This window comes from Candidatus Nitrosotalea sp. FS, from assembly GCF_011319475.1.
Taxonomy (GTDB): Archaea; Thermoproteota; Nitrososphaeria; order Nitrososphaerales; family Nitrosopumilaceae; genus Nitrosotalea.
This window is the reverse complement of record NZ_RCMC01000290.1, coordinates 1-57,671: the sequence shown is the minus strand read 5'-3', so window position 1 is coordinate 57,671 and position 57,671 is coordinate 1. Positions and strand designations below refer to the sequence as shown.

Below are 57,671 nucleotides of genomic sequence, written 5' to 3'. Positions count from 1 at the left end.
ATTAGGGCACCTGGAGTGCAAGAATCACTTGGAAAAATAATGGACATGGGTACAGTTGCCAAGGATATCATCGAGGCACTAAAGACACCCGAGATGGTCAAGAACATAGAAAACTTCCGCTTGATTACGCAAAACATCAACGAGGCTTCTGAAAAGATGCAGGCACTGTAAAACTGATGGAACAGACAGGTGTCATACAAGAAGCCAAAGAGTTTGCAAAGTCTGCAAAAAACATGATGGACTTGATTGGAAATACCGGCCAAGACCTCAGAGAGGTAAATGCCGCAGTCAAATCAGTCTTCAGGTCAGTCCAAGTACTGGTAGATGACATCAGGCCTGCAGAAAGCAGATATTAATATTGATTCTACTTGTTGTATCAACCATGAAAGAATTTGATAGAGTATTGTGCTCTTGTACAAGTTGCAGGTGTGGTCATTACGGAAAAGGATCCATTGATAATTACATGTGTGATAACTGTAAAAATGACATCCACAGTGGAATGCGACCTGTCACAAAGGCAACAAAATCACATTAATACGTAGACGAACTTTTTTCCTATTTCTTGTGCCTAGTTGTAAATAGGTTGTTCTTCCTTATCTTCCACTTGTTTCGCTCAAGTGTTGCATTTTTTATCTCAGANCTCTTGTACCAGTTGCAGGTGTGGTCATTATGGAAAAGGATCCATTGATAATTTTCTGTGTGATAACTGTAAAAACGATATCCATAGCGGAATGAGACCTGTCACAAAAGCAGCAAAATCCAACTAACGTAGACGAACTATTTTTCCTATTTCTTGTGCCTAGTTGTAAACAGGTTGTTCTTTCTTATCTTCCACTTGTTTCTTTCAAGTGTTGCATTTTTGACCTCTGTCTCTAACCTCTTTCTTTCCTCATGGCTTAGGTTAGGATCTTTTAGCTGCTCAGTTTTTGCGTTAATCTTCTTTGTATATCGCTCAATCTGGATATCGATTCCTTCAAAACTCATTTGCTATTCAAAACCAGGCTTGTAATTTAGCAATTTCTGTCCAAGTGCTTGATTGCGGTATGTGGCTGCTTANTTCAAAACCAGGCTTGTAATTTAGCAATTTCTGTCTTAGATATTTGATTGTGGTATATGGCAGACTTATTTTCTTATTACTTCCCACTCATATTTGCAGTCCTCGCATAGAAAATAATAGTGCATTCCATCCATTTTTTCGACTGGGTCCATATACTCTCCAGTGTTCTTTGACATGCATTCTAGACACTCTTGCTCTCCCATTTTCTTTGTTTTCTATTGACAGTAAAATTAATGCTTTTGATATTTTCTAAATTAATTCTCTAGTAATCATGCGGGGTTCGGGCTGTTTTTATAGAGCGTTTGCTGATTTTATTCCATGATGCATTGTATCAACTCTACCTGCAGAAGAAAGATTACGCGAGGTACCATATGCAGTAAATGCGGACTAGACAATTCAAGAGAGGCAGGAAGAATTGCACTAGAGATACTTGAGGAACGGGGAGTCGAAGATCTTGACGAGTTTATGCTCATTCACTTTCCTGATGAGAACAAGCGAAAAAAACTCAGACATGTAATGCTCCAGATAAACTATAACGAAACNAATGTGGCCTAGACAATTCAAGAGAAGCAGGAAGAATAGCGCTAGAGATACTTGATGAACGGGGAGTCGAAGAGCTTGACGAGTTTATGCTTGTTCACTTTCCTGACGAGAACAAGCGAAAAAAACTCAGGCATGTCATGCTGCAGATAAACTATAACGAAAACAGAGCAAAACAGTATGATGCATCAAATCGCCACAAGCGATGATGTTCTCTCATGTAGAAAAATAATGAATTGATAATGAAAACAATCTTTATACTAGATTGTAGTATCATGTAAAATATGGACAATCAAATCAATGGATTGAAAAAGAAACTACAAAAAAACAACGATGATGCACTGGACTTTGTCCAAAAATTAGAGTCCACACTTACCGACTTTGAAAAGACAGGAAACCTGACAAGTGGTTATTCTGAGATTAAAAAAGCCATACTTGAATACAAGGACAAACTGGTAGATCAAATCTAGAACAGATTACGTTTTAAAATATTGTATAATGTGTGACAACACCACATGATGAATATCAGTTAAATCCTTATTCGTCATACTGAATTTTGTGGTAAAAACCATCACGATTGTATTGGTTGTAGCAAGTGTAGCCATTGCAGGAATTTTTGTATTTTTGGAGATGGTTCCCAAAACACAAACTTCTGTGATACAATTGAGTGCAACCGTTGAAATAACTCCTGGAGATGTTAAAGTCCATTCGCCAGAACAACTATATGACATTGATAGCAGTACGATACCTCTTGACAATACCACGCTGGATAAGATACCTACATTGAAAAATGCGATTGATCAAGCCTTTGCCAGGTTTACTCCACCGCCTTACTATCGCCCTCATACATTTACAACTAACATCAACCCAAATGATGTTGATTCCATACTACAATTGGCAGGTGGCAAGGCAGAACAATTGCCTGAAACGCAAACAAATGACACAAACTTTGGTGTCAACTTTACAACAGATACAACCAGTATGGAGTTTAAGCTAAACAACTTGTATTACCATGTTGTAATAGATCAACTGAATCCTAGCTGATGCAAACTAGTTCTGTTGTCGTGCAACATTGACTTTGAGTAGACGCAGAATTATTTCAATGGATAGACCAAATGCCACAACTGTTAGTACTATTATCACAGGCCAAAATATATCCGCAGGTATTGGACTACCAGTAAAGAACGGTGTCCCAGAACCTGCATGTGGACTCTGGGCAGCCATTGAAACTTTCTCCCGCGCTAGCTTGAGCATCTCTTCTAGGGTTGCACCTGAGCCAATTCCGCCGTCTCCTGAATAAGGACCGCCTACTGCGTTATAAAACGGATTGTAGCTTGTGTATCCGCTTCCACTTGGTACATCGGGTATACCTTTTGACATNGCTTGTGTATCCGCTTCCACTTGGTACGTCTGGTATGCCTTTTGATACATCTGAGATGCTGCCAGTTCCCTGTAACGCAAGAGTAGTAAACCATGCACCAATCGCTGTAATCCCTATTGCACCAAACCTGTATAATGATTTCAAGGAACGAGCAAGTGACTTGCTTGTCCTTGCTTTTTCTGAAAACTTGGATGGCAAAATTACAATTGCAAATCTGGTAGCAGTATAGTATTTCATGTCGTGTGATTTTGTGTTTTTTCCAATCCTTGATATCTCGACCAGTCCAACATCTTGCATCTTTTTTAGGTGATATCTCACAAGCTGTAACGANTGTCATGTGATTTTGTGTTTTTTCCAATCCTTGATATCTCAACCAGTCCTACATCCTGCATCTTTTTTAAGTGGTATCGCACAAGCTGTAGTGAATATTCTGTCTTTACCGCAATGTCATTTGCAGTAAATGCATTTTCAAACAACATCTTCAAGATATTTCTGCTAACATCATTTACCAAAACTTCACCAAGTGCTCTTAGATTGTCATCTTCTGTACCGTATATGCCGACTCTTTCCGGAACTGGCTGTCTTGATTTTTCTTGAGTCATGATAAATGTACCATAATAACAGTACCATGATATGTAAGACTTTTGATGAAATCCTATTTTCATCAAACGCTAAATTCAAAATTGCACTATCGTACATCATGAAGAAATTTGCATACAGCATATTGCTTGCCGTACTCTTGTCTGCTGTCTTGCCACAACTGGCATTTGCACAGCAGTATCCTGGGTACTCAGGCGGTCCAATGACTTTGGAGCAAGAGCTTATTCTTGCAAAAAAGAAAGTTGAGATTGTACAAGAACATCCAGGAGACGGCTCAGGCACTCCATATCTTAACGCAAATGGGGTGGTTGGGGCTTCGATAATCTCAGGGGCAATTTTTGGAGGCATCTTTATGGCCTTTGTAGTGCGCGCAAAACAGTATGAATTTGCACAAAAGAGACTTGCCCTCTAATTCTCTTTTTTTATTTGTCAAATCATATAGTGAAAAACTAGTTTTTCACTCTGATTTCAATATGTTTTCCCTCTGTAGTGGAATAAAGACTCTTGAAGGGATAATGATCCGTGTCGTATTTTGATATGTCATCATCAAATGTGGCAACAAGTTGTGTAGAATTGTACATGTCCACAAGTTGTTTTCCCCTGTTGATGTCTATTATGAAATGGGGATCTGCCACAAGAACAACTTTTGTTGTGTTTACCGGATATGAGAGTATTTGTGAATAATCAAGTGGAACGTTTTTCTTGTGAAATACATCGCTAAATATCCAGGTATATGTGGGGCTTGCAAGAATGCTGGTATCATTATGGATTGGTTGGTTTACTACAAATGCTGTTGCAGCATACTCTGCGCTTGTCATGTCAGTAGTGATGAGTTTTACAAGGCCTACCATTCCAAATGCACATACTCCTAAAACTAGAATGATAGTACCCGCGTGAGAAATTTTCTTCCTTGGTATCTTTTCGAACAATCTCACTATCAAGACTGCTGCAGCGATACACATCACAGGTATTACTGGAATCCAGTAAAAGTATTGGTTGTAGTTTATGGCATACAAGAAAATAACAAATGGAACAAACCATCCTAGTACAAAATAATCTCTTCTGATTGCGGCAAACCCGATGCCTGCTGCAGAGAGCCAAAACAATGCAGGATCCATCTGCATAAATGACTTTGTGATATAGTTCAGATCAGAACCGCCAACTCGATGTGTCTGGAAATAAAATACATCATGTACCCAATAGTTGAAATGCCCTGTTTCTATGCTCTGGAGAGGCCACAAGAGTGGAATCAAAATCACAGGTAGTAGCAACAATGTAAGCAACTTGAAGCGTTTGGTATTGCCAAAAAATACAATGCCTCCAACCAAAGGAATCATGGTAAATGCAGGAATCTTTGTAAACACTGCAAGGCCCAGGCATACACCTGATAACAAAACTAACCATGTAACATGTTTGGAATCTTTAGAATGCAGTGCAGCCCAGATTGACAGCAAAAGAAACGGCAACAAAATTGAATCAAGCAATATTCTGCGAAATATCCATGACATTGGCATCACTGCAAATAATACTGCAGAAACCCATGCTGCATTTTGCCCATAGCGTTTTCCTGCTATTTTATAGATGAGAAAAGTATCAGCAACTGCCAACAGTCCCATGATGACTCTTGGTACCACATACAGCATGGAAATAGAACTTGCGTCACCTGAAGGACTCAGGGAATGGGGGTACCCAATGGAACCAAGTATTCCTGCAAGAAATGTCTGTCCAAACAATGGGTGATCATAAAACGAGCCTTCCTGTGGGCTCTGACCATTCAATACGTGCATTGCCCTTCGCATGTATACTCCCTCATCAAAGAAGATATCTGGAAAGCCTGCAACATTCCAAAGGTGAGAAAAGGCAGAAACTATCAATATAGCTATGATGAGAAGATGATATCTGTTACAGCTTAATCTCATATTCAATATGTTGATGCGATTTTTTAGCTCCTTAAACTTATTCACAATGTGTCATGGTATACAGAAGAAATCTTCTAGTAGAATCATACATGACCATCTGGTAATTGTTTAACAGTGACTGTGTATGCAAGATTTCATGAAGCCATTTCAAAAGATTCTGGTAATTGATGCAATTGTTCTTGTTGGATGTTTTTTTCTAATCTGGGTGTTGGCTACAGGTGCAAATTTTCTACTTCCTACAGTACAAACTGATTATATAAAATCACTACCTTTGGCATTGATGTATACTGCACTAGTTGGAGTTCTCATCGTGTTGGGAACCGTTCTTTTATTCTTACCACGACGAAAAAAGTAATGACTGTAATCTTAGGGTAAAATATCAGATACCTTTTGTACCCTGCCTATCTTACCATCGTGCAATTCCACTTTGATTCCATGTGGATGAAAACTACTTGAAGTGAGAATCCGTTTTACGGTACCCTCTGTTAATTTACCGGTGCCTTGATCTTGCTTTAGTGTTATCCACACGCTGGATCCTATCTTGATCTTATCTCTTGAAGGCACTTTGTCCATTTTCATATGTTACATATGCTGTATTATCTAGTTGATGATCACTTTATGTCAGAACAATGTTCTATTTTTCAAGTATACAATGGTCCACAATATTTTTATTTTCAATCGATCAAACTAATTTGAGAAAAATATTTTTGTAAGTATGATTCGAACATCTAATTCCTACGCAATTTTTAATAGAATTAGAATCTCTGAAATTCCAAGATGAAATTTACAACACAATGTGACGCAAGTAGACGCAATGTGACGCAAATCACGCTCAAAAATGGCCTTGATATTTATACAAACTCGGCTCAAAATTACATAATATCTACACATGTTATTTCTGTGTCATACTTACATAGTTTTATTGAATGTGTCAGATGTAAAAAAGATGTGAAAACAGAGACTATTACTGCTACGGGTAACCATGATGAAGTATTTGGTTTACCGTACATAGTTACTTGGAGTTGGCTGTGAAGTGGAGATTTTGCGAAAAATATCTACCAACAGACTCACCCTGAGACTACAAAGTGATCTTTTAGAAATTCTCAAACAAAACGCACACAAAAAAGACCTTACACTGAATGCAATGATATCTAATATCTTGCACAAAAATGTTGCATACGACGAAACTGTAAACGTATTACCAAACATGGTCGTTCCACATGATTTGTTTTTCTCAATTGTATCCAAAATTCCTGAATCCGAAATTGAAGATATTGTAAAAGAAGGACCACGTATTGTGAAGAAGCATTTTGATATCTTGGGCTTGCAATATAAAATTGATCATGTTATTTACAATTACTTTGTAATGCTTGCCAAGTATTGCAACTGGTTTGAATTTTCACACAAGGTGTCTGGAAATAACTATCGACTAGTATTTTGTACGGGAAATAATCACAAATGGTCCGTATTTGTGCAACAATATGTGCATGCAATACTTGAATCATTGAAAATAATAATTTCAAATGAATCACATCATGCAGGAGTTGTTGTCTTTGAATTTTCACACAAAGAATACATCTGACACAGTTTGACACAAACAGAACCCAAATTCCTATAAGCAATTTTTTTACAAAGGTTTCAAATGATTGAACAGATTCATGAGAACACAAGCCATGAACGAAATATGCTAAATGGCAGCAAAATACATTCTGCGATGATTTTTTCCAAAGTCGTGTCATGTTGTACTTGTGGTATGGAAATGGAATTTGTTGAAAACGATGTAATATTTGGTGAGGATTGGTATCATGGTAACTGCTGGAAAGCGACACAGGAGATAAAACGAAATGTTTGAAAAAACACATAACGAGAATTCTGGAAAAAAGATTCTCATTATAGGCTTAGGGCAAATAGGGCATAGCAATGCAGAGTACATGACATCCCTTGGACTGCAAGTGGATGGCTTTGATATCAGCAAAGATGCAGTTGCAAGAGCCATAAAAGACAAAGTGATACAAAAAGGTGCCACAGACTTTCGTGGTTATGACTATTATGTCATCTGTATCTCTACACACAAACCAGAAGATATGTTTGTTCCATATCTTGATGGACTATTTGACATTGCAAAACGACTTGCACATGAAGGCAAGATGGACGCACTTGTCGGAATTGATTCCACTGTAACAAGGGGAACTACACAAGAAATCAAAAAGATACTCGGCCATAGGTTACATGTAGTACATGTACCGCACAGATTCTATGTCCATGAAAAAAGTGAACATGGAGTAAGACAGGTCAGAGTGATTGGTGGGTGTGAACCATGTTGCATGACTGAAGGAAAGCATTTCTACGGAAATGTACTAAAAATTCCGCTTCATCAAGTAAGCTCACCTGATGTAGCAGAGCTCACCAAAGTTGTCGAGAACTCGTACAGATATCTTGAGATCGCATTTGCAGAGGAGATCAAGATGGTATGTGACAACACGACACTCAACTTTGATGAACTACGAGATGCAATCAACACAAAATGGAATATCAAAATCCTTGATGCCCGGGATGGTATTGGAGGTCACTGTCTTCCAAAAGACAGTCAGATGTTTCTTGACTTTTCAAGAAATTCTGTAGTGACCAGTATGATACGAGCTGCGAAGATGGTGGATTCACAATACAGATTCCATCTTATTCAAAAAGCCACACAGGAAATACCTCTAGCCAGAGGCTGACACNAGATGGTGGATTCACAATACAGGTTCCACCTTATCCAAAAGGCTTCACAGGAAATACCTCTAGCAAGAGGCTGACATTGCATGAAAATAGTACAAGTGGGTGCGATAATCACTGGGATAGTAATCACATTAGGCGTTTTATTAGTAGTACCCGAATTCTTGCGTCCTAGTCCCACCCAACCAATACTTCTCTCATTTAGTGTAACTAATGAACAAAATCTTCCTAACTGGTGTCATGATCTATCTACTGTTTTATCAAAATATGATGTCAAGGCAGCTGTATTTGTAATTGGTAAAGTTGCAGAACGACATCCTGATTGTGTTAATGGATTTTCCAGCGGTGTTGACATTGGTAGTGAATCATATGACTATGTATCACTTCCTTCAATTTCAGATTACGCTACTCAACTTGAGGAAGTGCAAAATGGCAAATTGGCAGTTGACAAGGCTGGAAATTTAGATTCTAAATTATTCAAAGCTCCGTATGGTGCGACAGATGCTAATATTTACTCTCTACTGAGTCGTTCAAACATCTTAGCAGATTTTTCCTATAACGAACAATATAACAAGTATTATGATGGAAAATTCATAAAGTTTGATCTAGTTACGTATAACGGATCAAAGTATTATACAGGTTTCTTCAGACATGTTCCTGCAGACAAACCAGTTCTAGTAAATTTTGATAATTCTACACCCGTATCTCAGATTGACGAATTCATTTCAGAATTTAAATCTAAAAACTTTCGTTTTGTGAGTGCAACTGAATTAACTTCTATGGATTTGACGATACACGGAGCAAATAGAACTTGACTGTAGAGTTACAAGAAAAATCACATTCTGATGTTAAAGTAATTGAGATTCCAAAATGCAATCAAAAGTTTGCACCAAGTGGTAGGATTCAAGTCCGTAAACTAGCATGGGTTTTGAGAATATGTAGTATCATTGCAATTTCAGGTGTGATTGTATTTAATGTGGTAAAAGGCGTCGATCTAAACGATCCTCTCATTGTATACTCTACTTTGATGCCGATACATGCCTTGATCATATTGTTTGTTGGATGGTTTTTTTACAAAAACCCTGCAAAAGGTGTAGCAAAAAATGATCTAGTCTCAGTCATAATTCCTGTGTATAATCAAGAAGCAATGATCGAAATAGTAATTGATGCAATTTATTGTTCTACATACAAAAACCTAGAAGTAATAGCAGTAAATGATGGAAGCAAAGATGGTACCAAAGAAATTCTAGACAATCTTACAAGAAAATATCCTAAATTAAAAGTTGTACATAAAATAAATGAAGGAAAGCGTAAGGCTGTTGCAGCTGGATTCAACGCATCCACGGCAGATTATATCGTACTGATAGACTCTGATAGTGTAGTAGATCCTCATGCAATCAAGGAATTCATGAAGGCGTTTTATGCAGATCCAAAAACAGGTGCAGTTGTAGGTTATGCCCGGGCATGGAATGCGCAAAAAAGCTTTCTTACAAAATGTCAGGACGTGTGGTATGATTATGCATTTAACATTCACAAAACAACAGAAAGCGTTTTTGGAAGCGTAATGTGTTGTTCGGGCTGCCTGGCAGGATATAGGCGTGAAGCAATTGCCAACTTTATTCCATATTGGATAAAGGCAAGAATTCACAATAGTGACGATAGAGACCTTACTTCATATGCAATAGCAACGCCATGGGCAAAAACCGAGTTGGCTCCAATCTCAAAAAGAATGATGGAGGATAGTGCAAATTATGATGATGCAGAAGATAGGATACTAACCGCCCAAGCCATTGTGGAATGGAAAGCAACCTATGTTGCATCTGCCCTGGTTTATACTGATGTTCCTGAAAAAATAAAAGGATATTTCAAGCAACAAAAAAGATGGAAAAAGGGTTACATCCGTTCTAATCTATTTGTAAGTTCTTTTTTCTGGAAGAAAAATCCGTTAATGGCTTTAATTTTTTATACTGAATTTATGACGACTTTTACATCCCCACTCATTGTTTTGATAGTATTATTCTATGAACCTGTAATACTTCAGCAATATTGGGTACCTTCAATTTTCGTACTTGGTTCATTACTTACAGGGCTTGCTCATGGGTTAGACTGTAAGTTCCGAAATAACCTCTCAACAACTTGGAAGTATAAACCAATAATGAATCTTATTGCATCTTTTGTCTTATCTTGGCTAGTCTTTCCGGCAGTATGGAATTTTAGGAAAAATGAATGGCTCACAAGATAACATGACATCTATTTTTATGGACTTTGGTGAATAGATGTTATTTAATTCTCTTCAGTTTATTGTTTTCTTTGTTGTTGTATTAGGTTCTGTTGCAATTATTAAAAAAAGAAAGTTTCAACACTTGTTTTTATTATTTGCAAGTTACTTTTTCTTTTATTATTCAAGCAACTATCTGATTACGCTTTTAATTTATTCAACACTTTTGGATTTTTATCTAGGAGGTGCAATATACAAGTCAACTAATCCTCAACGAAGAAAAATGCTGCTAATTTGTAGCATGGCAGGAAATTTGGGTCTCTTAGGATTTTTCAAGTACGCTGACTTTGCAATTTCGCAGTTCAATGCACTGGGTGTCTACCTCGGGCTTGGAAGTAACATACCTCTACTAAATCTAGTTCTGCCAATAGGAATTTCATTTTATACATTTCATACAATGACGTATACAATAGACATCTATCGAGGACATCTTGTTCCAAGCAAGACATTTAGGGAATTTGCACTATTTGTTACATTCTTCCCGTCTCTAGTTGCCGGTCCAATACTTAGGGCAAGTCAGATTTTGCCCCAGTTTAGGGAACAGATAGCCCAGTCTGAGATGGGAACTAGATTGAAGTTAATTGTTCTTGAGAACTCTAACCTGAAATTTGGTGTCACCATGATGGCTATGGGATTTTTCAAAAAAATGTTCTTCAGCGACAATATCTCGCCTATGGTAAATGACATCTTCAACTATCCTATAGGTGCAGAGTCCTTTACCATTATTCTGGCCACCATTGGCTTTGGTATCCAAATTTATTGTGACTTTTCTGGTTATTCTGATATTGCAATAGGCGCAGCAATGATCTTGGGATTCAAGATACCTGCTAATTTTAACAGGCCATATTTTGCAACGTCCCCTTCTGATTTCTGGCGAAGATGGCACATCTCATTATCATCATGGCTGCGAGATTATTTGTACATAACATTGGGAGGTAATCGTGTATCAAAGCTCAGGACATATCTTAATCTATTCATAACAATGTTCTTGGGAGGACTATGGCATGGTGCATCCTGGAACTTTGTCATCTGGGGAATGTTGCATGGATTGTATCTTGCTATGCATAAATTAATTCTGGACAGAGTTCCATCGTTGAAGGACAATAAATTTTTCAAAACAAAAATTGGAATTGTTATTTCTATATTCATTACACAATATCTAGTGTTCTTAACTTGGATTCCATTTAGGGTACAGGATTCAAGTAATCTGACATATTCCATTTGGAAGTATATTGTATGGGACTTTGCAATTGATAAAACACTAAATGTAATTTCATTAAATAAACTTCCAATTTTACTCATTATCGCTTTTATCGTTCTACACTATGTGTCTTACAAAAAGAATAATTTGATAGAAACAATCTCTGGTTTGAAATTACGATATTGGGTGATGTTTCTTGTTGCAATCACATTTTCAATTTTAATTCTTTATGATGGAAAACCGGAGGATTTCATCTATTTCAGATTTTAGGAGATTATGATATGAACAATACCATAAAAACAAGTATCGCCGCGTCCATTGCCCTGATTGTATCTTTTGCAATGCTTTTTGCATATCTGACTTATGGTGCGGCAAATCCTGTTGATGTCAGCAATCAAAAGTTTTCTTTTGCGGGAGCTGACTCGGGAGAAAAAAGAGTCTTCCTCCTGGGTTCTAGTTATGTTGAACGACTAAACTCGTCTTACATCAAACAATATCTTTCAGAAAATGGCTTACAACAATTTCAGGTATATAACATAGCAAAAAATGGCGCTGGTAACCCCTCACAACAAATTCAATATCTAGAACCTATGGTTTCAGCTCATCCCACAGTTATTGTATATGGATTAGGTTTTCGTGAATTAGGATACAAACCGTATACAAATAATGCACCTAGTTGTGCCTCTGGTGGATCCACGCCTTTTGAAGGTAATAGCACGACTACTCCATCGTTTGGTACTCCCTCATTTAGTACTCCATCGGTTCAAGATGCGGCATCATACTTGCAAAAGATAATTCCTGTAAAGATAGATTATTTTTCAAATCTTGCTGATCCAAAACATGTTACAGTTGATCTGCTAAAATCATATTTTGAAGAAAATATTACATCCAACACTGAAGTGGGTGCTGTATCTACTGGAAATAATTCTACTTCTGGTGCCGTAAATCAAAATCTCTTTGAAAAAAGAGAGCCAATCTTTGTGGATATCACCAGTCTGACTGAAATAAACAAACCATTGGGTTATACCGTTCACGTGTGTCCTGAAGACATGAACAATGAGTTGACAAAATTAAATGAAATGGTTTCTACATTCAAGAAAAATAATATCAACGTGATATTGTTTGTGCCGCCGTTTTCCCAAAGTTATCTGAATGCTGTGGGGGATAATGGTATACACACATTCTTGTCTACGCTAGGAAAGTTTGCTACTGATAATAATTTAAAATTGTATGATCTACATGACAAGTATGTAACTCTAAACATATGGGCTGATGCGCAACATGTTGCTCAAAACCCCAAGGTAGTAATTTACAGTGATGATATTGCAAAAATTGTTCTAGGTGAATTACACTCTTTTACAAATATGAAAACTGTTGACACAAGTGCCGAGAACTTGAGTCACAAAGATCTTTCTTATGCTGATTTACGATCTGTGAATTTGTCAGGAAAGAACATGACTGGAACTATTCTCATATATTCTAATTTATACGGTGCAAACATGACCAATACAATTCTCAAAGATGCAAATCTTGGGCATGCCTATATGCATAATTTGGATTTGTCTGGAGAAGATCTGACTGGTACTATTCTAACCGGTGCTGATTTAACAAATGCAGATCTTGCCGACGTTGAACTCTCAGGCAAGGACCTCACTGGAACAAACCTAAGTGGGGTTAACTTGTCGGGCAAAGATCTGACTGGAACAATCCTTGTAGGGACTAATCTGGTCAATGCCAATCTGACAGATGTGGACTTGTCACACAAGAATCTCGCTGGAGCTAACCTTGGTGGTGATAACCTGTCAGGTCAAGATTTCACTGGAACAATTCTTGCAGGGGCCAATTTGGATTATGCAAATCTTCATAATGTTGATCTGGCAGGCAAAAATCTGACGGGTGCCAGTCTCAAGGGAGTTTACTTGTCAGATAAAGATCTAACTGGAGCAGTCCTTATAGGATCTAATCTGGCATATACTAATCTTAGTGGTACTGATCTTACAGGCAAAAATCTAACAGGCGCATTTCTATTTAGGACTAATTTACAGAATGCTGATCTAGCAGGTGCAGATCTATCTGGTGATAACTTAAGAAAGACAATACTGACTGGGGCTAATCTGAATAATGCTAAACTTCGTAATGCTGATTTGTCTGGCAATGCTTTGTCAGGAACAGAGCTTGTTGGTGCAGACTTGCACAGTGCAATTATGCCTGGCGTAAATCTTGCAAACAAGGATCTGACTGGAACAATCCTTGTAGGGACTAATCTAGTCAATGCCAACTTTACCGGGGTTGACTTATCTAGCAAGGACTTTACTGGAAGCAATCTTCGGGGAACGCATTTTGACTATGCAATTCTATCTGGTGTAAATCTTGGAATGAAAAATCTGACAGGTACTACACTAGAAGGATCTGATCTAACAAAGGCAGTGTTGTGGAAAGCAAAACTCGTAGATGCAAATCTGGTTGGTGCAGATCTGTCTCACAGTGATCTACGTGATGCCCTGATTAAAAACTCTAATTTGACTAATGCAAATCTGTCTGGCGCTAATCTATCTGGTGCGGATCTATCAGGCGATGATCTACGAGGAACAATCCTTGTGGGCGCTAATTTGGCTCATGCTAACCTGACTGGGGTAGACATGTCCAAGGCAATAACTGATCCTTCAAAAATTAAATCAGCGTCTGCCTCTCATGCACTACCTCGTACTGAAGTAATTTCAAATTTCCAATCTACTACTGGCTGGATAAAGCAATCGTCTAGTGGGAGCCAGTCATATGATAATACTGATTTCATAAATGGTTCACAAAGTCTGAAACTTGTTACTGCTGGAAATGGTTCACCTATAGTTACTCATAGTAATATTTTCTTACATGCTTTTGATTTGAGTCATTATGTCACAAGTACTTGGATTAAAGTAGACAATTCTTCAAAAGTAAAAGAATTTTGGATATATCTCTCAAGTGACGGTTTGAAATCATCCTGGTTCACATACAAGATTTCAATTCCAAACCATGTCAAGTCTGGAGAATGGACGAAGATTTCAATTGATCCAAAACAATTTGCTGTAAATGGCACCCCTGACATATCTGCAATAAACAGAATTCAAATAAGAATTAACGATGATTCTACAGGACCAGTTACTTTACACATTAATGAAATTCTGGCACAAAAGGAGATATCCAAATGAAAAGTTTTTGCAACAATGGAATTTGGAAAGCAGGATGTAGATAGTATATAATGATATTTGCAAAATTATTTCTATTTCTCGTCTTATCGATGATCTTTATTCCTGCATATCCTGTCTTGGCATATTCTAAGACATCGTGTCAATGTGTCTCATTTAGACTGGATGATATTCAAGATTATTGGTTAGACAGTGTTCAAACAAAAATAATTGATACATTCCATCAAAAAAATGCCAGTTTAACAATTGGAGTAATTGGAAATCATATAGGACAAGATTTCAAATTAGTGCATGATGTAAAAACTAAGGTAGGAAAGACAGCCCCTGCATTAGAAATAGCAAACCATGGTTGGAATCATGAGGATTTTACTCAATTTAGCAGAGATCAACAAGGTATGTTGATGAAAAATACCAATGGGAGGATATCCACTCTGTTTGGGGTTACCCCTTCAGCGTTTATCCCACCTTTTGATACTATCAATTCTGATACCATGATAGCATTTTTTGAAAATAATTTCAAGTATATTTCAGCAGATGTATCACAAGATAATTCATCTTCTTTTACAAAAAGTGCTCAAGTCTATCATGTTCCTGGAACTGCACAGATAAGCAACCTTACTGGTAATGATAACATCTGGCGTCATTATGATAACCAACATGTTCTTGTAAAAATAATGTCTGACATCAACAAGTATGGGTATTCGATGGTAATAATGCATCCTCCTGAATTTGCACAAAGGATACAATCTCATTATGCAAACAATGTGGACGCAACTCAAATTAAAAATCTTGGGCTGCTCATTGACAGCATAAAAAAGAGTGGCATCAAAATAGTAACTATGGATCAAATTCCATCTAATATGCAAAGTAAACACTATCCTGGCTGGTTGAATGCTGTTTTCACATGGAATGAAAAGGGAATGATTTCTGACAAGCAGGTTCTATCTAATGTCAATTATTTGATTGACAAGAAAGTTATTACATCATCTACCATGTTCAAATAAATAGACACCAAACCAGCTATTGTACTTATTTAAGACTTGTTCATTTTCGTGACTGAACAAAGTTACACAAGATACTAAATTGACGAATTAAAACTATTTTTGGGTGTGATGGTGTGATAATGTACACAAGTCAAAATGATCGTTGATAAATCTAATATTAAAAATGTACAAATCAAAACCAGTGTACGTCTCTTAACGTTTTTTACAATTTTTCTATTGCTGTTTAACTGTGGTTCTTATTTGGTCTCGATTAGTGCCAACGCGCAAGTGGAAAATACTGTAGGATCTAGCACATATCTAGGCACACAAGGTCCATGTAAGTGTGTAGTCTTTAGATTGGATGATGTAAATAGTGAATATCTAACAAAAGTGCAACTAAGCATAATGGATCAATTCATTTTGAAAAATCAAAGTATCTCATTAGGACTCATAATGCATAGAATAGATCCGACATCTACAATAGTAGAAAAAATAAAAGAGGGAAAACAGAAGGGTTTGTTCGAATTAGATCTTCATGGTTGGGATCATGTTGACTATGCTCAGCTAAGTCAAGAAGAACAATTTGGAACACTACAGCAGGCTAATGACAAAATGAACACTATCTTTGGTCAACACTCTCAAGTTTTCATACCTCCATATAACAAGTTCAATGGTGATACAATCGGAATTTTAAAATCAATTGGAGTTAGAATCTTTAGTGCAGATACATCTACTGACAAGGCTCCATATTTTGTAGCAAACGGGATGGATGCAGGCAAGTCTGATCTGGTATTGTACCATCTTCCAGCTATGGTTAGTTACAAAAGTGATAATGGGAATGGTACTTGGGTAAAAGTTCCTATAAAGACAATCTCGAGTTATGTGGACAGTGACATAAACAAGTTTGGCTATGCCGTAATTTTACTACATCCTCAGAATTTCGCAAAGATGGAAAATAACGCCTTTGTTGACACTGTAGACGAAAATGAAATTAATGATTTATCCTCTTTAATGGACTCAATAAAATCTAAGAATCAACACATTACTACGTTTGCAAATGTGGTAGGATTACAAATACCAACTTCATCCCATGTTCAACTAGCTCCTGAATTCTCTGGAGTGGTAACTATTGTTTTGTTAGTATCAATATTGCTGATGATTGTATTTACTACTGTAAAAAGAAATACACTAGTTAAACACCGACTCTGATATCTGGAGTTCATTGAATTTTTTTCTGGTCAAAAGATGTTTTCTGATATTTCTCACACATGATATTGTTATGTAACAAATACATCCTGTTATGACCGTGAAATAAAAATTAGGATATTGGAGGGATGATCTCCCTTATGCTCAACTTCTTAAAGTCAAATTCTGCATTGTCTGCTCTGAATTGCTGCTCTGTACCTCCCCATGATATTATGTCCTCATTATTCATTGAATCTCCAGTTGTGATGTTTTTGCATCCATATTTTGCAGGATCACCTGGGACTGGCCAACCTGAATCTATTTGTTCAAATACCTTATGCCAGTTATTGTCGTCCTGATCATCTATCCATATCTCAAATTTTACTGCAGTATTGTTTTTGATATTGTATGTCATGGTCTTCATACCAATCCAGCGATCGTTCAATGGAGTTGTAACTCCTGTAGTAGCAAATGTTTCTGAATAACTTAATTTATCTCCTGCGTGGTAAAGTGACTTCTGAACTTCTGCATTACCATCAAATGTTATGCTTGAATAATATGAATACCCCTGACAAATTGAGACGTGCGGACTGCCACTTCTTGTCACATGGGTAAACTCTTGAGGATAATGAGTACTATTTTGTAATCTATAGTACCCGGTCATTTCTGTGTTCAACCAAAGTGTATTTGGTGGCGAATTTACTACTAGTCTCACTCCTTCATTCTCTGGTACGTCGATTCTTTTTGCATGCCATGAATCATTTGTAGGGTTTTTGTAAAGTTGCATACATGTTGCTGGGTCGTTACAGCTTGCATTTGAATCAGGGCCAGTGTAAAACATTGTGTCATTTAATGGATCGATTGAATTCATGTACCATTGAGGACCATCTTTTTTTGTTGGATAGATCTCCTTGACACCAAAAATATCATCTGATTCATTTACTGATGGAATGTATATTGTGGCAGAGTAGTTATTGTAACCGATATTGGCTCTGAATCCTTGGCTTGTATAGTTATTTGATTTTGTATCTACGTGGTACATGTAATAGCCATCAGGTTGTATGTTAGTAACTGGTATGCTGTCCGTCTTGTACTGTGTTCCATTAGAAAAAAGGATCTGAACATGTATGAGGTGTGTTCCCTCTACAATGTGATGTAATTTCACATAGATATCATGGGAATCAATCACAGTTCCATTTCTGTATGTTGCATTACGATAGTTTTGTTCCAAAAACCCGCTAATTGTTGTTGTTGTATTTTTTGCCCATCCACGTTCAAGTAACATGTTGGCTGTTTCTGGTTTTATGCATGCGGGAGAATTATCTCTAGTTTTAATGACTAGCTGAAGATTTCCTTGACAAACAACAATGTTTGCGGAAATTCCTGCATTGTATTGTTCTAGTGGGCTCTTGGTTATGAGCCATTTTGGGATTAGATCGTGCAAGTCACCTGTTTCATTCTGCCCAGAGATGTTGTGTATGATGATTGATATTGCAATAATAATAATTATTGAAAATAATGCTCTCAAATAATGATGGTTTACTTCACAGTTTAAAAAATTGGCGTATCTTACATGTATGAAAAAGTTGAACTGATTAAAAAAGTACGGTACTTTTTTGACACCATCTGACACAACTAGCCTCCAAATACCTATCAACCATTCTTCAAAGTAAAAAAATCACAGAGATGAATGAAATACACTATGGTAGAATATACAATAAATCCCTATTCATATTTTCTATTTTTACATTACTTCTAATATTCTTTGTAATGCAACCTGCATTGGCAATTTCGCCTGGAAATGGCGGTGTTAATACAAATACCAAGTCTGTGGTAACAACGCTTCCTATCCTTTCCAAACCTGCAACAGTAAATAATCTATCTGCGGCAAATGCTGTTTCCAGCACAAACACCTGTCCCTGTATCGTGTTCAGGTTGGATGGTGTACAAGGGTCATACTTGTCTGATATCCAAATGAAAATCATGGATGTATTTCAAAAGAAAAATGCAAGTCTCAGTATTGGAATTACTGGTTATAATCTCACCCAAGATAGTAAACTAGTCTCATATCTACAAAACAATCTCAAACCGGGACACACAGCTATCGAGATGGCAAATCATGGTTGGAGGCATGAGGACTTTGCTACCATGGGCCTATCCCAACAGATCACCTTGATGAATAAAACTAATCAAGAATTAAACAAGATGTTTGGCAAAAAGCCAAATGCGTTTCTTGTACCATATGGTATGTATGATAATGACACTCTAAAGGCAATAAAACAACTGAAAATGAACGTAATCAGCTCTAGTATGTGGAGCGAGGACAAATTTGTTTTAGTCAAGGGAAAAATAACTGCAAATAAAGATTCGCTAGGACTATACCACATCCCATCGATGACTGAATTTGAATCTGATACTGGGAATGAGACATATTGGACAAACATTCCAAAAGATAGGGTAATTGATAGTATTAATTCACACATCACAAAATATGGATATGATGTATTTTTAATACATCCACAGAATTTTGCAACACTTGTAAATGGTCAATACATCAACACTGTTGATACAACACATCTTGATGAACTTGCAAGTATAATCGACTATGTCAAATCAAAACACATCCACATATCGACAATTTCTGAAATTGCTGGACTTGATCGTGTAAGTGTTTCACCGGTTGTAAAACCTGTTGCAACTACTCCAAAACCTGTCAATGCCACTGTTTCAAAACCGTCATCTGACGTTGATGTTTCTAATTCAGTAGACTCCACAGAACCGCCAAAAGTTGTAAAATATGTAGAACCAAATGGCTCGTTGACAATGAACGTACAATATCCTAGTGCTGATCCTGCAAATGCTCGTATGTTATCAATGAAAATCTATCGCGATTTTGATACTAAACCTTACATGGAGTTACCAACTGTATCTGATAATCCTTACACCGTAACACTTCCAATGTATCACCAATACAAGATACAGACGTTTGTTAACAGTATGCTTTCAAGTGTAAATCTGGTTACACTTGATAGCGGAAACCAGAATACTGATGTCAATATTCCATGGGGTGGAACTATACTTGTTTCTGCATATTTCGATGATGGGCAAACACCAATTTCTGGTGCTAGTGTATCCATAAGATCTCAAGATAATAAAACGCGAGCAACCGGAGTTACTGGTTCTGATGGGTCTGCAACCAGATTTTCACTCCCATCTACAAATGATGATAGTAATTACTACATCGTTGATGTAAAGATAAACAATCATCTGACGTTCTCATCTGACCATGTGACATTACAGCCTGAAAGTATTAATAAAATCAAACTAGTTGCGCCTTGGCATTCTATGATAGAGAATCTCATCACGGTCAAAGTATACAACCAAACCAAAGTCTTGCCTTCTAATGGACAGACATATGCTGTTCAAATGTATGATGATCAGGGAAACAAATTATCAGAATCTCCAGTTAACATACACGGTGAGGGTTATTTCTGGTCAATGCAAGTAGGGGACTATGTCTTCAAAGTAGTAAAGGCCAGTAACGGTACCGTACTTGGCAATATGTTTGTCACAGTGGATGGTACAAAGAATAACTTTGACATGACAATTCAAAACCATGCATCTACAGCAAAACCGGTCTTGAACTAAATAGTGTGATATGAAAAATACTACATCCAAGAAACTTGATGTTGTTGAAACAGATCTTGATGATCTTGACCAGTTTGAATTCGAAGATCACGACGACTTGAGAGAATTCTTTGATGATTCTGATACAAAGGATCTGTTACTATAATAAATTTTAAAATATAAAAAGAGAATTTGGATTTAGTTCAAGAAGCAAGTTGTCTTATTTAAAATTCAATCTTGTCTTTTTCAGTAAGGAGGAATTTCTTTGATTTTCTTACTCCTTTTAGATCAAACCAGCTTATCTTCAGTGTTACTTTCTTACCTTTGATCTCATCAACTGTTATCTTGTCAGCTATCTTTACAAGTTCGCCTAGTGTTTGACTTGACATTTTTTTACTTGATTTTATTTTTCAATTTGATTCTTGGGACGAAATTTTATACACATGTTGTTCAAAAAATTCCACGCTATGGTGTTTTTCTAGAAAATATGTGATCGATTAAGCTAATGTTATGATAAATCAGCTATGTTGTTGAGTATGCATAATATGCAAAAAATGGTGTGATACTATTTATGCTCCAGGCATCACAGCTAGATAGAAACACCGAAACTACATGTGTAATGATTAACTGTGAATCGGGTTCTGAGGGAAGAATCATTGACGAAATCCGTGAGATACAAGGCGTAAAAGAATGTGTCAGAACAACAGGCCCACATGATATACTGGCTATTGTAGAATCTCATACTGTGGAATCCCTCAAGGAAATCATTGAAAACAAGATCCGCAAGATTCCAAACGTTCATGCAACTACAACCCTTGTCATAGCAACTAGATTCTAAGATTACATTCTATTGCTGTATAACAAAACAAAACTACTTGTGTTAGTGTGTGTTGTTTTATATCATGAAGGCAATGAGTTATAAAAAATTCCGCGAGTCTGATGCTCCATACTATGATACAATCGAAGGCAAAATGTCAAGGACTGATGTCATAAAAAAGCTAGAATCCTTTCTGACTGAAAAACTAGGTGAAGGTCAGGATTTCTTTGATCAATACAAAGTACGTGAAGTCTGAATCTATCTGGTTATGCTATGTGTTAGTTTGTCATGAATCTGTGCTAGGATAAGTTCTGCCTTTTCCTTGTTCTCAAATGTCTCTGCTTTTTCATCCATGATTGCATCAATTTCATAACTCTTGTCAACCAGAACGTTTGCAACATGATCATCTAGAGTGCCGTTACCCATGAGATAATATGCAAACACTGTATTTTTTTGTCCGATTCTGTGCAGTCTGTCTTCTGCCTGTCTGTGTATTGCAGGACTCCAGTCAAGCTCTGCAAATATGACATATCGTGCCTTGCTCAAGTTTATACCAACATTTCCAGCTCGGAGGCCTGCAATGATTAGCTTGGTCTCACCATTTTGGAATCTGTCTATTCCTTCTTGTCTTTCCTTGTCACTCTGACCTCCTATGATTGATGCTGGTGAATACTCTGAAAGGCTTCTGTGAAGTAATTCATGAATTGCCTTGTGATGACAAAATACTACGACACTTTCTTCAATCTCCATTATGTTTTTGACAAACTCTATCACATGTGGAACTTTTGCAACACCTGCTGCCTGTCTCTCACTCTGTATTGCTCTCTTGTATGATGAAAACTTGTCAAAGGCACTTGTTGCACTTTTTTGTTCTTCTTCCAATCTCTCCCAAATTTTGCCAAGTTCTGTTTGATAATAATTGATATCCGAATCAATAAGCTCCTTGTATCTTACCTTGTCTTTTAGTTCTTTTAGAACATCCGATTTTTTTCGTCTCAACATGACATGTTTTCGTAGTTCCTCTCCCAAACTTGCACGCTTGTTCTCAAGAACAATCGCCTTTCCTTTTTCATTTACATAGCAAAAGTATTCACAAAACTCTTCAAATGTCCCAAGAAGACCTGGTCTTAGTATGTCTACAATTGGCCATATCTCTGAACCTCTATTGTAAATTGGTGTTCCTGATAGTCCAACTCTGTATTTTACAGAATCCAGTGCTGCAAGTTTTTTCACAGCTGTGTATTTTTTAGTGGTCTTTGATCTAAGATGTTGTACTTCATCGCATACAAGCGTCTTGATGTTTAGTTTTGCAATGTCATCCATTCTTTTGTGCAACAAATCATAATTTATGATGTAGACGTCATATTTTCCAAGTTCTTGGGCTTTTCCAGTTCTTATGAGAACCGATGATGGATATTCGTTTTCTGAGATTTTTCCATTGCGACTGCGTTTTTTGAGGAATTTCTGGGTTTCTCTTTGCCAGTTGTTAAGTGTTACAAGTGGAGCAACAATCAGTACTGGAAATGTCTGTTTCTCTGTTGCAAGATATGCCAGGGTCTGGACAGTTTTGCCTAGACCCATTTCATCTGCAAGCAATGCGTTGCCATATGATTTTAATAAAAAGTCCAAGCCTTCTCTTTGAAAATCAAGCAGGTTACCACGAAACTGTGAACCTGGGGTTGCCTTGCGGAGTTTTTCTATTCTTGTCCATTTTTTTTGTGGGACAATGACCTTACGAACTTTTCTATGCCATATTGATTTTGATCTTATCTCAAGTGGATATCTATCCATAATCCATTTTATCTTCTCTACGTTTTGGACCGTATCTGGAACGATGGCCTCCTCTGGACCATTACCATACCATGCGTGGGGTATGACGCGTGCTACCATGCTTACTGCCCTGGGGCCGGTTAGTTTCCAAGTCCAGTTTTTTGAATACGTGTCCAAAACGTATTCAAGGGTGCCGAATTCTTTCATAAGCTATAATTCTTCGACATTGGTAAACTCGATTTATGAATCTTTTACTTTGCTCCGTTGATCGCGTATTTTCCCTTTATGGCATCTTTAAATGATTTTTAAAGGAAATATGCCTCTTTTGCAAAGAATTTATGTTTAAAGCAAATAAGTGCCTGAAAAGGTAGTTTTCTTGAAATTATTTTACTGCTTTTCTTCTGAATTTTTTCAATCTTTCTAATCCTAGCGACTTGCCAAAGAACTTTCTTACGTAAAAATATGCAACTCCTGTTGCAAGTACTGCTGATCCAAGAATCGTACCCACAATTGGCCAAAACACGACTTCATGATTTGGATATAGTCCAAAGACCGTAGCTATGGTGTTTGGCACAAGCTCAGCTGTTCCTGCCACTGTCCACCAAATGATGAGTATTGTCACCTTGTTTGTAACTTCGGTCTGAACTACATTGACTCCTGTAGCTACCATCTGCATGACGTTTTCTGACATTTGTATTTGTCTATCTAATCTTCCAAGAATTACCTCAAACTTTGCAAGAATAACTTCGTCATCTGATACCATGTCTGCATCTCCGTGCTTTAGGTTGTGGACCGTATCATATGTAGCCCATATTGCATTCAAAAAAGTCAAAAGTGATGTTCGTACGTTTGATAACTCTAATGAAATGTCTCTTGTAACTTGCCTTGAACCTGCAATATCGATCTCAAATTGTTCTGCTCTTTCAACTATAAGGCGCAATATTGAAAAATTGGCCTCACTTATTTCATCTATAATTCTTGCTAAAAGTATTGTTTGTCTGTCTGCCCAACTGTCTGCTTCTTTTGGAAGTTTTCGTAAAAGCGTCGGAGCATAATTATACAGTCGGGTGATTTTTCCACCATAATCGTCATGAATAGTTACTATCAAATCTTTTTTCATAAAAATCAAAATTGGAGCAGTGATAGTTTTGTTGTTTCCTGGTACGACAAACGGAATCATAAGACCCAATGTTTCTCCTCTATCTTCATAACTTGATACATATCCTGATAATAATACTGATGGCTCCATAGAAATACTCAATTTTTCTAGAACTTTTGGAGTATCTTCTATGATATTATCTACAACACACTCAATCCAAGTAAGGTGCCCAGACGATGTTATTGCAGTAAGTTCCTCAAGATCTACTGTGGGTTTTTTGAATGGTGTTCCATCTTGTAACCCTGCTGCACTAATTGCCTTTATCATGTCTTAGAGGAAAATTTGGACTTATATACACTTATTCGTGAACAAAAACTTACCTCGTATTTTTCATAATCTATATGTCTTGATAAAAAATCTGTTGAAACTAGTCAAAAACAAGACTATTTTTATTATGTTGTAAAAACTGTTGCTGCAAATATTCGTAACGTCTAAAACTATTATGCCATCAAAAGATATGTGAAATACGTCGTTATGTTGGTATTTGTAACTTCTATTCTGTTAGGATCATTTGTTCAACTTGGTAATGCTCAAACACCGTCTGATGCCTCAACACGTCTTGTGCCGTCTTGGATAAAACATACTGCACTACAATGGTCTCAACAAGAGATCTCTGATGATGATTTTACAAACTGTATGAGGTGGCTTGTGGAACATCAGATTATTCCAGTCGAGGATATTGTGGAAGAAGAAGACAATTCTGTCATTCCAGATTCTGTAAAAAAGATTGCATATTCTTGGAATCATGGACAAGTTCCAGATGTTGAATTTATTCATGGAGTTGAGTATCTTGTACGGCATGGGGTGATTGAGCTTGATGATAATTTTGTATCACAATTGAGTCAAGATAGTCTAGCGCAGATCTCTGTACAAAATGATACTAGAAAATCTGTGATGATTATTCCAGTCTTTACTGCGTCTGCATACTCTGAACACGGATTTTACTCGTATTATGATGGTAAATGCAATACCGTCTGTCTAACTTCAGTTATCTATACTCATGCACCCTTGGGATATACTGCAAGTGGAAAGGGCGTTGATGTTTTAGGTTCACTTGGATATTACACTCTTACAGATATTGACGTGGACAAAAATCCCGAGATTTTACTACAATATGACAAGGTAATTTTATTACACAACGAATACGTCACACAAAAAGAGTTTAACGCAATCACGACTCATTCTCATGTTGTTTATCTATATCCTAATGCACTGTATGGAAAAATAACTGTAGATTATAATTCAAATACCATAACGCTTGTACGCGGTCATAATTACCCCGATGTGAAAATACGAAACGGTTTTGACTGGAAATTTGATAATTCTAGATTTGAATATGATACGCATTGTAATAACTGGCAATTCTATAACATTACAAATGGAATCATGCTTGACTGTTATCCTGAAAACCACCTTGCACATAACACAAAATTGCTTAAAGCAATAAAGAACTACTCATGAGTGTTGTTTCAGTATATTCTTGCTATCCTAACATAATAATATGAGTCCCAAACGGATACTGACAATGAAGGTGTTGGTTGATGAGATGTATGATGGATTTGATATCAAGCTAAAAGAGTTTGGTTATGACGCATTTAGCGTAAAAAAACTAATTGCCGAAGGCAAAAAGTTGTCAAGTGACTATTCTGTGATAAAATATGCTCATGAGAATGGGATGATTGTTGTAACAGAAGATGTGGAGNCGCATTTAGCGTAAAAAAACTAATTGCCGAGGGCAAAAAGCTATCAAGTGACTATTCTGTAATAAAATATGCGCATGAAAATGGGATGATTGTTGTAACAGAAGATGTAGAGATTGGAAATGCATGTAAAGAAAATGATATCCGATGTGTGTTGCTTGACAGTGAAACAATATTCCGAATAATCTTGGAAGAACTAACCCAGTACAAAGAGCGTTAACTGCTTTCTTGCTTGCCGATTCTTTTTTTGGCTATGATGATTATTATAACAATTATTCCTACTATGACTGCACCATCGACATAGTCTGAGTAGTGTCTTATTCTGGTCCACTGGTCTCCTAGCGCTATTCCAACATAGGTTAGCATGGTACTCCATATTATAGAACCTGCAAAGGTGTAAATTGAAAATTTCTTCAAATTCATTTTTGCGACGCCTGCTGGCAATGAAATGTATGTTCGAATTGCAGGCAAAAGTCTACTTACAAATGTGGACCTGTCTCCATATTTCTTAAAGTATGACTCGGTCCAGTCTAAATGGGATTTTTTCAAGAGGACATACTTGCCATACTTGACGATAAATTCTCTACCAAGTTTTACTCCCACAAAATATGCTATGAGAGAACCAACAAGGTTTCCAATTGACCCTGCAAGTATTATCAGAACTGGGTTGAGTTTTCCAGTAGATGCCAAATATCCTGAAAATGGCATGATGATCTCACTTGGGATTGGTATCAGAGCACTCTCTGCTACCATCAGAAAGAATATTCCTAGATATCCTGCATTTGATATTGTTTGTATTACAAAATTTGCTAAATTACTGATGATATCTAACGCAACCATTTGTCAATACGCCTCGTTTTTTTGTTGCAAGCCTGTACCTTACCACATTCCGCCAGTACTGGTTCCAGGTTCGTCAAAATTTCTCTGTGGGGCATGCTTGTGTGCTTTTTTCATGTGTCTATCAAGTCTCACTGGATCATGAAGTTCAAGACCACATTCTTTGCATTTTGTTCCTGTTGCTTCTTCTTTTTTCTTGAAAAGCCCCATGTCCCAGATTACTGATTTGAGATAATATTTCTTACGGAAAAACTCTGTGTATTTATTAAAATTAAGAGGGCTCTGCGTAGAGAGAACCTACGCAGAATAGGTACCAGACGGAAATTTGGTATGCTATGAAAAGTTGTGGATATGTTATATTGATAAGGCTTTACTTTGTGCATTTTATAATGACATATTCAATGGTGTGATTCTCTGCAGCTTGTTTCATCTTTAACATTGATTTGAACAATATGTTTTCTACGTACGATGGGTATCTCTTTAAGATCTCTTGACGGAGGGGCTGGCGATTCTGAATATAATATTCTGCCAAGGGCAGGTATACATTTGAACCAATGAGTTTGATCTCACTAGTTTTGAGACCTGCATTTTGGATTGTTTTTTTGATTGTCTCAATATCATAATGCTCAGAAGACCATGTAAATTTCAATATGCCTATCTTGAAAATACTCATCTTTGATGCTTTTGAGAGAACTGGTATTGCAAGTATGACCGAACCATTCTTCTTGAGAATTCGCTTTGCTTCTAATATAAAATCCTGAATTGGCCTAAAGTGTTGTGCTGATTCTAACGCTATTACTCTATCACAGGATTCGTCAGATATTGGAATTTTTACAGCAGTTGAATTTAACAAGTTTATTTCATGAATGTTATGTTTGTTTGCTGACTTGAGTTGGTTTTTGTTTATGTTCAGACATGTGATTGTGACATCGGGATGGGACTTTTTCCACAGAAATGCAGGCTCTGAAAAACCACTACCGACGTCAAGAACATGTTTTGTTTCCTTGAACTCGGCTAAGTCACCTATCATGTTGCAAAGGTTTGTTTGAGCATCAACTGGATTTTTTGTAGAATCAGTCCAGTATCCAAAATTGAGAAAATTTCCTCCAGTGGAAACCTGCATTAATCCTGAAAGATAATTGTATAAATTCACAACATCACCTTCACCGCGTCTTAGTGTCCACAAAATGACATCTAATGGATTTGGATTGTTCAATATGAAATACTCCGTTCGCTTGGGTCTATTAAGACTCACTGGATTAATCATCAGTTATCTCTCCAAATGATAAAAAAGCTTGAATCAGATAGAACGGCAAACCTTGTAATTTTACTACAATTATCACAAGTTATTATCTTAATCCTGCAGGATTCAAGTCTGTTTTTTAATGACGTCTTTTTTTGTTACTGTTAGATAGACTACTGTAGCTAGTATGGTAACAAGGAAGATCATACTTGTTATTGTAGTTCCCAACCCTAAGCCACCGTTGCTCAAATCTTGTGAGAGATAGTCCCCTATCGAAGCCCCGAGAGGACGAGTCAGAATGTATGCTAGCCAAAATGCCAAAACAGCATTTACCTTGAAAACAAAATGACTTATTGCAACAGATGCAATTAGAACACCAAAAATGATTGCAGAAAGCAAGTAACCAAGGTTTATGGTCTCAGCTAATAGATCCCCTGCAGCGGTTCCAAGTGCAAATGTAAAAAGAATAGCAAGCCAATAAAATGCCTCTCTTCTGGTAGTGAAAATTGTGTGTATTGACAATGTCCTTTCTTTCTTGTACCACACAGCAAAGATTATTGAAAGCGAAACGGCAAAGACTATGGTACTGATAGTCAAAGGTACTCCAAGATTATCAGACAAATTGTCTGTGATGAGAGTTCCTACTATGCTTATTAGAACAACTGCAAGCCAGTAGATTCCTGGAATATATTTTTTGAATTTGAACTGAAAAAATAGTGCTACAGCAAGCATTGCTCCAATGATTAGTGTCACACCATCTAGCCCAAAATTTAAATCGGTATTCAAAAAATCTGCACCTGTCTCACCAACAGTGGTGCATAGGATCTTGATTATCCAAAAGAACAACGTGATTTCTGGTACCTTGTTTAGCATTATTCGAGCACTTGACTGGGTATCTTTATCTTTCATTTTTTTTCACTACGTATGAAGTTAATATTAATTGTTATAATAAACAATACTGGCAACTTTTCCAATTTTAGGTTTTATGATTTTGCTTGGACATATCCTCGCTAATAAAATGAGAAATACGTGGAGGATCCTTTCCAATATGGAATGAAATTGCTCGTTGTTCTATGGCAAGGTCTGCTTTTGTCATGCGCTCATGTTGACGCAAATGCTCAGTCCAAGATTCTGAGGTAAACATCATCACATATCGACTTGGATTTTCAATATCGTGGAACAAATCCCAATTGATTGCACCATCACGTAGTATTACAGAACGTATGTCATTCATAGCAGATTCAAACTCTTGTGAATGTCTTGGGTCAATCTGGAATTCCATCTCTACAAGTACAGATCCTCCTGTATGATCATCAATGTCAATCATCTCGCGAGGCATGTGCCAATGCATTGCGGGAGTCAGATCTACATCCGTCTGTGGTTTTAGTTTGTAGCGAATAGCTAAGGCAAGACCACTTACTAATCCGATAGCTGCTGCAAGTAATGCTATTGGAATTCCAAAGATCTCTCCAACAATGCCCCACACTATGCTGCCAAAAGCTACTCCTCCCCAATACATCATCTGGTGAACTGAGACTACACGCGTTCTTACCCATGATGATACTGAATTGTATGCGACAAAATTCAAACTGGATGTCATGATGATCAAAGCAGTTCCAACTGTAACTATTCCAACAAACAAGATGACTATGCCATGATGGAATGCTATGACCATCATTGCAACCGCATACAAAATTGTTGCACCTGCTACACGTTTTTCTATTGATATGTTCTTTATTCGTGGCACTATCACAAAACCGCTGACCAACCCACCTATGCCAAATGCACCCACCAGAATTCCAAAAAGAATTGAATTTGGGCCTGACTCGTTACGAGCCAAGAGTGGCAAAAGCGATATCACCGCACTACCAAAAATTGTAATTGCANAATGCTCCTATCAAAATTCCAAAAAGAATTGAATTTGAGCCTGCTTCATTACGAGCCAAGAGGGGTAAAAGCGATATCACTGCGCTACCACAAATTGTAATTGCAAAGTCTCGTACCAAGAGTGCACGTACATGTAATGAATGACGCATGTACCGCAATCCTGTACGGATAGCTCCGATTACTTGTTCTGGAGGAAGACGTTTGCTCTCTGTTGGCTTGTTCCATCTGTGAAGAAAAATTATGATGCCAACAAAGGAAAGTGCATTTAGCATAAACACCATTCCAGGTCCAGCTACTGCAACTACCAGGCCGCCAAGAAGGGGGCCAACTGCAAATCCTATGTAAATTGCCNAAAGTGCATTTAGCATAAACACCATTCCAGGTCCAGCTACGGCAACTACCAGGCCGCCAAGAAGAGGACCAATTGCAAATCCTATGTAGATTGCTACACTAAACAGAGTCATTGCGGCAAGAGCAATTTTCTTTGGTACAAGCTCAGTTTGAACTACGATATTTACAGGTAAGCTCATTGCATTACCCAAGCCGAGCAATAAAGTAAATACCACAAGAATTGAGGATGTTGTAACACCGCCAAATGTAAGAAAGCTTAAGATCACAGCTACTGCAAGTGAAAAATATTGTGTGGCAAGAAAGAGCTTGCGTCTGTCCACGATATCTGCAAGGGCTCCTGCTGGAAATGCAAGTAGGAATATAGACAAACTTGTCATCACTTGCAAAAGGGCGACAACAAAAGGAGATGGAGCAAGTGATGTCATCAGCCAGCCGGAACCAACAGTCTGCATGGAGGCACCTATGTCTGATGCAAACATTGTAACCCATAGGAATCGATATAACGTATTTTTTAGAGGACTCTCTGACAAAGTGTTCGTGTTATTATTCATAAAATATCACACCTAAACATATTCTACAATCAAATGTATAAAGTAGTTCATTCTGATTTTTCTACTTATGACAGCCGCAATGCGATAATTCATAACAACTCTTACTACAAAATACCTGATCTTTTTATTTGACCTGAAATGATTTACGGTGTGGAAAAATGCGATTCACGGACAAGGGCATACAAAAACGGAAAGAATTTGATCAATGCAGAGAGATTGCAAAGACACTATCTTCTAAAATGGAAGAAAAAATAAACCAAACAGGACAGGTTGGGTGGAATGAAATCTTGGAATCTGCAGAACATGATGAATTAGTGTACAAGCTTACCCTGAAATATCTTCGACAAGATGGCTATGATATTGGGGACTGGAAAAGACCGCTTGTAGTCAAGACCACCTAGGGTTTTACCGCGCAGCTCTCATTTTGAGACTTTATCTTCTTTGCCATTATGATTGGAGTCACAAGAAGAACTGGGATTGATATTGCGATAAATATTGTCTGAATTTGAGCCTCAAAACTTGTTAGAAATAACGTGAATGTTGTTGCGCCTGCTCCAAACCCGAAAAGCATGGTAAAGATAGTTCCGGCACATGTAGGGCATCCTACAAATAATCCTGTCACTGCTCCGAATGCACCTAGTTTTCCTCCACTCTTTGCGATGGAAAATACTGTTGACGATAATGCAAAATTCAAGCCAACCAAGAATGATACTGTGACAAGTAACAGTAGGTTTAATGGAATTATTTGCAGTCCAACATGTTCTGTGAAAAATGCAAAGATCATTGGCATGTATCCTGGAAAGTCACAGCATGGAGAGAGTTCTATATGGGGGGGTTTAGGAAATCCATAGTCTGTTGCGTTGATATCTGGTTTGTAAATTATTGTCCCTGATGTTAGTGCAAAAAATAATCCATATCCTATTGCACTGATGATAAAAATCTGTTTTGATCTCTTGTTGTGTATTGCATTTGCAATAATTGATGAAATGCTCGAGTCTGCTGATGTGATCTTTGTCTTGTACATTTTGTACAACCCCCAGCCAATTGCAGCAAACGATGCAAGCAAGACAAGATATGTTGCAACTGCAAGGTTCTGTAAGGCAGGCATTGCAGCAGGTGTAATTATCAAGTTGTTATTTTTGGCATATGCAAAAAATGATACCGCAATAGCTAGAAAACCGACTAGTATGAGTGCTAGATGTGAACGGCCTGATGTCACTTGTTTTTCCACTTGTAAAAAATTCTTGTCCTGACATTAAATTCTATCTCATATTTTCTCCAAAGTGTTTATCTTGGGTAATCGTGTATCTTGATCTAGTCGTGAAGATCGACGAGCCTCAGGATTCTGATTATGCAGAGACCAAGATAACCTACGTGGGTTTTGTAGACCCGTATGGAGTTGAAGGACTTTTAATATTGAGAGCAGGTGATGGCAAGGAATTTCATATGCGTGCCTTTTCAGGCGAGGTTGCAAGACACATCTCTAATTTCATCGAGGGGCAAAGAGGGGCAATTCCTACCATTTACAACATGGTAGAAGAGATCGCAGAGCTCAACGAGCTTGTACTTGTCAAGATAAAAGTGTACGAAAGCGGCAGTGTCTTGCGAGCNGTGCCTTTTCAGGCGAGGTTGCAAGACACATCTCTAATTTTATAGAGGGACAAAGAGGCGCGATTCCTACTATTTACAACATGGTAGAAGAGATTGCAGAGCTCAACGAGCTTGTCCTTGTCAAGATAAAAGTGTACGAAAGTGGCAGTGTCTTGCGTGCCAATGTCTACTTTACTGGAAAACATGATTTGGTCATGCGTAACTATCGTGCGTCAGATTCGATTGCTCTTGCAACATTTTACAATATTCCGATTCTTGTCAGGAAAAATCTCTTGAAGGAAAAAATGGAAGCCTAGGTCAACACTTGGTCTAACTTTCCTTCTTGCTGTGCTACTTTGATTTCCATTGCAATTCTGCGTCCCACTCCAAAAGTTTCACCATACTTGTATTTTGTATATGGGCTGGTTGTTGCAAGAATTGGGTTTCCCGGAACTCGTAATGATACATCGTATACAACAATATCCAAGTCTCGAGTTATCACACTCTGCAAGGAAAATGGGCCAATGATTCCGGGGGCATATTCTTTTTTCACTGCATTTACAAATTTGTCTCCAATGTCAATGACTTTTTCAAGAAGAGACTCTCTGATGCTTGCAGGTGTGTGACCCACCTCGATGTTTTGTAATTCGATATTTGTCTCAAGTTGTTGTTTTGCAGGAAGTGAAACAAAATCATGAAGGTTTGTTTGCAGTCTTCTTTCTATTCCGAGAAAATCCACTTCTTTTGATATTGGAGTGTGAAAATAATTGAAATTGAAATAAGTTCCTATGACAAACTCTTCAATGCTTGCAGTCTTGAGTGCATCTCTTGAGATCAATCCTTGTCTGATCTTGGTTTCTGTCTTGTCCTTGTATTCTGCATAAGATGATACATTGAAAAAGGCTCGCTCAAGTTTGCGTTTTTTCTCCTGGACTTTGACTATTACTGGTCTGTCAATGTCTTTTGGGTTCTTGAACAGTCTTGGGAATCGTATCTTTGCTTTTTGCAGCAAATAATATTGATTTTTCTTGTTTGCACGCTCTTCTGCCTGGAATAATGCTCTGTTTCCAAATAATGGAACCTTGAACTTGTTTTCAACTCCATCGTATCCCAGATATGCGGTAAGTGCTCTGTGTGGAACAACTATTGTACTTGTATCACGTAGTCTCGCTTGAATCTTGGGAGATAGCATATCTTGGAATTTTTTTACTATGATGATATCATCTGCTAGTCTTGAAAACCTCTTGTAAGGAATCTCTCTTCCTCGTTGACAAACAACTACTGTCTTGAAATTCTCGTCTTTTGCACCATCCATTACCTCTAGTGCGGAATGACTTCCAAGCACACCAATGGTTGGCTCTGAGTACTTGCTGACAATGTCGATAATTTCGGATTTTTTTATCACGCCGTATCTATTTTACTTGGGTAAAAAAGCGTTATCTAAAGCAAACTTGGTTTTGTCATTCATGTGATTGGAATATGTAGGAACTGATTTGAGGTTTGTAAATCGTATTATGAATTGAAAAAACTACTTGAGGTCTTCCTTGTCTTTGAAATCCTTGAGTTCTTTTTCTGATTCTATTCTGCCTTTCTCAAACTCGCCTTTTGCCTTTCCAATGTTCTTGCTAGCTCTGGGATCTTTTTTGCACCAAATATCAAAACCCCGATTATCACTACTGCGATTATTACATTCTCGTATGCCATTAGTGCCTTAAATGCGGCAGATCAAGATTTAAGTGTTGCAATATTTTTTGACTGCTTTTCTGATACCGCCATGCCTATTACATATAGTACGATCATTGGGCCTGCAACAAACCACATGGTGACTCCACTACCATCGGGAGTTATTGCTGCACCCAGTATGACCATTGCAATTATTGCATATCTGATGTTATTTCTCCAGAATTTCGGATCAATCAAACCTGAAGCAGTGAGTGCATACATTATCAAGGGTAGCTGGAATGATACTCCAAATGCAAGAACAAACTGGAGTACAAATGTGATAAAATCCATGATATTAAGAAGTGTAAGCAAACCTGCAGATTCACCGTATTTGTAAAGAAAGTCAAGTATGTATGGAGTTACAAAAAAGTATGAAAATAGACCGCCTATGGTAAAAAGAACAATTGCCGGAATTGTTATGTTTCTAATTATCTGAATCTCTTTTCTGTGCAATGCTGGTGCCAAAAATCCGACAAACTCTTTGACTATGATTGGCATTGCAAATACCATCCCAAGCAATACTGCGATATAAAACTGGGAAAAAAATGCCTGCCCTGGAGCAGTCTGGATAAGTTGTACTGTTGATGGCAGCAGGTGATGCTTCATTGATATTGTTACTTGTGCTGCCATGTTGTCAAACGGACTAAATGTTGGATAATACAGCTTGATTCCATTGTACATGAATGATGTAAGGTGACAACTCAGAATGAAGAATGATATGGCTCCTATTGCAAGTACTGATCTGAATACTCTTTTTCTTAAATCCTCTAGGTGCTGGCTAATGGTCATGCGCTTATCCATTGCAGATTATAAAATGGACTTTCTGTATTAATAGTGTTTTTTCTAGGACGTGTGTCTATTGACCTGGAATTGGAAGTATCTTGCCTGCAGGAAGGTTGCTTTTTTCTTGTTCTGGCACGCTAAAGTTTTCAAGCTCTATTGTAAGTTCTGTACTGACCTCAAAGTTGTCTCCTAACTGAACTGCCAAGTCTGCAATCTCCTTTGGTGAGTATATCTCACGTGAGCCCTTTAGGAATATTCTTGAGCTTTTTTCTGCAGGCTCTCCACCGAATTTCTCTTTTAGGAATTTGGTAATTCGGTCTACCTCTTCTTGTTCAATCATGTTGTGATAAAATACAATTCCCTTGATGGATTCATAATCCCAAGGAGTTCCGTTTCTGTATGAATATACTCCAAAGACTGCACCCTTGTCGTCTTTTGGACATTTTATCTCCCAAATCAATACTTTTTTTGGATCATACTCTGCCTTTCTGACGTCGTCTACTGTGAGTTTCCAATATCTCAAGCGGCTCATGTTCTAGTCAATCGATGAATTCTCACCGTTAATGAGCCTTACTAGACACAAACTACGGTGTAACGTATGACTGCTATACGTACAACTTTTAATCAAATTTAGAAATACAAATCACTGGAATAGATTATTTTGAGCATCACGTTACGACAAATAAAACCAGTTTACATTTTGGTCGCAATACTGATTTTGTCTGGTTTTACTCACTTGTGGAATGTTGTGGGATTTCCTGACATTTTCTATGACGAGGGAGTGTATCTGGAAAGGGCAATGCATGTACTAAACGGTCTTGGTGTGCAAGACAGGTATTTTCATGATCACCCTTACTTTGGACAAATCTTTCTTGCTGGCTTGTTCGCCCTGACGGGATTTCCAAACTCGTTACATACTTCTGCTGATGTGGCATTCATTTCGTCACTTTATGTTCTGCCGCGGGTGATGATGGGATTACTTGCAGTCGTTGACACTCTACTTGTCTATCTTATTGCTGATACAAAATATGGAAAAAAGATAGCGTTAGCATCAGCTGTCTTGTTTGCAGTAATGCCGTTTACCTGGATACTACGCCGAATACTTTTGGATTCAATCCTGTTGCCGTTTCTACTGACATCCATACTACTTGCACTTAGGGCAAACAGTTTCAAAAACAAGTATGTGATAATATTTCTTTCAGGTGTTTGTCTTGGCATTGCCATATTTACAAAGATTCCAGTCTTTACTATGATTCCACTGGTTGCAGGACTTGTCTATTTTGGCACTGGAAAAAATCCAAAGTATGTTCTTCTCTGGTTGCTCCCTGTAATTTTGATTCCTCTCATCTGGCCACTCCAAGCAGTAAGTGTACATCAGTTTGGTATGTGGCTAAAAGATGTAATTAGCCAGACCCAGAGACCAAGTTTTGGTCTACCATACATATCTAAAATTTTCCTTGAGCTTGATCCTGTATTGTTTGTTCTTGGAATTGCCGGAACCGTATGTGCAATTGTGAAAAGAAATTATTTCATCTTGTTTTGGTTTGTACCGTTTGTAATATTTTTGCTCTTGATTGGATACAATCAGTACTTTTACTGGATTCCAGTACTACCGGTGTTTTGCATATCTTCTGCAATGTTGATCGTAAATCTACTGGAGAAGATAAACAAGGAAAAATTACGTAATATGTTACCACTTGTGATAATTTCTGGTATTGCAATATTTGGTTTGGTAAGTACGATTTTGGTTGTTAGTGTCAACGTAACAAACACCCAGTTCCAGGCAGAGNTGGAGAAGATAAACAAGAAAAAATTATGTAATATGTTACCTCTGATAATTTCTGGTATTGCAATATTTGGATTGATAAGCACTATTTTGATTGTTAGTGTCAACGTAACAAACACCCAATTCCAGGCAGAGTCGTTTGTTTTGCAAAACGTAAATGATTCTGACACCACAGTCCTTGCAAATCCCACATATTCATGGATCTTGCATTACGTATTTCATAAAGAAAATATTCCAAACGATTATTCTTTCATACTGTTCAATCAAATAAAGACTGATAAAATACTGCTAGTGGCTGATCCCCATCTTTTGATAGATCTTGAAAGGGGCAAAAAATTGTACCAAGTCTACAATGACTCCAAAACAATGATGACATTTGATGAAGATCTGTCAAAATATGATATTACTAGATATCCGTATTCTAACCTCCAGATGGCCCTTGACGGTCAACACATTGAAGTACGAATGAAATGAGCATAACCTGCCTTTAGCATGTCGCTTCAAACTAGTAGAAAAGATACGTTAGTCTTTTAAACTCGCATGAAACCGTACATTTTGCGGATGGTCCAAAATGTCTCAATGAGGGTATCTGATCATGTTATCAGTAACATTGTTCCTGAACAATGTTTGACAATTCTTTATTTGCGTAACACGAGAGATCATGCGAAATGGATCTAAGAGTTTTTCTCTTTCTCTCAGTTGCGGCAGTACTGGTATTTCCACAATATGCTTTTTCAATCGAACCTACAAATAATGCCAACGTAATCTTTGGTGATTCAAATTCAACGATGCCAACAACACCAATACTGGATTCCACATCAAGTTCAATTATATCAAACACTGATACCGCAAACCAAGGCTCACATGCAACCTATACTATCAAAGTGACAGACACATCAAACTTGGGAACTATTCCAACTGGACTTGTAACCTGGAGTGATGGCAGTAACGGTGGGGCATTTAGTGTATCTTCATGTGTTCTTTCATCTGGAAGCTGTATCGTATCATACACTCCTCCTACAGATTACAGTGGAACTATAACAATAACTGGCAGCTATGGCGGAGACAATGCCCACACTGGTAGTTCTGCAACAACTACATTGACATCAACAGTACTTCACAATATTACAACTACGGTCACATCAAGTGCGTCAACAGTAAAGCAAGGTTCTCAGGTACAATTAACCGCAACACTTGCAGATACTTTTAGCTCACCTCTTACTCCGACAGGAACCGTATCATGGAGCGATAACGGTATTGGTGGAACATTCAATCCCAATACTTGTACGCTTTCATCTGCACAATGTGCTGTAACATATACGTCACCTGCCAATTATGCTGGCAGCATATCTGTAAATGCACACTATAACAGCGATTGGCCATTTTCAAAAAGTGATGGAACATTTACTCTCGTGTCAAGCCTTTTGCCAAACACAAGTACAATTGTGTCACCAAATCCTGCAAAGGCAAATTTGGGATCTTCAACACAGTTTACTGCTACTGTCACTACAGTCAATTCTCAAACAATTCCTGCTGGAACTGTAACCTGGAGTGATGGTGATGCTGGAGGTTCATTCAATCCAACTTCTTGTACACTTTCATCTGGCAGCTGTGCTGTATCATACAGCCCGTCTGCACACTCGCCAAACTTGGTTACAGTTACTGCCACATTTGCTCCAAATAACGACTATTCTGGCAGCGCCGGTGCATCGGGTCTGACAATAACTACAAAACATAATACCGCAACTACTCTAACACCAAACCCCGTTACATTGGCCCAAGGGTCAAAGGTACAGATTACNGGTTTTTCTCTTTCTCTCAGTTGCGGCAATGATGGTCTTTCCGCAGTATGCTTTTTCAATCGAGCCTACAAACAATACACTAGTCTTTGGCAATTCAAATTCCACGATACCAAAAGCAACAATACCTGATACAACATCCAGTTCACTTACATCAAATACTGATACCGCAAACCAAGGCTCCCATGCCACTTATACTGTCAAAGTAACAGACACGTCCAACTTGGCAACAATTCCAACTGGACTTGTAACATGGAGTGATGGCAGCAATGGTGGTACGTTTAGTGTATCTTCTTGTGCTCTTTCATCTGGGAGCTGTACTGTATTATACACCCCTCCTACAGATTACAGTGGTACCATAACAATAACTGGTAGGTATGGAGGAGACAGTACACACACTAGTAGTTCTGCAACAACTACGCTGACCTCAACAGTACTTCACAATATCACAACTACGATTACATCAAGTGCATCAACAGTGAAACAAAGTTCACAGGTGCAATTCACCGCAACACTTGCCGATACTTTTAATTCTTCACTTACTCCAACAGGAACCGTATCCTGGAGTGATAACGGTCTTGGCGGAGCATTCAATCCAAATACTTGTACACTTTCATCTGCTAAATGTGCTGTAACGTATACGTCGCCTGCTAACTATGTAGGCAACATATCTGTAAATGCACACTATAACAGCGATTGGCCATTTTCAAAAAGTGATGGAACATTTACTCTGATTGTAAGTCTTTTGCCAAACACAAACATAATCGTATCTCCAAATCCTGCAAAGGCAACTTTGGGGTCTTCAACACAGTTTACCGCTACTGTCACGACCATAAATTCTCAAACAATTCCTGCTGGAGCTGTAACCTGGAGTGACGGTAATGCTGGCGGTTCATTCAATCCTACTTCGTGTACACTTTCATCTGGCAGCTGTGCTGTATCATATAATCCATCTGCACACACGCCAAACTTGGTAACAGTTACTGCTACGTTTGCTCCAAATAACGACTATTTGGGAAGTACTGGTGCATCAGATCTGACAATAGCTACAAAACATAATACCACAACTACTCTTACACCGAATCCTGTTACATTAGCCAAAGGGTCTAAGGTACAGCTTATTGCAACACTTGCTGACACTTCCATCGCTTCAATTGTAACTGGGTATGTATCTTGGAGTGACGGTAATGCTGGCGGTACATTTGACCAAGCCTCTTGCACATTGTCATCTAACACATGCTCTGTATATTATACTGCACCAGAAGGTTCTACAAATACGGTAACAATTACTGCAACATATGGGGGCGATAACCTGCATTCGATAAGTTCTGGCACACTGACCTCCACTGTTATCACACTTCCATCTTCATTATCGCTGAACACTGATCAGTCATACTATGCATATGGTGATGTAGTTACACTTTCAGTGAATCTTCCAGGCCTGAGTATGAAGACTGTTGCAGTAGGGGTATCAAATCCAAGTGGTGATAATATCATATCAAGAACCATAACTACAGACGAAAACGGAACTGGCTTGCTACAATTCAAGATTCCCAATACATATCAGACCGGTATTTATCAGGATATTGTAACTGCAACTGTTTATGGCAAAAATTATACCAACTCGACCGAATTTAATGTAATAAAAGCGCANTTGCTGACACTTCCATCGCTTCAATTGTAACTGGATATGTATCCTGGAGTGATGGTAATGCCGGTGGTACGTTTGACCAAGCCTCTTGCACACTATCATCTAACACCTGCTCTGTATACTATACTGCACCTGCAAGTTCTGCAAATGCGGTAACAATTACTGCAACATATGGAGGCGATGATTCGCACTCGATAAGTTCTGGTACCTTGTCATCTACTGTTATCGCACTTCCATCTTCATTATCATTGAATACAGACCAATCATACTACGCATATGGCGATGTAGTTACACTTTCAGTGAATCTTCCAGGCTTGAGTATGCAGACTGTTGCTGTAGGGGTTTCAAATCCAAGTGGTGATAATATAATATCAAGAACCATAACTACAGACGAAAACGGAACTGGCTTGTTGCAATTCAAGATACCTAACACATATCAGACTGGTGTCTACCAAGATATTGTAACTGCAACTGTATATGGCAAAAATTATACCAACTCGACCGAGTTTAATGTGATAAAATCACATGGTGTTTCCATTGATTCCGTACAGATAACAAACCAGCAAGGAAATCCTGTATCCATTTTGCCAAAGGGTCAGAACGGATTTGTCAAAGTCTCAATCTCTTCTGGGGAGAAGATGCCTGCACTATTGACTCTGAATCTCTTTGATGCAAATCAAAGTAGTCTTGGCACGACTTCAATCAAGTCAATTGTAAACTCGGGCACATCGCAAATGACACTATCATTTTTTATTCCATCTGATGTCCAAGTGGGATTGGCAAATGTTTACACTGATGTGTATTCTGACTGGCCAAATAATGGAGGAACTCCACTAACTGCAGAATCTTGTCTTGCGGCAGACCTTCAAGATACCACTACACTTCCGGCATCATATGTACCTCCACAACCACACAGCTGCAGTGGTACATCTGGAGGATTGTCTGGTATTGGGGGTGTCTCGTCTACTGCGATGACAAATGACAAGGCCCAAGTCACACTTGGTGTCGTAATACAAAATGATTCTATGCTATTCATGAGTCCTACACAGGCTCATCTCTTGGCACTTGCTTATGAAAACAGTACTGGACAAACAGCCAAAAACAAGTCTGTTGGATTGGTAAATGTAGATCTTGCANTCCTACATCATATGTACCTCCACAACCACACAGCTGCAGTAGTACATCTAGTGGCTCGTCTGGCATTGGAGGTGTCTTGTCTACTGCGATGACAAATGACAAGGCCCAAGTCACACTTGGTGTTGTGATACAAAACGATTCAATGCTATTCATGAGTCCTACACAGGCTCATCTCTTGGCACTTGCTTATGAAAACAGCACTGGACAAAATACAAACAGCAAATCTGTAGGCTTGGTAAATGTAGACCTTGCAAGCCTTGATGCTGCGGGAAAAAGCACTGGAACTTCAGTCAATGCAACAAAGATTGATCCTAGCCAATTTACAACTCTAGCAGGACCTGACCTTCAAAATAATCCACTTGCAATGAAAATTTTGCAAGAGATTGAGGTATCAAAAAAACAAGTGGCAAACATACTAGGAAACCAGACAGCAGCAAAACTTGACCAGCAGTTGGTTTTACAACAAAGACAAGCAGCAGCAAATCAACTCAAGCAAGATCTTACCACACTTGCACAGGCAAGTTCATCTACCACACCAGATGTAGCATATGCAAACTTTCTTACAACTGTAGATGATAACAGGACTCATTCTGTATTCCAAAGTGAATTTAATTTCATGAAACAAAGAATTACGGTTGCAAACACTGCCATGCGCTCTGTTATTGACAATGGGGGAAGCTTAGGCCAAGCACTTGCAACCTTCTACAAGTATGCCACAATAAATCNGCAATGCACTCTGTCATTGACAATGGTGGAAGCCTAGGTCAAGCACTTGCAACCTTTTACAAATATGCTACAATAAATCACGGTCAAATGGTAAGTCTAAACAATGAGCTAAATGTTGCATCTGGACTTGCAGACAGCAGAATCCAGTCTTGCTTTGACATCAAGGGGCAACTCACTGTTGTAAATGGTACAAACTCATGTGTTTCAGATATTGAAAACAATTCTACTGGAACAAATGGTGTGGCAATCCTATCAGTACAACCANCATGTGTCTCAGATATTGAAAACAATTCTACTGGAGCAAACGGTGTGGCAATCATATCAGTGCAACCTACTGACCAGCAAGGAAATCCAGTATCTATGATCCAGAGGGGACAGATGGGATATGTCAAAGTGGTGCTTGCCTCTGATGTACATACACAATCTCTTGTTACAGTAAACATCTTTGATTCAGACGTCAGNAGAGGGGACAGATGGGATATGTCAAAGTGGTGCTTACCTCCAGTGTGAATACGCAATCTCTTGTTACCGTAAACATCTTTGACTCAGACGTCAGTAGCCTTGGAACTGCATCTGCACAGTATACTTTGAGTCCTGGACAATCTGAAGTGATTCTTCCATATTACGTTCCATCACAGTCTGGAACTGGGCTTGCTAGTGTCTATGCAAATGTATTTAGTGATTGGCCAAACAAGGGTGGAACATCGCAATCCCATGAACAATCATACTTTGTTGGCCTTGAGTAGATTTTTGTCTCTTGGTGCAGTAATGTTGCTTGCACTGCCTGGAGTCTTGAATNAGGGTGGAACATCGCAATCCCATGAACAATCATACTTTGTCGGTCTTGAGTAGATTTTTGCCTCTTGGTGTAGTAATGTTACTTGCACTACCTGGGGTCTTGAACTCGTTTGCTCAGGAGGAACAATCAATCGTGCTTGCTACAAACAAAGAGCATTATCTACCTGGAGATACAGTTCAACTAAGTGGAACCGTAACAGGACAGGCAAACGCATTGGTCGCACTGCAAATTAAAGACTCGTCTGGGAATCTGATACTGATAAGAACCGTACAATCTGATCAAAACGGAAATTTTGCACTGTCATTTAAGATTCCGTCAACTGCTGCATCTGGAGATTTTAACATAGTTGCAAGTACGAAAATTAATGGCTTTATTGTAACACAAACAAAAACCATGACTGCAACGGTTCCTGAATTTGGTCCTATCGCAATGCCTCTGTTTGGCGCATCACTTGTTCTAGGTGTTGTCATGTTTACTTTTGCAAATAGACTCAAAATGTAATATCATACAAAAAATCTATTACGAACTATTCTGATACCAATGCATGAATTTTGGTCTTTGTTTTGTGTGTAATTTACACCGAGAACTTGGTGCATATTATTCTAAAAAACATGGAAAAACAATTGAGATTTGTGCTGATTGTTACAAATCAAAACCTCTTGAATAAAAAAAGTTGGAAAGGTTATCCGTATGTCTTTCCACACGTATTACATTGCCAATGGTTTGATCTGACAGTCCATTGGTGTTTGTGTTGTGTCTGAGTTGTCATATTATTTCTTATATTAGATATACAAAGGTAAGCTTATAAATTAGAAAGTGATATAGTAGTTATCAAGTGAGTGTATGGTAAGTTGAAAGAAGAAGAGTGCAAAGTTTTGCTAGACTCGTTGAAGGCATGCCCTATTGATAATACTTTTAAAATTATTGGGAAAAAATTTACGGTTCACATTCTACGCAACATGACAAAGCTTGGTCAGAGTAGATTCAACCAGTTCTTGGATTCTGTAGAAGGGATAAATCCCAAGACCTTGTCTGCAAGGCTGCGANTTACGGTTCACATTCTGCGTAACATGACAAAGCTTGGTCAAAGTAGATTCAACCAGTTCCTAGATTCTGTAGAAGGAATAAATCCAAAGACCTTGTCTGCAAGGCTGCGGGAAATGGAGAAAAATGGCATAATTGAGAAGAGAATCTATGCTGGGACGCCAGTCAAAATAGAGTATGCTATAACAAAGAAAGGGATAGCTCTAAACCCGATACTAGAGNCTATTGATAATACTTTTAAAATTATTGGGAAAAAATTTACAGTACACATTCTGCGTAACATGACAAAGCTTGGCCAGAGTAGGTTCAACCAGTTCCTGGATTCTGTAGAGGGTATAAACCCAAAGACCTTGTCTGCAAGATTGAGGGAAATGGAAAAAAATGGCATAATTGAGAAGAGAATCTATGCTGGAACACCGGTTAAAATAGAATATGCCATAACAAAAAAAGGGCTTGCCCTAAACCCTATACTAGAATCCATGGCTGCCTTTTCTATGCAGTACTGTTCCAAGGATATATTCAAGGATGGAAAACCACGAATCCTAAAAGAGATCTATTCCAAGCCTGCTGAAGCTATATGATTCCCGTATACTTGATGCCTAAAATGACTTTACTTGAGTTAATCTGCTAACCGTATCTTCACTTTACATTTTAAATACTTTCCNTCTATTCCAAGCCTGCTGAAGCCGTATGATTCCTGTCTGCTTGTTAAATGAAAAATCAAAAAACGACTTTCCATGAGTTAATCTGATATACCTTTCATCACTCTACATTTTAAATACTTTCATGTGTATAGTAGATATACAAATGATATCTAATAAACAACAGAAACTAGTATTTGAAAAAGGCAAGACATACTTGCACGAAGGCGAATCCCATGGACCGTTTGTGACTGACAATGTTCGTGGCGAAATCCTATGTGCAAGATGTGGTATGATTCTTGCAGACAAGGTAGAGGACTCTGGACCAGAACAACAATCGTTTTCAGCTGAAGACTACAGTAACAGCACCAGGACTGGACTTGGCTCTGCATTGTCAATTCATGACAAGGGTCTATCAACTATAATTGGAAATACGGATCGTGATGCATCTGGAAATTCCATATCTACATACATGAAGTATACATTCAACAGACTACGAACATGGGACAGTAGAAGCAAGTCAAGCTCTGCTGAAAGAAACCTGNCAATTCATGACAAGGGCTTGTCAACTATAATTGGAAATACAGATCGAGATGCATCTGGGAATTCCATATCGACATACATGAAGTATACCTTCAACAGATTACGAACTTGGGATAGTAGAAGCAAGTCAAGCTCTGCTGAGAGAAACCTGCGCTCTGCATTTGTCATCATGGGTGCAATCCAGTCAAAGCTTGATGTCTCTGATGCAATAGTTGAACGTGCAGCATATTTGTATAGAAAAGCACTGGCCAAAAATATAATTCGAGGAAGGACAATTTCTGGCATGATACTTTCAGCATTGTATGTTGCATGCAGAGAGTCAGGTGTACCACGAACTCTACAGGATGTATCGGATGCAGGAAATATATCATTCAAGAACCTCTCTAGACACTATCGAGTATTTGTAAAGGCACTAGAGTTACAGGTAGACTCGTTGAACCCATCTGAACTAGTGTCCAAGATTGGTACTTCTGTAGGCCTCAGTGAAAAAGCACAAAGAGATGCGCTTGGTATAGTTGAGACGGCCAAGAAAAAAGGCATCGCAGATGGGAAAAACCCAATATCTCTTGCAGCCGCCGCATTATTTATGGCTGGANGCACAAAGAGATGCGCTTGGTATAGTTGAGATGGCCAAGACAAAAGGACTTGCAGATGGGAAAAACCCAGTGTCTCTTGCAGCCACTGCATTATTTATGGCTGGTGTGATAAATGGTGAGAGTGCTACGCAGGACAAGATTGCCAAGGCATCAGGTATTAGCACCGTGACAATACGTAATGTCACAAAGGTCTTCAAAAAGAAGATGGATTTGGAAACAAAATGAGTACCAAGATAATACGGGCAGATGAGCACTATGGCAACAAGACTGACTGGCTTACAACATACCACCATTTCTCGTTTGGAGAGTATCAGAATCTAGAGAAGATGAACTTTGGACCACTGCGAGTATTCAACGACGATGAAATACAACCTGGCACTGGATTTGATTTTCATCCTCACAGAGACATGGAGATCATAACCTATGTCATTGATGGCGAACTAGAACACAAAGATAACCAAGGAAATCAAGGCGTGATATATTCAGGAGAGGTTCAGAGGATGACTGCAGGTTCTGGAATAATGCATGCCGAGTCAAACCATTCCAAAGAAAAACCATTACGACTATTGCAAATGTGGGTATTTGCAAATAAGAAGGGTCTTGCGCCGTCTTGGGAACAAAAAAAGTTTACAAAAAAAGAAAGGACAAACAAACTCGTACCAGTAGTTGTATCTGAAAACAATCCCAATCCTGATGCACTACACATACACCAAGATGCCTCGTTTTACTTGTCAACATTGACTGCACATGGTCAAGTAGAACACAAATTAGAGCCTGGAAGAAAGTCATACTTGTTTGTAATAGATGGCAAAATTAAACTAGGAAATGACACCATGCAGACAAGGGATGCTGCAATGATATCTAAAGAAAACAATCTGGTAATTCGGGCAGAGGTTCCAACAGAACTGATACTAGTTGACCTGCCAGAACAGTATGCAGTCAACAAATAATCCTCAATTTTTTCACACTCGACATTAGACATAAAGAACCATGATTCTCTTATTGTTTTAGATGCACTCTAAAAAGACGGATGTCTTTGGTACCATGACATCAAAGATTGAGAGCGAATTTCCTCAATGTTCTAGAATACATGCTGACTGGGAGTTTGTTCTCACTGACAAAAAGACCGGTGAGGTAAAAAACAACAAGAAATTTCGAATATTGGCAATACTAAATGATGCTGAAAAGTATCAACATGTTGGAGTGATAATACCGGACCTGAGTAATGAGTATGTACAGCTTCCTGATTTAGTGGAAAAATTCTTGTCCGATCTAAAAAAAACAGCAGATGCAAATATGGTGGATGTCATGGGCGATAAAAAATCGCTTGATATGTCTGGATTCAAATTCACAGGAAATGTCTACCTGTACACTGACAAGTTGCTTGTATCAGAAGATGTTATACAAAAACACTTTGCAAAAAGCAACATGCATCTACAGTCGCGTGTGGAAAAGAAGAACCTGTCTTTGTAAGTGCATGATTTTGTGAAATCGCGAAACAAGAATCATGGTAAACTGTTACTTATGCTGAACATCAATAACGACTAAATATTGATGACAAAAATCAATTTCATGGAAGTCATACCAACAGGACGTCTTGAACTCTTGTCCGAGATGGAAGAAAAATACGAAAAAAAAGACAAGGAATACTTTGTTGGACTGTTAAATGATCAAGATTTTGTTATACGATGCAGAGCAGTCTGCATTCTTGTGGATATGGGTGGAGAAGATGTTGTTCCACATGTTGCAGGTGTTCTAAAAAATGATTCCAACGAATTGGTAAGACATGAGGCAGCCTTTTCTTTGGGACAGATGTGCCTGCGNTTCTAAAAAATGATTCCAACGAATTGGTAAGACACGAGGCAGCCTTCTCTTTGGGACAGATGTGCCTACGAAGCGGCATAAAACCACTAGAAGATGCNATAAAACCATTAGAAGATGCAACACGAAATGATCCTAGTCTATTTGTAAGACACGAGGCAGCCGTTGCACTTGGAGTGATTGGGTCTCAGGATGCAAAGGAAACACTACAAAAAGCCCTTGAAGACTCGAGTGAGCAAGTAAGAGACTCTGCAGTAGTGGCTCTTTCTAACCTGAAATTCATGGAAAGCCTCAGTAAGAATGAAAAATTTGCCAAGATGACTGGCGGCTAGATTGGCGTAACAATAGTTCCTTCTGGTGTTGACTTGAAATCATAAATTGCATCAATGTTTGAATTCTCAAATATTTCCGAATCATGAGTGATTATGATGAACTGGGATATTGCATCAATGTTTGATTCAAATGCCTGGGACAGTACACTCACAAGGGATTTTCTTCGCTCTTGGTCCAAGTGAGTAGTTGGCTCGTCAAGAATTATGAAATTCAAGTTTGATGTTCCCATTAAATGAGCCATTCCAAGACGCAGTGCAAGTGCCACGCTGACTTTTTCTCCGCCGCTCAACGATTCCAGATCAAGCTCTAGATTTCCAGCATGGCATGTTATTCCAATATCTCTTGATTTTTCACTCAGTGCAATTCTTTGAATCTTTACATTAAATGTTGAAAGATATTCTGAAGCCTTTTGTGATATCATATTGAGTGCCCAGGAGCGAAGGCTAGTAGCAACAGGGCCATCTCTGTTGTAAATTTGACTTCGTATTGTTTCAAGGCTTGTGACATACTGTTTTACTTCATGTAATTCTAATAATATTTTAGAGATTTTCTCATGATCATCTTGGTGTATCTTTAATTTTGTATTTACTGCAACAATGTTTTGGTCCAACGTGCTGAGAACTTTTCTTTGTTGTTCCAGTCTTGATTTCAAATCCCTGAAATTGTTGATGTTAAAATCTCGAGTCTCATCTACCAGCTTTGATATTGATTCTATTACGTCTGTTGAATACTCGTCAATTGCATACTGCATGAGGTTAGCAGAGCTTATCTCATGAGGTAATTCTCTTGTATTTACCTGTAATTTTGATATCTCCTCTTGAAGTTTGTCCAAATCCTCTTGGTTTTTGATGTTATTCGAAGACAGGATTCCTTCGGCTTTTATGACTTGTTGCAGTTTCAAGTCAAGTTCTCTTTTCTTACTCTGAATTGTGGTATTTTCCTTTGTGAAAAATTCTGTCTTCTTTTTTAGTGTCTCTAGTTCAGACGTGATGTATTTTTCATCAAACAATGGATTTAGCTTCTCTACACTAGAGTCACAGACTGGACATTTACCATCTACAAGATGTAATCTGTTCGCAATGTCTTGTTGGCTTTTTATTGTAGCTATCTTCTCGCCAACTTGTTTTAGTTCTGTATTTATCTTGTCAATGTCTAATTGTGCCTGTTTTGCCTCTGATTCTGTTTGTAACTTGAATGATGCAATTGACAAGCTGTTTGAGCATNGTGCCTGTTTTGCATCTGATTCTACTTGTAACTTGAATGACGCAATTGACAAGCTGTTTGAACACTCGGCAAGTTTTTTCTCTTTTTCTACAAGGTCTCGTTTCATCTTGACGATAGAATCTCGTATGTATTTGAGAAGGTCTTCTTTCTTGTTCTCTATCTCTTTGATCTTTAGTTCTTTTGGTATCTCCGTTTCAATGGTTTGTTCTAACCTGGCAAATTCTTGCTCTTGTAATATCTTGTCTTCTTCCAGTTTCTTCTTCTGTGGTTCAAGTGATACAATCTCTTTTAGCAATGTGTCGACTCGATTTTGTAAAATATCGATATTGGTGTCATCATAATTTAGTTTGGTCCTGACTGTATCTCTAAAACTGTCTATTGTTTTTTTCATGGATTCGTATGCAATGTCAAGTTTATCTATGCCGATTATTGCGTTGATCAGTTCTTTGAATTTTCTAGGGTCTGCCTCAATTATTGCCTGAAGTTCCCCTTGCTGTACAATTGACGCAACCTTGAGCTTCTCAAAATCTAGTCCAATTAGGGATTCTATTGTTTTTGTCATGGATTCTCCAAATTGCTTTCGTTCCCCTGCTGCCAGTGGTNCAATTAGGGATTCTATTGTTTTTGTCATGGATTCTCCAAACTGCTTTCGTTCTCCTGCTGCGAGCGGGACTAGTTGTCCATTGACCTTTTCCTGAAGAATGGCGCCTACTGTTCCCTTGGAATCTATCTTGCGTACTGCCTCAAACTGCCTATTTCCTATGGAAAACTCTACCTTGGCATATGCCTGGTTATTTCCTCGTCGCAAGAGTCCCTTTGTTGATTTTCTTAGGTGTTCTCCAAACAATGAAAATGTTATTGCATCGATGATGCTTGATTTTCCAGCACCATTTTGTCCGACAAATACTGTTACACCTCTGTCAAATGTCAGTTTTGTATTTTTATGCGACAGGAAGTTTTCCAGCTCAACTGATTGTAGCATTTTTCACTCCTTTTTTGAATCTCTCAAAATTGTCAATTATTGCCTGGCTTGCCTCGTCTGTGTTGCCTTTGGATAATAACGGCAAGAGTTCGTTTATTGCAAAATTTGCCATGTCTGTAGAACCAAGAATCTCTGTTGCAATTCGGTGCATCTCGTCTTCGATCTTCAATGGCTTGTTGACAAATACAGAACCGTTCTGTTCTTTTGAAACATGTCTCCAAAAGCAACGTAATGTCAGATCAGATAATTTGGAAATTTGGGCTTGCACCAATCCAGGTTCGTAACCTTCTCCTGTAATCTTTAGTTCTACTATGGGTTTTCTTGCAAGTGATTTTATCTTGTCTGCAATTATATCTACTTCGCTTGAGATATTCTCAATGGATGTCTTGATGGAAAACTGTGGTCTTGTGTCAAGCTTTATCCATGTTGGAGATGGTTCTGGTCTTGAAATGTCTACTTGGTAAAATCCCTTTTGTGTTTCTTTTATCCCCTCACTTGATGTCAGTTCAATGGATCCAGGATATACTAACGGGCCTCCAAGATGGGAGAATCGCTTCAAATCTTGGTCATGAAGATGGCCCATTGCATAGTATGTGAAATTCTTTGGAAGGTCCGTAGAATTTAGCTCTGCTGCAAACTTGTTGATCTCTGTAATTCCTTGGTGTAATACAAGTATCTTGTNGATGGCCCATTGCATAGTATGTGAAATTCTTTGGAAGGTCTGTAGAATTCAATTCTGCTGCAAACTTGTTGATCTCTGCAATTCCCTGATGTAATACAAGTATCTTGTGTCCTTGGTGTTTTTTGGCCTCGGCATCCACTTGGGCAAAGTCATTTTCAAACGATTCAATCTCTGACTTTCTGCGCTTGTCAAACCCTGCAATTAATACATCCTTGTAAACAAATGGCTTGCCGTTTCCGATGTATTTTGAGAACTCTAGGTTGTGGTATACCCAAGGTACTGGCGTTGCCCTGATTCTGCTGATGTCGTGGTCTCCAAGTATGAAAAAAGAGTCGATANTGTATTTTGAAAACTCTAGGTTGTGGTATACCCAAGGGACCGGCGTTGCTCTGATCCTACTGATGTCATGGTCTCCTAAAATGAAAAAAGAGTCGATGTTGCTTTTTTTCAAGCGCTTCAAGGCGTTTGCTAGTACGACAATTGCCTTCCCACTTGGATTTGGCACANCGAGATGTCAATTGCTTCGTCAAATGCCTGGTATACATCATTTTCACGCTCTTCTGAATGGTATTGCACAAAACCAAGATGTGTATCTGAAATATGTGAAAAGATCATCTCAATCTAATAACAGGTCTTTTTGAATCATTGATTTTGTAGATTCGCTTGCAACTTGCTTGAACTTGTCAGTCTGGTTCCATTCTGATACTGCATTAAGGTCAGAACCTGATTTCTTGCTCTTGACTTCGTCAACATGCACTATTGATGGCAAGTTTACCCACTGTCCAATCAAGACTGCATCACCAATGTTCAAAGATGAAAGTTGTGATAGCAGGTCCTTGCTTAGTGATTCTGCAGCAGATGCAATCTGCTGTTGATCATCATCTTGTACTATCTTCATTATTGCAAGTGAGCCCATTTGGCTTAGTACATTTGGATCAATGTTTCTTGGTCTCTGTGATACTACGCCAAGACCGATTCCAAACTTTCGACCTTCCCGTGCTACCTTTGATGCCCAGTATTTTGTATCAGTATGTTCTCCTTTTGGAATGAATACATGTGCTTCTTCTATTATGACAAATATTGGTGCAAGAAACTTGTTGCTTCTTTTGTTTGAGGATTTACCTTTTCTTTCCCAGACTGCATCTTTTCTATGTTGTAATAATTCTTGCAAATAATATGATAGTCCTGCATTTGCCTGTCTCTCGCTAAGCTCTGATATGTTCAGTACGTTGACTCTACCTTCCTTGATAAGGTCTACTGGATCTCCGCAATCTGGGTCTAGTATGTCTGAGAACCTATGTTTTGCGTCATCTATCTTGTCTAACACTCTGCTTGCACTATCTGCATACCCCTTGGTGGTGTNCCTGCATTTGCCTGTCTCTCACTAAGCTCTGATATGTTCAAAACGTTAACCCTTCCTTCCTTGATGAGGTCTACTGGGTCTCCGCAATCTGGGTCTAGTATGTCTGAGAACCTATGTTTTGCATCATCTATCTTGTCTAAAACTCTGCTTGCACTATCTGCATAACCCTTGGTGGTACGTCCAAATGATGCCGTGCTTTCCTCTAGGGCCTGCCAGAAATCTTTTGCCTGTTTTACAGACTCTGTAAATGATTCACGCAGTGCTCTTTGTTGCTTGTCTGCATTTTCTCGCNCTTCTAGGGCCTGCCAGAAATCTTTTGCCTGTTTTACAGATTCTGTAAATGATTCCCGCAATGCTCTTTGCTGCTTGTCCGCATTTTCTCTAAGTTCTATTACTTCGGCTAGCTTGTCTGCAGGTAATAATCTGGGATTTATCTTTGCCAACATGTAGTTCATTTTTGGAACGTCAAGATTTTCGTAATCATTGTGATAGTCAAAAATGATTAAGGTGCCGTTCAGTGATGCAACATGTCTTGCAATCAATGATACCAGGTTGCTTTTTCCCATGCCTGTCATTGCAAGTATGGCCAAGTGTCGTGATACTATCTTGTTGATGTTTATCTTGGCCTCTATAGTTGAATTTCTCAAGAGCGAGCCGATTCTTACCCATTCTTCTGTCATAGGGCCAAATATTACGCCAAGATCTTTTTGTGTTGCTTCTATGATTGAAGTTCCTGGCAGGGGAGGTACTGCAGGTAAAATCATCTGGCCTTTTTGCAATTTATCCAAGAAACCAAGTATTCCAATCTTTACCTTGTAATTTTTATCGCGTGAATTGATATCTGCAACTTCTTTGCTTTCTACTGCCTCATCAAAATTTCTGACATCTGTTAATGCTTCACTTGAGATGATTGACTTTTCAACAAGGCCTAAAATCTGTCCATCTTGAGAATCAATTATCACATATTCACCAACTGAGAGTGGCTTTGATGACTGTGCTGTAACATCAGTAGGTCTTGATTCTCCAATTACTACACCAATAGTCAACTCAATACCTCTCTTGAACCAATCTCGTTTCCTAGTCCATATAGACTAACAAGTCTTGCAAGATCTGAATTGGATATTTTACAGTTTTCGTGTGCAAGCTTTAATGAATATGGATATCCACCTACACTGTTCTTTGTTATCATGTCAAGAAGTGATTTTATTTCGTCCTCGGTGTGACCTGATCCTAGTAACTCTATTTTGATTAATGGCGTCGAGTCTCTTAGTCTTGCATAAACATATGATACAACTTTACCAGGTCCAAGACTGTTATCGACAAATATTTTGCTAAATCCTGGCGTCTTGACTGCGTGGTTGTAATAGAATATGTCTCCTGCCATGGAGCCAAATTTTTCAAATTGTTTTCTAGCTGATGATGTCTTTGATATGAAAATTACATTGTTTCTTTTCTTAATTGCAGTTGTAATCGAACTTCCAAGTGATGTCTGCCTTGTAAGAAACTGTGAATAAAGAGAGCCATCTAGTATCACCAAGTCTGCCTTGTCAACTGAATTAACACATGCATCAACTTCCATCTTGCTAGCCTGTGTCTCAAGTTCTGGTGATGGCTGGCCTAGCCCTTGGTTATGGCTCTCAGTTATTATCTGACCGTCTGATTTTATGGATACTCCGGTTACTACCCATAGTTCCAGGCCCTGAAACTTGGTACTGTTGTAACTACTATCTATTCCTGCTATGTCTGCGTCTTTTTTCTGAGAGCTATATTCTGACCAGTTTTCCCTGGCCGTCTTGATTATTTGATCGAATTTCTCGCCCTTGAAGATGGACCTTGCCTCATCGCGTTTCTTTATTGCATCACGATAAACCGTATTGAGCATAAAACACCTTTGCCTGCACAGATAAAATGTTTCTCGTTTGAAATATGTTTATCCTACAGTTGATGCAAAATCAACACCCGTCTAACTAATTAATAGAGACTCCGAATAATACTATATGTTCGAGAATGAAAGGACATGGAACAGGTTCGTAGAAAACAATTCAACTGATGACTTTCATAAAAAATTTGATTCTGCAGTATCTCAAGTACAAAAAGACTTTGGAAAAAACTATCCATTAATCATTGGCGGAAAAGAGATCTTTTCTAATGATAACTTTCAAGTCAAATCCCCTGCTGACAAAAATTTGATACTAGGGAATTTTCCTACTGCTACCAAAGAAAATACACTACATGCAATTGAGGCTGCCAAGGACTCATTTTACAAATGGTCTCTCACACCGTACCAAAAAAGGGTGCAGATATTCAGAGAGGTCGCAGATGTCTTTTCACATGATAAATTCAGCTTGGCTGCAATTCTTTGTTTTGAAAATGGAAAGAACAGATTAGAAGCCATGGGAGACCTGGACGAGTCAATTGACTTTATGAGGTTTTATGCTGAGCAACTTGAGGTAAATGAGGGATTCTCAAAGGAGACCAAAAGTGCATCTCGCAACGAGAGAACAGCAAGTGTTCTAAAACCATATGGCGTATGGGGAATAATCTCTCCGTTCAACTTTCCATCTGCAATTGCAATAGGGATGACCTCTGGTGCATTGATTACAGGAAATACCGTAGTCCTAAAACCGTCAAGTGATGCGCCTATATCTGCATTCAAGTTTGCTGAAGCAATCTATCACAAGCTACCACCAGCTGCAATAAACTTTGTAACAGGTGCAGGTAGTATCGTTGGAAAAACAATACTTGAAAGTACTCTGGTTGACGGTATTGCATTTACAGGCTCAAAAGAAGTTGGAATGACTGGATATTCTGAATTTGAAACAAAGAGACCTAGACCATTTATATCAGAAATGGGAGGTAAAAACCCGGCAATAATTGCTGCATCATCTGATATAGAAAAAGCAACAGATGGCGTGTTACGTGCAGCATTTGGTTACAGCGGACAAAAATGTAGTGCCTGTTCACGTGTTTATGTACAAAAATCAATTGCGCCCAAGTTTTTGGAAAGACTTGTTGCAAAGACTAGCGCACTAAAAATTGGCAAGCCCTGGGAGAAAGATGCCTACATTGGACCAGTCATAAATGAATCCGCTGTAAAAAAATTCCAAAAAGCATCTGACTTGGCAAAAAAAGATGGCACTATACTATGTGGAGGTTCTGTTGTATCTGATGAATCTCATAAAGATGGAAACTTTGTTGTACCAACAATTGTGACAAATCTTCCAAAAGATCATGAATTGATACGAGAAGAGCTGTTTTTGCCATTTCTCTGCGTTGAAGAGTTTGAAAATTTTGATGAAGCACTTGCCATGGCAAACAAGAGCAATTATGGTCTTACCGCAGGAGTTTTCAGTCAGGACAAAAATGAGATAGAAACGTTTTTTGAAAAAATAGAAGCCGGAGTAACTTATGCAAATAGGGCAGCTAGCGCAACTACTGGTGCAATGGTTGGAGCACAGCCGTTTGTGGGCTGGAAGGATTCTGGAATCTCTGGAAAAGGTGCAGGAGGGGAATACTATCTTTTACAATTCTTGCGAGAGCAGACTCAGACTCGATGTGCGTGAATAAAGGAACTTCCAAGAAGCAATATGTTGCGTTTTCTCTCCTTTAGTCTTCTTATTGAATATGGGAGCCAGTTGGTGCCGTATGGGATATACTCTGAAACCTCAAATCCACTTTTTACCAAAATAGGTTTTAGTTCATCACGTATTCCCTTTAACATCTGAAACTCGAATTTTTTTTCATGTTTTTTTGACAGTTCCATTGCAAGATCAATTAGTTTGGAATCATGTGTTGCTATTGCAAACTCGTTTCCCTGCTCAAATAACACATTCATTAATTTTTTATAATTTTCATCTACTTCGTGTCTTGTCCTGTATGCATTCTTTGAATTCTCGTGGTATGCTCCCTTGACAAGACGAATCTTGGAGCCATTTTTTAAAAGCATGGCAAGATCATTTCCAGTGCGTTTGAGGTTTGCCTGTACAACTACGCCAAGTCTTTCGTATTTTTCGAATAGATTTTGATAAATCTTGAACGTGTCATCAGTATACTCTGATGACTCCATGTCTATCCAAACAAATGACTGGAACTGGAGCGCTTTTTCTATTATGGTATCAAGGTTCGAAAGACACTCTTTTGTGCTGATGGCTAGTCCAACCTGGGTTGGTTTTATGGACAGTCCGCCAGTTATCTTTGATCTTCGCAAGTTTGAGACAAGCGTGAGATAGTCCTCTACTGTCTGGGTTACCTGGGCCTTTGATGACATGTGCTCACCCAACTTGTTGAGTATGGCATTCATGCCGTTTGCATTTGCGTTTCGTGCTGACTTGAGTGCCTCCTCCATTGTATCTCCTGCTATCCACTGTTTTGCTACCTTGAAGAGAACTTTCTCAATCAGTGTAGACTCTTGTTTTTCCAATTTTCTAGACTCCATTAGTATTAAGGTCGCTTTAGATAATTCAATATTTTGTTAAACCTGATAACAGATTTAACAAGGATGAATCTTAGAAATTTTAATTGAAACGAGTAGGACTACTTGGATGTGGCGCAATAGGATCCGAGATTGCATCTGCGATAGATTCTGGAAAAATTTCTGCCAAGCTTACCCATATCTATGATTTCTCTAAAGAAAATTCTGAAAAACTTGCTGGCAAGTTACAAAATAAACCTGTCATAACAGAAAATGTAGGCCTTCTTGCAGCAGCTCCCGTTGATATGATAATAGAGGCGGCATCCCAAGATGCAGTACGTGATGATATTCTAAGCATACTACAAAACAGAAAAGATGTCATGATAATGAGTGTAGGTGCATTGCTTGATGAAACCATATTTGATATAGTCATGGATGGCTGCAAGGATTTTAACAAGCGAGTCTATCTCCCGTCTGGTGCAATCATAGGTCTTGATGGAATTAGGGCAGTACAAGATGAGCTGGATACTGTAACACTTGTGACAACAAAAAATCCAAAAGCATTGAAGGGCGCCAAGTTTTTTGAGACATCAACTACTGACCCTGATAAAATAGCACAATCTACTACCATCTATGAAGGAAGTGCACAAGAGGCAGTGAGGTTGTTTCCTGCAAATATCAACGTTGCAGCATTACTCAGTCTTGCAGGAATTGGAAGTGAAAAGACCAGAGTGAAGATTGTTGCAGACCCGCATACTGACAAGAACACTCATGAAATCCAGGCTGAAGGAAAGTTTGGCAAATTCTCAATAAAAGTGGAAAATGTANTGACAACAAAAAATCCAAAAGCATTGAAGGGCGCCAAGTTCTTTGAGACCTCAACTATTGATCCTGGTAAAATCATACAATCTACAACAATCTATGAAGGAAGTGCACAAGAGGCAGTGAGATTATTTCCTGCAAACATCAATGTTGCAGCGTTACTCAGCCTTGCAGGAATTGGAAGTGAAAAGACTAGGGTGAAGATTGTTGCAGACCCGCATACTGAC

At 38.3% G+C, this 57,671-nt stretch carries 51 protein-coding genes and 13 pseudogenes (1 of these 64 running past the window's edge); 35 read left to right on the top strand and 29 right to left on the bottom strand.

Annotation, left to right across the window (positions count from 1 at the left end):
- Nucleotides 1-171 carry the 3' portion of a hypothetical protein gene (locus tag DYY66_RS12045; RefSeq protein WP_166289791.1) on the top strand. The gene continues 207 nt to the left of window position 1, outside the view, so 171 of the gene's 378 nt are visible here — the last part of the coding sequence; the start codon falls outside the window, past its left edge; the stop codon is at nucleotides 169-171.
- Between the two features lie 5 nt (nucleotides 172-176).
- Nucleotides 177-356 (top strand): hypothetical protein, encoded by a 180-nt coding sequence (locus DYY66_RS12040; protein WP_166289788.1) that lies wholly within the window; start codon nucleotides 177-179, stop codon nucleotides 354-356.
- Between the two features lie 430 nt (nucleotides 357-786).
- On the opposite strand, the gene DYY66_RS12035 is transcribed toward DYY66_RS12040, so the two are convergent.
- A complete protein-coding gene (locus DYY66_RS12035) occupies nucleotides 787-984 on the bottom strand; it encodes a hypothetical protein (RefSeq protein ID WP_166289785.1) in 198 nt (65 codons plus the stop codon).
- 897 nt (nucleotides 985-1,881) lie between these two features.
- On the opposite strand from DYY66_RS12035, the gene DYY66_RS12025 reads away from it, so the two are divergent.
- Both DYY66_RS12025 and DYY66_RS12020 read left to right on the top strand, forming a co-directional pair.
- Entirely contained in the window at nucleotides 1,882-2,067 is a 186-nt protein-coding gene (locus tag DYY66_RS12025; protein ID WP_166289779.1) for a hypothetical protein, read from the top strand.
- 88 nt (nucleotides 2,068-2,155) lie between these two features.
- Nucleotides 2,156-2,641 (top strand): hypothetical protein, encoded by a 486-nt coding sequence (locus tag DYY66_RS12020; protein WP_166289776.1) that lies wholly within the window; start codon nucleotides 2,156-2,158, stop codon nucleotides 2,639-2,641.
- Nucleotides 2,642-3,309: 668 nt separating this feature from the next.
- Here DYY66_RS12020 and DYY66_RS16735 read toward each other — a convergent pair.
- Nucleotides 3,310-3,580 (bottom strand): helix-turn-helix domain-containing protein (locus DYY66_RS16735; RefSeq protein ID WP_394352655.1); only part of this gene is annotated, 271 nt, incomplete at its 3' end.
- 98 nt (nucleotides 3,581-3,678) lie between these two features.
- Here DYY66_RS16735 and DYY66_RS12000 point away from each other — a divergent pair.
- Nucleotides 3,679-3,990, top strand: a complete 312-nt coding sequence (locus DYY66_RS12000) for a hypothetical protein (protein WP_166289764.1) — start codon at nucleotides 3,679-3,681, stop codon at nucleotides 3,988-3,990.
- Between the two features lie 37 nt (nucleotides 3,991-4,027).
- Here the strand turns inward: DYY66_RS12000 and DYY66_RS11995 are convergent, their stop codons facing one another.
- A complete protein-coding gene (locus DYY66_RS11995; RefSeq protein WP_166289761.1) occupies nucleotides 4,028-5,497 on the bottom strand; it encodes a glycosyltransferase family 39 protein in 1,470 nt (489 codons plus the stop codon).
- A gap of 366 nt (nucleotides 5,498-5,863) precedes the next feature.
- A complete protein-coding gene (locus DYY66_RS11990) occupies nucleotides 5,864-6,070 on the bottom strand; it encodes a YwbE family protein (RefSeq protein WP_166289758.1) in 207 nt (68 codons plus the stop codon).
- 460 nt (nucleotides 6,071-6,530) lie between these two features.
- Between DYY66_RS11990 and DYY66_RS11985 the strand changes: the two genes are divergently transcribed.
- The 8 genes from DYY66_RS11985 to DYY66_RS11950 all read left to right on the top strand — a co-directional run bounded on the left by DYY66_RS11985 (nucleotide 6,531) and on the right by DYY66_RS11950 (nucleotide 17,071).
- Complete coding sequence (locus DYY66_RS11985) at nucleotides 6,531-7,079, top strand: hypothetical protein (protein ID WP_166289756.1); 549 nt, start codon at nucleotides 6,531-6,533, stop codon at nucleotides 7,077-7,079.
- 262 nt (nucleotides 7,080-7,341) lie between these two features.
- Entirely contained in the window at nucleotides 7,342-8,217 is an 876-nt protein-coding gene (locus tag DYY66_RS11980; RefSeq protein ID WP_255496475.1) for a potassium transporter TrkA, read from the top strand.
- Between the two features lie 84 nt (nucleotides 8,218-8,301).
- Nucleotides 8,302-9,030: a polysaccharide deacetylase family protein gene (locus tag DYY66_RS11975; protein ID WP_166289753.1), complete on the top strand. Its 729-nt coding sequence runs from the start codon at nucleotides 8,302-8,304 to the stop codon at nucleotides 9,028-9,030.
- Entirely contained in the window at nucleotides 9,027-10,457 is a 1,431-nt protein-coding gene (locus DYY66_RS11970) for a glycosyltransferase (protein ID WP_166289750.1), read from the top strand. Before DYY66_RS11975 ends, DYY66_RS11970 begins: the two co-directional genes overlap by 4 nt.
- 202 nt (nucleotides 10,458-10,659) lie before the next feature.
- Nucleotides 10,660-11,964 carry an MBOAT family protein gene (locus DYY66_RS11965; protein WP_255496474.1) on the top strand — a complete coding sequence of 435 codons (1,305 nt, stop codon included), beginning with the start codon at nucleotides 10,660-10,662 and terminating at the stop codon, nucleotides 11,962-11,964.
- Nucleotides 11,965-11,975: 11 nt separating this feature from the next.
- Nucleotides 11,976-14,882 (top strand): pentapeptide repeat-containing protein, encoded by a 2,907-nt coding sequence (locus DYY66_RS11960; RefSeq protein ID WP_166289744.1) that lies wholly within the window; start codon nucleotides 11,976-11,978, stop codon nucleotides 14,880-14,882.
- Nucleotides 14,883-14,971: 89 nt separating this feature from the next.
- The gene (locus tag DYY66_RS11955) at nucleotides 14,972-15,883 is read left to right on the top strand and encodes a polysaccharide deacetylase family protein (protein WP_166289741.1); all 912 of its coding nucleotides are present in this window, start codon (nucleotides 14,972-14,974) and stop codon (nucleotides 15,881-15,883) included.
- A gap of 240 nt (nucleotides 15,884-16,123) precedes the next feature.
- Complete coding sequence (locus DYY66_RS11950; RefSeq protein WP_166289738.1) at nucleotides 16,124-17,071, top strand: polysaccharide deacetylase family protein; 948 nt, start codon at nucleotides 16,124-16,126, stop codon at nucleotides 17,069-17,071.
- Between the two features lie 109 nt (nucleotides 17,072-17,180).
- Here the strand turns inward: DYY66_RS11950 and DYY66_RS11945 are convergent, their stop codons facing one another.
- Together DYY66_RS11945 and DYY66_RS11940 are read right to left on the bottom strand one after the other, a co-directional pair.
- On the bottom strand, nucleotides 17,181-18,575 hold the full coding sequence (locus DYY66_RS11945; RefSeq protein ID WP_166289735.1) for a hypothetical protein: 1,395 nt from the start codon (nucleotides 18,573-18,575) through the stop codon (nucleotides 17,181-17,183).
- Between the two features lie 172 nt (nucleotides 18,576-18,747).
- The gene (locus DYY66_RS11940; protein WP_166289732.1) at nucleotides 18,748-18,954 is read right to left on the bottom strand and encodes a hypothetical protein; all 207 of its coding nucleotides are present in this window, start codon (nucleotides 18,952-18,954) and stop codon (nucleotides 18,748-18,750) included.
- A gap of 52 nt (nucleotides 18,955-19,006) precedes the next feature.
- Here DYY66_RS11940 and DYY66_RS11935 point away from each other — a divergent pair, with 52 nt between their 5' ends.
- Together DYY66_RS11935 and DYY66_RS15155 are read left to right on the top strand one after the other, a co-directional pair.
- Nucleotides 19,007-20,695, top strand: a complete 1,689-nt coding sequence (locus DYY66_RS11935) for a polysaccharide deacetylase family protein (RefSeq protein ID WP_166289729.1) — start codon at nucleotides 19,007-19,009, stop codon at nucleotides 20,693-20,695.
- A 10-nt stretch (nucleotides 20,696-20,705) separates the two neighbouring features.
- Nucleotides 20,706-20,840 (top strand): hypothetical protein, encoded by a 135-nt coding sequence (locus DYY66_RS15155; RefSeq protein WP_255496473.1) that lies wholly within the window; start codon nucleotides 20,706-20,708, stop codon nucleotides 20,838-20,840.
- A gap of 58 nt (nucleotides 20,841-20,898) precedes the next feature.
- Here the strand turns inward: DYY66_RS15155 and DYY66_RS11930 are convergent, their stop codons facing one another.
- On the bottom strand, nucleotides 20,899-21,063 hold the full coding sequence (locus tag DYY66_RS11930; protein ID WP_166289726.1) for a hypothetical protein: 165 nt from the start codon (nucleotides 21,061-21,063) through the stop codon (nucleotides 20,899-20,901).
- A gap of 182 nt (nucleotides 21,064-21,245) precedes the next feature.
- On the opposite strand from DYY66_RS11930, the gene DYY66_RS11925 reads away from it, so the two are divergent.
- Complete coding sequence (locus tag DYY66_RS11925; protein ID WP_166289723.1) at nucleotides 21,246-21,512, top strand: Lrp/AsnC ligand binding domain-containing protein; 267 nt, start codon at nucleotides 21,246-21,248, stop codon at nucleotides 21,510-21,512.
- Nucleotides 21,513-21,585: 73 nt separating this feature from the next.
- Nucleotides 21,586-21,747, top strand: a complete 162-nt coding sequence (locus DYY66_RS11920; RefSeq protein WP_218583740.1) for a hypothetical protein — start codon at nucleotides 21,586-21,588, stop codon at nucleotides 21,745-21,747.
- Between the two features lie 2 nt (nucleotides 21,748-21,749).
- On the opposite strand, the gene DYY66_RS11915 is transcribed toward DYY66_RS11920, so the two are convergent.
- Both DYY66_RS11915 and DYY66_RS11910 read right to left on the bottom strand, forming a co-directional pair.
- Complete coding sequence (locus DYY66_RS11915; RefSeq protein WP_166289717.1) at nucleotides 21,750-23,468, bottom strand: DEAD/DEAH box helicase; 1,719 nt, start codon at nucleotides 23,466-23,468, stop codon at nucleotides 21,750-21,752.
- A 175-nt stretch (nucleotides 23,469-23,643) separates the two neighbouring features.
- Nucleotides 23,644-24,687 carry a CorA family divalent cation transporter gene (locus DYY66_RS11910; RefSeq protein ID WP_166289714.1) on the bottom strand — a complete coding sequence of 348 codons (1,044 nt, stop codon included), beginning with the start codon at nucleotides 24,685-24,687 and terminating at the stop codon, nucleotides 23,644-23,646.
- 192 nt (nucleotides 24,688-24,879) lie between these two features.
- On the opposite strand from DYY66_RS11910, the gene DYY66_RS11905 reads away from it, so the two are divergent.
- Together DYY66_RS11905 and DYY66_RS16730 are read left to right on the top strand one after the other, a co-directional pair.
- Nucleotides 24,880-25,881, top strand: coding sequence for a N,N-dimethylformamidase beta subunit family domain-containing protein (locus DYY66_RS11905; RefSeq protein WP_166289711.1), 1,002 nt, complete (start codon nucleotides 24,880-24,882; stop codon nucleotides 25,879-25,881).
- Between the two features lie 40 nt (nucleotides 25,882-25,921).
- Nucleotides 25,922-26,122: pseudogene (locus tag DYY66_RS16730) on the top strand (DUF5615 family PIN-like protein); the annotation flags it as partial.
- Nucleotides 26,123-26,336: 214 nt separating this feature from the next.
- Here DYY66_RS16730 and DYY66_RS11895 read toward each other — a convergent pair.
- The 7 genes from DYY66_RS11895 to DYY66_RS16715 all read right to left on the bottom strand — a co-directional run.
- Nucleotides 26,337-26,960 (bottom strand): DedA family protein, encoded by a 624-nt coding sequence (locus DYY66_RS11895; protein WP_166289705.1) that lies wholly within the window; start codon nucleotides 26,958-26,960, stop codon nucleotides 26,337-26,339.
- 39 nt (nucleotides 26,961-26,999) lie between these two features.
- Entirely contained in the window at nucleotides 27,000-27,167 is a 168-nt protein-coding gene (locus DYY66_RS11890) for a hypothetical protein (protein ID WP_166289703.1), read from the bottom strand.
- A 160-nt stretch (nucleotides 27,168-27,327) separates the two neighbouring features.
- Nucleotides 27,328-28,173, bottom strand: coding sequence for a class I SAM-dependent methyltransferase (locus DYY66_RS11885; protein WP_255496472.1), 846 nt, complete (start codon nucleotides 28,171-28,173; stop codon nucleotides 27,328-27,330).
- Between the two features lie 153 nt (nucleotides 28,174-28,326).
- Nucleotides 28,327-29,109 (bottom strand): hypothetical protein, encoded by a 783-nt coding sequence (locus tag DYY66_RS11880; protein ID WP_166289698.1) that lies wholly within the window; start codon nucleotides 29,107-29,109, stop codon nucleotides 28,327-28,329.
- A 67-nt stretch (nucleotides 29,110-29,176) separates the two neighbouring features.
- Nucleotides 29,177-30,076, bottom strand: a complete 900-nt coding sequence (locus tag DYY66_RS16725; RefSeq protein ID WP_394352657.1) for an MFS transporter — start codon at nucleotides 30,074-30,076, stop codon at nucleotides 29,177-29,179.
- 11 nt (nucleotides 30,077-30,087) lie between these two features.
- Nucleotides 30,088-30,428, bottom strand: a 341-nt coding sequence (locus DYY66_RS16720) for an MFS transporter (protein ID WP_394352656.1), incomplete at its 3' end; no start/stop codon positions are given.
- An 11-nt stretch (nucleotides 30,429-30,439) separates the two neighbouring features.
- The coding region (locus DYY66_RS16715; RefSeq protein WP_394352654.1) for an MFS transporter at nucleotides 30,440-30,989 on the bottom strand (550 nt) is incomplete at its 3' end.
- 158 nt (nucleotides 30,990-31,147) lie between these two features.
- Between DYY66_RS16715 and DYY66_RS11865 the strand changes: the two genes are divergently transcribed.
- Nucleotides 31,148-31,390 carry a hypothetical protein gene (locus DYY66_RS11865; RefSeq protein WP_255496471.1) on the top strand — a complete coding sequence of 81 codons (243 nt, stop codon included), beginning with the start codon at nucleotides 31,148-31,150 and terminating at the stop codon, nucleotides 31,388-31,390.
- Here DYY66_RS11865 and DYY66_RS11860 read toward each other — a convergent pair.
- Nucleotides 31,387-32,220 carry a hypothetical protein gene (locus tag DYY66_RS11860; protein ID WP_166289689.1) on the bottom strand — a complete coding sequence of 278 codons (834 nt, stop codon included), beginning with the start codon at nucleotides 32,218-32,220 and terminating at the stop codon, nucleotides 31,387-31,389. The two genes, DYY66_RS11865 and DYY66_RS11860, sit on opposite strands and share 4 nt — an antisense overlap.
- A gap of 380 nt (nucleotides 32,221-32,600) precedes the next feature.
- Here DYY66_RS11860 and DYY66_RS11850 point away from each other — a divergent pair.
- Nucleotides 32,601-32,896 (top strand): bifunctional nuclease domain-containing protein (locus DYY66_RS11850; RefSeq protein WP_166289805.1); only part of this gene is annotated, 296 nt, incomplete at its 5' end.
- Here DYY66_RS11850 and DYY66_RS11845 read toward each other — a convergent pair.
- From DYY66_RS11845 to DYY66_RS11830, 4 genes and pseudogenes are all read right to left on the bottom strand, one after another.
- Nucleotides 32,893-33,984 carry a formate--phosphoribosylaminoimidazolecarboxamide ligase family protein gene (locus tag DYY66_RS11845; protein ID WP_166289683.1) on the bottom strand — a complete coding sequence of 364 codons (1,092 nt, stop codon included), beginning with the start codon at nucleotides 33,982-33,984 and terminating at the stop codon, nucleotides 32,893-32,895. The genes DYY66_RS11850 and DYY66_RS11845 overlap by 4 nt on opposite strands.
- A 123-nt stretch (nucleotides 33,985-34,107) precedes the next feature.
- Nucleotides 34,108-34,283 (bottom strand): annotated as a pseudogene (locus DYY66_RS11840) (twin-arginine translocase TatA/TatE family subunit).
- A gap of 21 nt (nucleotides 34,284-34,304) precedes the next feature.
- Nucleotides 34,305-35,102 carry a twin-arginine translocase subunit TatC gene (gene tatC, locus DYY66_RS11835; RefSeq protein WP_166289680.1) on the bottom strand — a complete coding sequence of 266 codons (798 nt, stop codon included), beginning with the start codon at nucleotides 35,100-35,102 and terminating at the stop codon, nucleotides 34,305-34,307.
- A gap of 55 nt (nucleotides 35,103-35,157) precedes the next feature.
- Nucleotides 35,158-35,616, bottom strand: a complete 459-nt coding sequence (locus tag DYY66_RS11830) for a hypothetical protein (RefSeq protein WP_166289677.1) — start codon at nucleotides 35,614-35,616, stop codon at nucleotides 35,158-35,160.
- A 129-nt stretch (nucleotides 35,617-35,745) separates the two neighbouring features.
- On the opposite strand from DYY66_RS11830, the pseudogene DYY66_RS16710 reads away from it, so the two are divergent.
- The 11 genes and pseudogenes from DYY66_RS16710 to DYY66_RS11755 all read left to right on the top strand — a co-directional run.
- A pseudogene (locus tag DYY66_RS16710) lies at nucleotides 35,746-36,873 on the top strand (ArnT family glycosyltransferase); the annotation flags it as partial.
- Nucleotides 36,874-42,982: 6,109 nt separating this feature from the next.
- Nucleotides 42,983-43,483 (top strand): MG2 domain-containing protein (locus DYY66_RS11790; protein WP_338140861.1); only part of this gene is annotated, 501 nt, incomplete at its 5' end.
- 338 nt (nucleotides 43,484-43,821) lie between these two features.
- Nucleotides 43,822-44,028 (top strand): annotated as a pseudogene (locus tag DYY66_RS16705) (winged helix-turn-helix transcriptional regulator); the annotation flags it as partial.
- A gap of 1 nt (nucleotide 44,029) precedes the next feature.
- Nucleotides 44,030-44,247, top strand: a pseudogene (locus DYY66_RS13370) (winged helix-turn-helix transcriptional regulator); the annotation flags it as partial.
- 3 nt (nucleotides 44,248-44,250) lie between these two features.
- Nucleotides 44,251-44,607 (top strand): helix-turn-helix domain-containing protein, encoded by a 357-nt coding sequence (locus tag DYY66_RS13365; RefSeq protein ID WP_309224015.1) that lies wholly within the window; start codon nucleotides 44,251-44,253, stop codon nucleotides 44,605-44,607.
- Between the two features lie 682 nt (nucleotides 44,608-45,289).
- A pseudogene (locus DYY66_RS16700) lies at nucleotides 45,290-45,805 on the top strand (transcription initiation factor IIB family protein); the annotation flags it as partial.
- Between the two features lies 1 nt (nucleotide 45,806).
- Nucleotides 45,807-46,031: pseudogene (locus DYY66_RS11775) on the top strand (transcription initiation factor IIB); the annotation flags it as partial.
- Nucleotides 46,028-46,756 carry a pirin family protein gene (locus DYY66_RS11770; protein WP_166289642.1) on the top strand — a complete coding sequence of 243 codons (729 nt, stop codon included), beginning with the start codon at nucleotides 46,028-46,030 and terminating at the stop codon, nucleotides 46,754-46,756. The pseudogene DYY66_RS11775 and the gene DYY66_RS11770, both read left to right, overlap by 4 nt.
- Nucleotides 46,757-46,817: 61 nt before the next feature.
- A complete protein-coding gene (locus tag DYY66_RS11765) occupies nucleotides 46,818-47,279 on the top strand; it encodes a hypothetical protein (protein WP_166289639.1) in 462 nt (153 codons plus the stop codon).
- Nucleotides 47,280-47,360: 81 nt separating this feature from the next.
- Nucleotides 47,361-47,629: pseudogene (locus DYY66_RS11760) on the top strand (HEAT repeat domain-containing protein); the annotation flags it as partial.
- Nucleotides 47,630-47,728: 99 nt separating this feature from the next.
- Nucleotides 47,729-47,959 (top strand): HEAT repeat domain-containing protein (locus tag DYY66_RS11755; RefSeq protein WP_255496469.1); only part of this gene is annotated, 231 nt, incomplete at its 5' end.
- Here the strand turns inward: DYY66_RS11755 and DYY66_RS16695 are convergent.
- The 7 genes and pseudogenes from DYY66_RS16695 to DYY66_RS11725 all read right to left on the bottom strand — a co-directional run.
- A pseudogene (locus DYY66_RS16695) lies at nucleotides 47,956-49,183 on the bottom strand (SMC family ATPase); the annotation flags it as partial. The gene DYY66_RS11755 and the pseudogene DYY66_RS16695 sit on opposite strands and share 4 nt — an antisense overlap.
- A gap of 1 nt (nucleotide 49,184) precedes the next feature.
- Nucleotides 49,185-49,786: pseudogene (locus DYY66_RS15135) on the bottom strand (SMC family ATPase); the annotation flags it as partial.
- A gap of 1 nt (nucleotide 49,787) precedes the next feature.
- Nucleotides 49,788-50,166 (bottom strand): AAA family ATPase (locus DYY66_RS15130; protein ID WP_255496468.1); only part of this gene is annotated, 379 nt, incomplete at its 3' end.
- A gap of 788 nt (nucleotides 50,167-50,954) precedes the next feature.
- Nucleotides 50,955-51,186, bottom strand: a pseudogene (locus DYY66_RS16690) (DNA double-strand break repair protein Mre11); the annotation flags it as partial.
- Nucleotides 51,187-52,211: 1,025 nt separating this feature from the next.
- A pseudogene (locus DYY66_RS15120) lies at nucleotides 52,212-52,502 on the bottom strand (hypothetical protein); the annotation flags it as partial.
- 1 nt (nucleotide 52,503) lies between these two features.
- Nucleotides 52,504-53,257, bottom strand: a 754-nt coding sequence (locus DYY66_RS11730) for a helicase HerA domain-containing protein (RefSeq protein WP_255496467.1), incomplete at its 3' end; no start/stop codon positions are given.
- Nucleotides 53,254-54,093 carry a DNA double-strand break repair nuclease NurA gene (locus DYY66_RS11725; RefSeq protein ID WP_166289630.1) on the bottom strand — a complete coding sequence of 280 codons (840 nt, stop codon included), beginning with the start codon at nucleotides 54,091-54,093 and terminating at the stop codon, nucleotides 53,254-53,256. The genes DYY66_RS11725 and DYY66_RS11730, both read right to left, overlap by 4 nt.
- A 115-nt stretch (nucleotides 54,094-54,208) precedes the next feature.
- Between DYY66_RS11725 and DYY66_RS11720 the strand changes: the two genes are divergently transcribed.
- Nucleotides 54,209-55,774, top strand: a complete 1,566-nt coding sequence (locus DYY66_RS11720) for an aldehyde dehydrogenase family protein (protein WP_166289627.1) — start codon at nucleotides 54,209-54,211, stop codon at nucleotides 55,772-55,774.
- Here DYY66_RS11720 and DYY66_RS11715 read toward each other — a convergent pair.
- Nucleotides 55,756-56,646 (bottom strand): proline dehydrogenase family protein, encoded by an 891-nt coding sequence (locus DYY66_RS11715; protein WP_218583739.1) that lies wholly within the window; start codon nucleotides 56,644-56,646, stop codon nucleotides 55,756-55,758. The two genes, DYY66_RS11720 and DYY66_RS11715, sit on opposite strands and share 19 nt — an antisense overlap.
- A gap of 83 nt (nucleotides 56,647-56,729) precedes the next feature.
- Between DYY66_RS11715 and DYY66_RS11710 the strand changes: the two are divergent.
- A pseudogene (locus DYY66_RS11710) lies at nucleotides 56,730-57,449 on the top strand (aspartate dehydrogenase domain-containing protein); the annotation flags it as partial.
- Nucleotide 57,450: 1 nt separating this feature from the next.
- The coding region (locus tag DYY66_RS16685; RefSeq protein WP_394352653.1) for an aspartate dehydrogenase domain-containing protein at nucleotides 57,451-57,671 on the top strand (221 nt) is incomplete at both ends.

Bases quoted from the DNA above. Each gene is read 5' to 3' on its own strand.
- DYY66_RS12040 (WP_166289788.1), top strand. From the start codon at position 177: ATGGAACAGACAGGTGTCATACAAGAAGCCAAAGAGTTTGCAAAGTCT.
- DYY66_RS12035 (WP_166289785.1), bottom strand. From the start codon at position 984: ATGAGTTTTGAAGGAATCGATATCCAGATTGAGCGATATACAAAGAAG.
- DYY66_RS12025 (WP_166289779.1), top strand. From the start codon at position 1,882: ATGGACAATCAAATCAATGGATTGAAAAAGAAACTACAAAAAAACAAC.
- DYY66_RS12000 (WP_166289764.1), top strand. From the start codon at position 3,679: ATGAAGAAATTTGCATACAGCATATTGCTTGCCGTACTCTTGTCTGCT.
- DYY66_RS11995 (WP_166289761.1), bottom strand. From the start codon at position 5,497: ATGAGATTAAGCTGTAACAGATATCATCTTCTCATCATAGCTATATTG.
- DYY66_RS11990 (WP_166289758.1), bottom strand. From the start codon at position 6,070: ATGGACAAAGTGCCTTCAAGAGATAAGATCAAGATAGGATCCAGCGTG.
- DYY66_RS11980 (WP_255496475.1), top strand. From the start codon at position 7,342: ATGTTTGAAAAAACACATAACGAGAATTCTGGAAAAAAGATTCTCATT.
- DYY66_RS11975 (WP_166289753.1), top strand. From the start codon at position 8,302: ATGAAAATAGTACAAGTGGGTGCGATAATCACTGGGATAGTAATCACA.
- DYY66_RS11960 (WP_166289744.1), top strand. From the start codon at position 11,976: ATGAACAATACCATAAAAACAAGTATCGCCGCGTCCATTGCCCTGATT.
- DYY66_RS11955 (WP_166289741.1), top strand. From the start codon at position 14,972: ATGATCTTTATTCCTGCATATCCTGTCTTGGCATATTCTAAGACATCG.
- DYY66_RS15155 (WP_255496473.1), top strand. From the start codon at position 20,706: ATGAAAAATACTACATCCAAGAAACTTGATGTTGTTGAAACAGATCTT.
- DYY66_RS11930 (WP_166289726.1), bottom strand. From the start codon at position 21,063: ATGTCAAGTCAAACACTAGGCGAACTTGTAAAGATAGCTGACAAGATA.
- DYY66_RS11925 (WP_166289723.1), top strand. From the start codon at position 21,246: ATGCTCCAGGCATCACAGCTAGATAGAAACACCGAAACTACATGTGTA.
- DYY66_RS11920 (WP_218583740.1), top strand. From the start codon at position 21,586: ATGAGTTATAAAAAATTCCGCGAGTCTGATGCTCCATACTATGATACA.
- DYY66_RS11915 (WP_166289717.1), bottom strand. From the start codon at position 23,468: ATGAAAGAATTCGGCACCCTTGAATACGTTTTGGACACGTATTCAAAA.
- DYY66_RS11910 (WP_166289714.1), bottom strand. From the start codon at position 24,687: ATGATAAAGGCAATTAGTGCAGCAGGGTTACAAGATGGAACACCATTC.
- DYY66_RS11895 (WP_166289705.1), bottom strand. From the start codon at position 26,960: ATGGTTGCGTTAGATATCATCAGTAATTTAGCAAATTTTGTAATACAA.
- DYY66_RS11890 (WP_166289703.1), bottom strand. From the start codon at position 27,167: ATGGGGCTTTTCAAGAAAAAAGAAGAAGCAACAGGAACAAAATGCAAA.
- DYY66_RS11880 (WP_166289698.1), bottom strand. From the start codon at position 29,109: ATGAAAGATAAAGATACCCAGTCAAGTGCTCGAATAATGCTAAACAAG.
- DYY66_RS11865 (WP_255496471.1), top strand. From the start codon at position 31,148: ATGCGATTCACGGACAAGGGCATACAAAAACGGAAAGAATTTGATCAA.
- tatC (WP_166289680.1), bottom strand. From the start codon at position 35,102: ATGGATAAGCGCATGACCATTAGCCAGCACCTAGAGGATTTAAGAAAA.
- DYY66_RS11830 (WP_166289677.1), bottom strand. From the start codon at position 35,616: ATGAGCCGCTTGAGATATTGGAAACTCACAGTAGACGACGTCAGAAAG.
- DYY66_RS11770 (WP_166289642.1), top strand. From the start codon at position 46,028: ATGAGTACCAAGATAATACGGGCAGATGAGCACTATGGCAACAAGACT.
- DYY66_RS11765 (WP_166289639.1), top strand. From the start codon at position 46,818: ATGCACTCTAAAAAGACGGATGTCTTTGGTACCATGACATCAAAGATT.
- DYY66_RS11725 (WP_166289630.1), bottom strand. From the start codon at position 54,093: ATGCTCAATACGGTTTATCGTGATGCAATAAAGAAACGCGATGAGGCA.
- DYY66_RS11720 (WP_166289627.1), top strand. From the start codon at position 54,209: ATGTTCGAGAATGAAAGGACATGGAACAGGTTCGTAGAAAACAATTCA.
- DYY66_RS11715 (WP_218583739.1), bottom strand. From the start codon at position 56,646: ATGGAGTCTAGAAAATTGGAAAAACAAGAGTCTACACTGATTGAGAAA.